The sequence below is a fragment of the Acuticoccus sp. MNP-M23 genome, from assembly GCF_031195445.1.
In the GTDB taxonomy this organism is placed as follows: Bacteria; Pseudomonadota; Alphaproteobacteria; order Rhizobiales; family Amorphaceae; genus Acuticoccus.
The window spans coordinates 1,974,194-2,031,864 of sequence record NZ_CP133480.1 but is presented as its reverse complement, the minus strand read 5'-3'; the positions used below and the strand labels follow the sequence as shown (position 1 = coordinate 2,031,864).

Sequence of the window (57,671 nt, the reverse complement as noted above, 5' to 3'; positions counted from 1 at the left end):
CATCGCCTTCACCGGCAACTGGGAAAAGGCGATGGTCTCGGTCTATCTGTGCGGGACGTCCGTGGTGATTGCGTGCCTCATCGGCATACCGATCGGCATCTGGTCCGCCGCCAGCAGGCGCGCCCGCAAGATCATCTCCATCGGCATCGACACGCTGCAGACGCTGCCGAGCTTCGTCTATCTGATCCCGGTGGTGATGCTGTTTCAGGTGGGCGACTTCTCGGCGATGATCGCCATCGTCCTTTACGCCATCGCGCCCGCGGTGCGGTACACCGACCATGGCCTCCGGCAGGTCCCGACCGAAACCATCGAGGCGGCGACCATGTCCGGCTGCACGCCCTCGCAGATCCTGTGGCGCGTGAAGCTGCCGCTGGCGACGCCGCAGATCATGCTCGGCGTCAACCAGACGATCATGATGGCGTTGTCCATGCTCGTGATTACCGCACTCGTGGGCACCAGCGACCTTGGCCAGGAGGTCTACATCGCCCTCACCCGCGCCGACGTGGGCATGGGCATTGTGGCCGGCGTGTCCGTGGCATTCATTGCCATGACGGCGGATCGGCTGATTGGCGCGTGGGCCGCCGAGCGCAGGCGCAAGCTGCACCTCAGCTGAGGATTGCTTGCGCGCCGCCGGTGCCACCGGCGGCTTCAATCCATTTTGCGGGCAACGCGGGATGGACGGCGCAAGCGGTCAATCTGGACGAAATTCTTCAAATGCGCGGGTTGTGACGCTGGTCACGTGAAGATGACGAAGCCGTCATCATCTTCAATGCATCGGCAACGGGCCGGAACCCGAAACAAACATTGCAAGCATCTGGAGAATTTCGACCATGAATATCAAGAAAACCATTGTCGCTGCTTCCACCGCAATCGCACTGTCTGCAGCAGCTGTCGCAGCCCCCACCGCCGCTTCTGCAACCCCCTTCGCCGCGCTGAAAAGCGCCCAGATCGAAACCGGCGCGACCGCCGTCGATACCGTGGGCAGCCGCAGCAGGCGCCATCGCCGCCCGCATCGCGGCCACCGCGGCCGCCACTTCAACAACGGTGCAGCGGCTGCCATCGGCTTCGGCGCGTTCGCCCTCGGCGCGGCCCTTGCCGCCAACGCTGCCCCGCAGCGGGTCTACTGCCGCAACGTGCGCACCGAGCGCTGGAGCCCGCGCCGTGGCGCCTACGTCATCCGCATCAAGCGCGTCTGCAACTGACGCGCACTTCAATTACAGGAAAAGACTTTTCAATCTGCCGATACATATTTGTTTCTTATAGTGATTTCAGTACCAGTCGGCCCGCCCCTGTTTCAGGGGTGGGCTTTTTAATGATGACCACCGCCTGCTGGCCGAGGCGGGCCCGGCAAGTATGGAACCACCGGAAAAATTCGAGGCAGCGCTCTCGTTCGGTGCGCTGGTCCGCTTCGGGCAGAAAAACCGCCCGAAGCGTTGTTCAGTTCTAGAACTTGAACTCGTCGACATTCTCCGGCGTGACGATCTTGGCCGGACCGAGGACGACCTCGCCAGCCTTGCCGACCGTGTAGGACCCAAGCCGGCCGGCGTCAAAGGTCTCGCCCTCTTCGCCGGTGATCTTGCACATCGCAACCGCCTGCGCGGCATGGTAGGCGAGGTAGCCGAGATCGGTCACGTTCCACCAGATGTCCTGAACCGAACCGTCCTCGATGTATTTGCGGATCAAGGAGGCCGGGGCGAGGCCGGTGAGCTTGATCTGGCCCGTCATGCCGGCCTCTTCGAGGGCGCGGGCGGCTGCGGGAAGGCCGATGCCGGCGGGCACGATGATGCCTTTGAGGTCCGGGTAGGTCTGGGCCAGCGCAAGCGCCTGCTGCTGGTTCACCTGCTCGCTTTCCTCGCCATAAACCACCGTCACAAGCTCAAGGCCGCTATAGTCGGGGTTGCTGTCCAGTTCGCCGCGCATCTGCTCGATCCAGGCGTTCTGGTTCGTTGCTGTCGGCGTCGAGGACAGGATTGCGAATTTCCCTTTTCCGATCATGTCGTTCATCGACTGGAGCATCATCTCGGCAAGGCTTGAGCCGAGCGCCTGGTTGACGAACACGGTCCGCGCGCCCTGCGCCACATCGGAATCGTAGGAGATCACGCGCACGCCATTGGCCGCCGCGCGCTTGAGCGCCGGGGCAACGGCATTGGCGTCGTTGCCGGAGATCGCAATCACGTCGACCTGCTGCGCGACGAGGTTGTTGATGAACTCCACCTGGGCTTCCGCGGTCGCCTGGCTGGGCGCGGCCTGAATGACGGTGCCGCCCATTTCGCCCGCAGCTTCCTTGGCGCCGTCATTGGCGACCTGGAAGTAGGGGTCGGTGTCGAGCTTGGGCAGGAAGCCGATGGTGCCGGGCTCGGTCAGGCAGTCCTGCGCCTGTGCCGCGCCGGTCAACAAAACGGCGGTGCAGACCGTCGCAAGCAGTGTTCTCTTCAGCATTGTTGTTTCCTCCATGGGTTGTTCTTTGGCCGTAATTCCTCAGGCGTTTCTTGTGCCGCCCAAGACCTTGTTGTCCCGCCGGCGCCTTGCGCTGGCGACGACGCGGGGGACGAACGTGCCGGCGAGCAGGGCCGCAATCAGCATGATGCCGATCAGCGTGCTCTGGGCGTCGCCGCCGACCCCGTTGATGCCGAGAAGGTTGCGGATCAGCGCAACGAGGCAAAGCGCGCCCACAACGCCGACCACCCCGCCCTTGCCGCCGAACACGCTGACGCCGCCGAGCATCGCGATGGTGATGACGTCCAGCTCCATGCCGAACGCGTTGTTGGCGCGCGCATTGGCAAGGCGTGCGGTGTAGATGATGCCGGCGATGGAGCAGATGACGCCCGAAAACACGAACAGTCCGAAGCGGATCCGCTCAACGGAAATGCCGGAATACAGCGCCGTCATCGGGTTGCCGCCGATGGCGAAGATGCGCCGGCCGAGGATGGTTCGGTGCAGCACCACCGCAAAGATCGGCAGGATCACCAGGAAGGGCACGATGGTCCACGGTACGGGCAGGCCGGCAACGTTGGTGAAGCCGAAATCCAGCAGCGCATCGGGCAGCACGTTCACCGAACCGCTGCCGAGCAGCATGTACCCGATGCCCCGGAACAGCGCCATCGTGCCCAAGGTGACGACGAGCGAGGGGAGCCCCACCACCGTCACCAGCGCACCGTTGAAGGCGCCGAGCAAACCGCCCGAAACGAGCGTGAGCACGATTGCGGGCGCCAGCGGCATTCCCGCCTGAAGGAGAAGGCCGAGGACCACGCTGGTGAGGGCAAGGGTGCTGGCCACCGACAGGTCGATGTCGCGGGTGATGAGGAGCAGCATCATCGGCAGGACAATCAGCGCACGCTCGGACACGCCGGCAATCATCTGCGAGATGTTGAAGGCGCTGCCGAAATTCTTGAACGCCAGAAAGCCGATCAGGAGCACGGCAACGGCCACCGCGCAGATGAAGGCGTCCCAGTTGGAAATCCAGGCGGGTCTCTTCATGGCGTGGCCCTGCGCTGCAATCTTCGTTCGTGGCGGGCCGCGATCTTGGCGTCGATGGTGATCGCCACCAGAATGACGAGGCCGTAGATCCCCTGCAGCCAGAGCGGATCGACGCGCACCAGGACGAGCCCGTTGCGGATGATGAGAAGCGCCAGCGCACCGAGCACGATGCCGAGAACGGTGCCCGATCCCCCGCGGATCGCGACACCGCCGACCACCACCGCAGCCACCACCGTCAACTCGAAACCGAAGGCGACGCGGGCATCCACCGTGGCATAGCGCGAGGCCCACAGGGCACCCGTCAGCCCCGCCAGCGCGCCGGCCAGAACGAACGCGCTGAAGATGCGCCGGGTGGAGGGTATGCCGATGAGGTCGGCACCGCCGGGGTTCGAGCCGACGCCATACAGCTCGCGCCCCCACCGGGTGCGGCTGAGGACGAAGGCCGCGACGGCCAGCACGACCACCGCCAGAAGCACGATCAGCGGAATGCCGAGCACCTCGGTGCCTGCAAGGGCGAGCCAGTGCGCCGGAACCTCGTCGGCGCTGATCTGGTCGCCGCCGGCCCACAGCGAGTGGAGGCCGCGAAAGATCGACATTGTGCCCAGCGTGGCAACGATGGACGGCACGCGCCCATAGGCGATGATGAGGCCGTTGATGCTGCCGAGCCCTGCGCCCAGCACGCAGGCGAAGGCCACCCCGGCAATGGCCGGGAGTTCCGGGTTGGCGGACATCAGGCCCGCGGAGGTGTAGGCCGTCAGCCCGATCACGGACGCGACGGAAAGGTCGATGTTGCGCGTCAGAATGACGAGCATCTGGCCGAGTGCGACGAAGCCGAGGAGAGCCGCGTCCATGGTGAGCGGCGTCAGGTTCGCCGGACTCATCATGCGCGGGTTGATGATCGTCACCGGGATGATGACGGCAAGGATCGCAACCAGAAGCCCCACCTCGCGCCGCTTGAGAAGATTGCGGAGCGATTGCGCAAAGGACTGCTGCGCCGGTGCCTCCGGCACCTCATGCGTTTCGGGTCCGGCGTCCACCGGCGCCGCGCTGCGGGTGGCGGCCTCCAGCACCTTGGGGGCGGTTGCCTCGGCGCGATCGAACGTTGCGACCTGGCGGCCTTCATTGAGGACGACGATGCGGTCGCACATCCCCAGAAGCTCAGGCATCTCCGAAGAGATGAGGACGATCGCCAGCCCCTGTCTGGCAAGGTCGGCGATCATCGCATGGACTTCGGCCTTCGACTGGACGTCGATGCCCTGGGTCGGCTCGTCGAGAATCAGGATGCGGGGCCGGGTGGCGACCCATTTCGCCAGCACCACCTTTTGCTGGTTGCCGCCGGACAGGCCGGAAATTTCCTGGTCGAAGCTGGCATAGCGCAGCTTCAGCCGCTCCAGCTGCTCCTTCACCGCGCCGATTTCGCGCTCGCGCTGCAACAGGCCGTGGTGGGTGCAGCGCTCCAGCACGGTGAGGGAGCCGTTCACGAAGATGGGAAACTCGGCAATCAGGCTTTGCGAGAGGCGGTCCTCGGACACGTAGGCAATGCCCTTGCGCATGGCCTCCCCCGGCGAACCGATGCGGACCGGCGCGCCGTCGATCGCAATGTCGCCGCTGCTGGGCCGCGTGATGCCGAAGATCGTGCGCGCCACCTCAGTCCGGCCGCTGCCGACCAGCCCGCCTATCCCCAACACCTCGCCCGCGCGCACATTGAACGAAATGCCGGAATATTCGCCGGCACGGCTGAGATCCTCCACTTGCAGGATGACATCGCCGGGCGGTTGATCGCGCTCCGGATATCCGGCGACGAGGGTGCGGCCGGCCATCAGGTTGATCGCGTCCTGCCGGGTCAGCACATCAGCCGGCTCCACCGTCAGAAGCTCGCCATCGCGCAGGACGGCAATGCGGTCGGACACGTCGAAGATCTCGTCCATCCGGTGACCGACGAAGACGATGCCGACGCCGCGCGCCTTCAGTTGAGCGACCACCGCAAAAAGCTTCTGCACCTCGCGGTGGGAAAGCGCCGCGGTCGGCTCGTCCATGATGAGAATGTCGGCGTCCGACGACAGCGCGCGGGCCACTTCGACAAGCTGCTGCTCGGAGACGCTCAGTGTCCGCAGCGGTTGCGACGGCGAAACATCAAGCCCGATGGTGTCCAGAATTTCGGCCGCGCGGTCGGCCATCGCGCCGGTGTCGATCACCCCTAGCGATGTTTCGGGGAAACGGCCGAAGAAGATGTTTTCGGCAACGCTGAGGTCCGGAAAAAGGCCCGGATGCTGGTGCATCACCGCAATGCCGGCACGCTGCGCGCTCAGCGGCGAGTCCCAGACCCGCGCCTTGCCGCCCATTTCCACGCTGCCCTCGTTGGGCGGATAGACACCGGCAAGCACCTTGACGCAGGTGCTCTTGCCCGCACCGTTCTCCCCCAGAAGCGCCAGCACTTCGCCCGCGCGAATGTCGAACGAGACGTTGTGGATGGCCACCGTGCCGCCGAACCGCTTGGTGGCGCCGACCAGCCGCAAGAGAACCTTGCCCTCTTCAGCTTCCGCGGGATCGGAGTCTCCCCCCCGCTCGGAAATGTCCGGTGCTTCTTGCAAAGAAGCCTCCTTTGCGCCCCAACAAACCACGGCCCCGCTGAAAAACGGGCCTTGGATAATGGCGAGGTTAGGCTCCGGACTTTTCCCAAGTCAATAAATACTTCCAAATGAAGTATGTATTGACGATGGCCTGCCCGCCCCTATGCTGAAAGCGCGTGCCAGCCATCGGCAGCGGCACAAATTGACCGTACGGACCGTTTGCGGGACACAACCGGCGAACAAAGGTCGGATGGAATACGAAGAGGCATGGTGGGACAAAAGCCAACAGCCACAACGGGCGGCGGCCGCGACCGGTCCATGCAGCAAAGTCCCAACCGGGGCTCCAACCAGATTGCCGTGCGCAGCTACAACGAGCGCCTTATTCTTCAGCTCGTCAGATGGCATCCCGGCCTCACCAAATCGGAAGCCATCCGCGCGACCGGACTGTCGCCCAACGCCGTGTCTGTGATCTTCCGCTCGCTGGAAGATGCGGCGCTCATCATTCGGGATGCGCCCATCAGGGGCCGGATCGGCCAGCCGTCCACGCCGGTGCGCCTCAACCCTGATGCACGGCTTTATGCCGGCCTCAAGATCGGGCGGCGAAGCGCCGATCTCGTCCTCATCGACTTTGTGGGCACCGTGCGCGCCTCGGTGTCGTCCGCCTATCCGTTTCCCACACCTGACGGCATTCAGGCGTTTGCAAAATCCGGGATCAGGCAGATCCTGAAATCCGCCCGCGTTCCCCGTGACCGGGTGCTGGGGCTCGGGATCGCGATGCCGTTCGAGATCTGGGGGTGGAACGCGGAAATCGGCGTGCCGCAGGGCACACTGGACGCCTGGCGCGACGTGAAGCTCACAGAGCTTCTGTCGCGGACCGTCCCCTGGAGCATCATCACAGCGAACGACGCGACCGCGGCCTGCGTTGCCGAGATGAGTTTCAACATGAACGGCGACACGCAGGACGCCATCTATCTGTTCGTCGGCACGCTCATCGGCGGCGGTGTCATCCTCAACGGCAGTGTCTTTCTCGGCCGCACGGGCAATGCCGGCGGCTTCGGGCCGTTCCGTGTGCCGGGCGGTGAACCGGGTGCAGACCGCCTCATCGACCACGCCTCACTCACCGTGCTCGACCAGATGCTCCGCGACGCGGGTCACGACCCTGCCAGCTTGCGAAACGACCCCGACGGATGGACAGCGCATCCGGCCATCGTAGAGGCATGGCTCGATCTGGCAGCGCGCGGGATCGCGCATGCCATCGCCTCCTCGCTCTCGATCATCGACTTTGAAACGGTGGTGATCGACGGGAGCTTCCCGCCCGACGTGCGCGACACGCTGGTTGCGAAAATCCGCGATACGTTCAGCGCGATGGACCGTCAGGGGCTTTCCGATCCTGCAATAAAGGCCGGACACTGGGGCTCCATCGCCCGCGCCGTCGGTGCAGCCGCACTGCCGCTGAACGCAAGCTTCTCCATCGACCAGAACACGCTGATGCGGAGCTGACGGCCAACGCGCGACGGGCTGGGCTTCGCAGCTGGCATCCTTGGGAGATCGGCCGGCAGATCTCGTTCGCGAACCTCCTCGGCTGCAGCACCTTCATCCGGTCGGCCTGCCCGCGGGTTTATGTCGCGGTGTGCCCACAGTTCTGATCGCCGTGGCGCAGGCAGGAATCGTCCCGCTTTCCATTCGGCGGCGAGCCGCCCCCGTGCCCGGCCGCCGGGCGTTCTGCAAACAAAAGGGTGATCATGAGAAGACGCATGGATCTGCGCTGCAAAGGCGCGCGCCATTACCTCTCATTGCCGGCTGGAGTCGTCGTCAGCTCCCACCAGAATGCAACCACTCACTTGGGAAGACGGAGGGACTGCGTTATGGTCTCGCCAAAGACGAAAACAAGAAAAATAATTCGATCCGGAGGATCCCCATGAAACGCCTTGAGACAAACCGGCGCACGTTCCTTAAAGCTGGCGCCGCCACGGCTGCTGTTGGTCTGTTCGCGCCTGCCGTCCACGCCCAGGCCCGCACCGTGCGCGTCGGCTACGTCACGCCGCAGACCGGGCCGCTCGCGGCCTTCTCCGAGGTCGACCAGTACATCATCGACGGTGTGCTGAAGGCGGTTTCGGGCGGCATCAAGTCCGGCAGCCGCACCTACAACCTCGAAGTCATCGTCAAGGACAGCCAGTCCAACCCCAACCGCGCCGCAGACGTCGCCAAGGAACTCATAATCGACGATGAGATCGACATCATGCTGGTGGGCAACACGCCGGAGACCACCAACCCGGTCTCCACCATCGCCGAGATCGAGCAGTACCCCGTGATCTCTTCGCTGGCGCCGTGGCAGCCGTGGTTCATCGGCCGGCAGGGCAACCCGACGGACCCGTCGAGCTGGAAGCCATTCGACTATGGCTACCACTTCTTCTGGGGGCTGGAGGACGTGATTGCCGTCTTCACCAACATGTGGAACCAGCTGGACACCAACCGCATGGTCGGCGGCCTGTTCCCCAACGATGCCGACGGCAACGCCTGGGGCGACCCGCAGGTGGGCTTTCCGCCGGCTTTGACGGCAGCCGACTTCAAGCTCCTCGACCCCGGCCGCTACGAGAACCTGCAGGACGACTTTTCCGCCCAGATCTCGGCGTTCAAGAACGGCGATTGCCAGCTCCTCACCGGCGTCGTCCTCCCGCCGGACTTTGCCACCTTCTGGACCCAGGCCGCGCAGCAGGGCTACCGCCCCAAGGCCGCATCCGTCGGCAAGGCGATCCTGTTTCCCTCCGCCGTCAACGCCATCGGCGACGCCGCCGAAAACCTGTCGTCCGAGGTGTGGTGGTCCAACGTCCACCCGTTCAAGTCCTCGCTGACGGGGCAGAACGCGGGCGAGGTCTGCGCCGGCTACGAGGACGCGACCGGCAACCAGTGGACCCAGCCGCTCGGCTTCGCGCATGCGCTGTTCGAGGTGCTGGTCGACGTTCTGAAACGCACCGACGATCCGCGCGACGGCGACGCCGTGGCCGCGACCATTGCTGCCACCGACATGAACACCATCGTCGGCCCCATCAAGTGGGACGGTGCGAACCTGCCCCCCTTCGCCCAGAAGAACGTGACCAAGACGCCGCTGGTGGGCGGCCAGTGGCGCAAGGGCGACAACGGCCGGTTCGAGCTTGTCATCGTCGACAACCAGACCTACCCGGACATTCCGGTCGCCAGTGAAATGAGGCCGATCAGCTGAGCGAACCGGGCGCGCCGCCCGGAGAGCCGGCCGTGCTTCTGGAAATCCGCAACCTCAACCGCGCCTTCGGGGCGGTGACCGTCGCCGACGACATCTCGCTCGATGTCGCGGAGGGGGAGGCGCTCGGCATCATCGGCCCCAACGGGGCGGGGAAGTCGACGCTCTTCAACCTCATCACCGGCCGCGTTGCGCCGCAAGGCGGCTCGATCCGGCTCGACGGGGCGGAGATCAGCCGCCTGCCGGCGCGGCGGCGCGTCAACCTCGGCATCGGCCGCAGCTTCCAGATCCCGCAGCCGTTCGAGCAGATGACGACCTACGAGAATGTCTCCGTCGCCGCCTGTTTCGGCGCAGGCGGTTCGGAGCGCGCCGAGCAAGGGAGTGTGGTCGAAGTCCTCCACCGCACCGACCTCCTCGCCAAGGCAAACCTCCCGGCAGGCTCCCTCTCGCTGCTGGAGCGCAAACGCCTCGAAATGGCGCGCGCGCTCGCCACCCGGCCGCGGCTCCTGCTCTTGGACGAAATTGCCGGCGGCCTCACCGATGCCGAATGCACCTCGCTGATCGAGACGATCCGCCAGATCAACGCGGACGGCACCACCATCGTGTGGATTGAGCACGTCACCCACGCGCTGCTTGCCGTCGTGTCCCGCCTCGTTGCGCTCGATTTCGGCAAGATCATCGGCGAGGGCGATCCCGAGGCGGTGATGGCCAGCGATGCCGTCCGCCGCATCTATCTCGGAATGGAAGTATGACCGCGCGCGGCGAACGGCGGGAGGCGGCCCCGTGAAGCTCCTCGAAACCCGCGAACTCACCGCATTTTACGGCGATTTTCAGGCGCTCTACGGCATCGACGCCCATGTGGACGAGGGCGAGACCATCGCCATTGTCGGTGCCAACGGGGCCGGCAAGTCGACGCTGCTGGGCGCCATCACGGGCCTGCGGCAGACCCCGGCAGGCATGGTGGAATTCGACGGCCGGACCATCGGCGGCATGAAGCCCGCCGAGATCATGGCACGCGGCATCGCCCTGGTGCCGGAGGGGCGCAAGCTCTTCCCCTCCCTCTCGGTGGAAGAAAACCTGATGATCGGCAACTACGGCCGCAAGGTGCGCGGCCACTGGAGCCTCGACGCCATCTATCGCCTCTTCCCCGTACTGAAGGAGCGCCGCACGCAGGCTGCCACCTCGCTGTCGGGCGGCCAGCAGCAGATGGTGGCGCTCGGCCGGGCGCTGATGTCCAACCCGCGCCTTCTCCTCTGCGACGAGATCAGCCTCGGCCTCGCCCCCTCCGTGATCAAGGACATCTACGCAGCCCTCGACGAGATCCGGGCCGAGGGCGCCTCCGTGGTGGTGGTCGAGCAGAACATCAGCCAGGCGCTTGCCGTCGCCGACCGCATCTACTGCCTCCTCGAAGGCCGTGTGACACTCACCGGCCGCCCCGATAACCTCCGGCGCGACCAGATCGCCCGCGCGTATTTCGGGGGCTGAGCGATGATCGTTGCCGATACCCTCATCCAGGGCATTCTGCTCGGCGGCCTCTACGCCCTCTTCGCCACCGGGCTCAGCCTCATCTTCGGCGTGATGCGCCTCGTCAACCTTGCGCACGGCGACCTGATGGTGGTGGCGGCATTCGCCATCCTCATCGGCGTGGAAGCGCTGGGCCTGCCGATCATCGTCGCGGCAGTCCTCGGCGGCATCGCGATGTTCGCGTTCGGCTACCTGTTGCAATCGTTCCTGCTGAACCGGACCTTGGGCAAGGACATCCTCCCGCCGCTCCTCGTCACCTTCGGCCTCTCCATCATCCTGCAGAACGGGATGCTTGAGGCGTTCTCCGCCGACACGCGCCGGCTTCCCTTCGGCGCGCTGGGCGATGCCTCCATTGCGCTTGGCGGCGGGCTCGCGGTCGGCGTGGTGCCGCTCCTCACCTTCGCGTCTGCCGTGCTGGTGATCGTGTTCCTCAACTGGCTGTTCTACCGAACGGAGACGGGCCGCGCCTTCCGCGCCACGTCCGACAACCCCGAAATCGCCCAGCTGATGGGCATTGACAATTCCCGCATCTTCTCGCTCGCCATGGCGCTTTCGCTGGTTGTGGTCGCCATCGCCGGCCTCTACCTCGGCGCGCGCGCCACGTTCGACCCGCTGATCGGCCCCTCACGGCTGATCTTCGCGTTCGAGGCGGTCATCATCGGCGGGCTCGGCAGCTTCTGGGGCACCCTGGCGGGCGGCATCATCCTCGGCCTTGCGCAGAGCATCGGCGCGCAGATCTCGCCCGAATGGCAGACCCTTTCGGGTCACGTCGTGTTCCTCCTCGTCCTGCTGGTGCGCCCACGCGGCCTTTTCCCAAGGGCGTTCGACTGATGGCCGGTCCCGCCCTCGATCCCACCCGCTACAAGGTCGCGAAATCCACCCGCGCTTCGGCGATCGCGCTCGCCGTGATGGGCGTTGGCGTGGTGGCGCTTCTGGCAGCGCCTGCGATCATCTCGCGATCGCTGCTGCAGGACCTCTTCTTCGTCCTCACCATGATCACGCTGGCCCAGTGCTGGAACCTTCTCGCGGGCTTTGGCGGGCTCGTCTCCATCGGCCAGCAGGCGTTCGTCGGCCTTGGCGCCTACGCCGGCTTCGGCCTTGCGATCCTCGCGGGGCTCGATCCCCTGCTTGCCATGCTGTGCGCCGGCATCATCGGCGGCGTGATGGCGATCCCGACAGGCTTCATCCTCTTCCGCCTCGAAGGGGCCTATTTCGCCATCGGCACCTGGGTCGCAGCCGAGGTCTACCGGCTCCTGTTCGCGCAGTGGAAGACGCTTGGCGGCGGCACCGGCACCTCGCTCCCGTCCGACGTTGCGCGCAGCATCGTCGGCATCGACACGGTCGCGACCCTGTTCGACGTGCGCTCCTCCCATGCGCGCGACATCCTCTCCTACTGGATCGCGCTGGTGCTGGCCGTCGCCGTCATCGGCGCGATCTACGCATTCCTGCGCACCCGCAACGGCCTCGCCCTGTCCGCCGTGCGCGACAACCCGGATGCCGCCGAAAGCCTCGGCATCGACACCCGCCGCATCAAGTTCGCCGTCTACGTCTTCGCCGCGGTGGGCGCTGCCATCACCGGCGCGCTGATCTACTACCAGAAGGCGTCCATCACCCCGCAAAGCGCGTTCTCGGTGATCGACTGGACGGCGTTCGTCCTCTTCATCGTCGTCATCGGCGGGATCGGCACGCTGGAAGGCCCCATCATCGGCGCGCTCATCCTGTTCGCGCTGCAAAACTGGCTGGCGGACTTCGGCACCTGGTACCTGATGGCGCTGGGCGGGCTTGCCATCCTCGTCATGCTGGTGGCGCCCAAGGGGATCTGGGGTTTTGTCGTCGAGCGCACAGACTTCTCGCTCTTTCCCACCCGCCGCAGGCTGATCGGGCCCGACACGCCGGTGCCGGACTACACCCAGCCCGTGCGCGAAATGCGGCTGCCCCCTGCGCCCGGCATCAGCGGGGCGGATGTGCCCCTCGAGGTTCCAACCATGTTCGATATCGAAACCGACGTCCTCATCGTCGGCTCCGGGCCGGCCGGTGTCGCCTCTGCGGCGCTCCTGTCCGGCTACGGCGTCCCCAACGTGATGATCGAGAAATATTCCTGGCTCGCCAACATGCCGCGCGCCCACATCACCAACCAGCGCACCATGGAGATTTTGCGCGAGCTTGGCGTGGAGGATGAGGTTACCAAGGAAGCCGTGGCGCAGGAGCTGATGGGCAACAACGTCTTCTGCGAATCCCTCGCCGGCGAAGAGGTCGGCCGGTTGCTCACATGGGGCAACCACCCCGCCCGCCGCGCCGACTACGAGCTGGCGAGCCCGTCGAAAATGGTCGACATCCCGCAGACGCTGCTGGAGCCGATCATCTTCGGCAAGGCGATGCGCGAGGGCTGTCTCGTCCGCTTCAAGACCGAGTACATCAGCCACACGCAGGACGAGAACGGCGTCGTCTGCACCGTGCACGACCGCGTCGCCGATCAGACCTACCGCATCCGCGCAAAATACATGATCGGCGCCGACGGTGGCCGCAGCCGGATTGCCGAAGACCTTGGCCTGCCGCTGGAAGGCAAGGCCGACCTCGCCGGCTCCATGAACATCGAGTTCGACGCCGACCTCAGCCATCTGGTGAAGCACCGCCCCTCCGTCCTCTACTGGATTTTTCAGCCGGGTTCGGCGGGCGGCATCGGCGCCGGCGTGCTCAGGATGATCCGCCCGTGGAAGAAATGGCTCGGCATGTGGAGCTACGACATTGCCAAGGGCCGCCCCAATTATTCCGACGAGGAAATCCGCCAGATCCTCTTCCGCCTGATCGGCGAAGAGGTGCCGCTGAAGGTGACGCGGGTCAGCTACTGGGCGGTGAACAACATTGTCGCGCGGCATTATTCGGTCGGGCGCGTGCACTGCATGGGCGACGCGGTGCACCGCCATCCGCCCACCAACGGGCTCGGCTCAAACACCTCCATCCAGGACGCCTACAACCTCGCCTGGAAGCTCAAACTCGTTCTGGACGGCACCGCCGACCCGTCGCTGCTGGAAACCTTCAACGACGAGCGCCAGCCTGTCGGCAAGCAGATCGTCAACCGCGCCAACAAGTCGATCACCGACACGCTGCCGATCTTCGACACGCTCGGCATCACCGAGACCGAGACGCAGGAGGAGATGCGCCGCCAGCTCGACACCCGCAAGGCGTCGACGGTGGAGGCGGAGGCCAAGCGCAAGGCACTCAACGCGCAGATCCGCAACAAGTCGTACGAATTCAACTGCCACGGCGTGGAGATGGGCCAGCGCTACCGCTCCGCCGCCGTGGTGCCGGACGGCACGCCCGAGCCCGAATACACCCGTGACCGCGAGCTCTACTACCACCCCACCACATGGCCCGGCGCGCGCCTCCCCCACGTCTGGGTCGAGCGTGACCGCGAAACCCTCTCCACGCTCGACCTTGTGGGCCGGGGCCGCTTCACCGTGCTCACCGGCGTCTCGGGCGCGGGCTGGGTCGAAGCCGCCGCCCGCGTCTCGGCCGAAACCCGCGCCGACGTCCGCGCACTCCAGATCGGCCCCGGCTGCGCCATCAACGACACCTTCGGCGACTGGGCGCTCGTCTCCGGCGTCAGCGATTCCGGCTGCGTCCTCGTCCGCCCGGACGGGTATGTCGGCTGGCGCGCGCAAATGCTGGCCGCCGACCCCGCCGGCGAACTGGGTGGTGTCATGCGGCGCATTCTGGGGTGGGCGTCATGAGCGAACGCAAGTTCCAGGAGCGCCTTGACGCTGCCCGCGCGCCCCTCGGTGCCGCGCAAGGCCACGGCGGCCTCGTCCTCTTCCACGCCGCCCCCTCGCTCTGGTCGAAGGCCGTGCGGCTGGCGCTTGCCGAAAAGGGCGCCGCCGCAACCGCGCACGAGATGCAGATCCTCGGCCGCCGCTTCGATGCCGGCCACCCCGCCTATGTGCGCCTGCGCCTCGACGGCATCGACGGCCGCCCCATGGTCGACGGCTTTTCCGGCCGCGCCAGCGTGCGCCACGACGGCATCGACCCCGCCGCCGTCCCGGCGCTGGTGGACCCCGCCGCCGAGCGCGTCATCCTCGACCCTCTCCGGATGCTCGACCACATAGCCGCCCTCCCCGGCCCGGACCTTTCCCCCCAGCGCCTTCGCACCGAAATCGCCCGCGAGACCGCGCTCGTCGACGCCGCCCCCTTCGAGGCGCTCCCCTACGGCGCGCACCCCGGCGGCGACACAAGGCCCGAGCCGCTGCGCGAGGCCGTGCGCGGCGTCCACGATGCGCGCATCCGCAAGATGATGGAGGGGCGCTCGCTCTCGATCGGCCATCCGCGCCTGATCGCGGCCTACGATGCCGCCATCCGCAAGGAGGCCGCCGCCAAGGTCTTTGCCCAATCGGCGGAGTTGATGCGCGGCGCCGTAGAGGAGGTGCTGACGCTGATCGAAGGCCTCGACACCCGCCTCGCCGACGGCAGGCAGTGGATCACCGGCGAGGCCTTCACCCTGGCCGACGTTGCGTGGGCCGCCGCGCTTGGCCATCTCGCCTCGCTCGGCCTCGACATCGCGTGGACCGGCGGCCATGCGCTGAACGGCGCGCCGCGCAATCATGTCGCCGCCTACGCCACGCGCCTTGCCGCCCGCGAGACGATGCGCGCCGCCGGCCTTGAACGCCCCGGCACATCGGCGCGCGCAAAACCCGCCGCGGCGACGCTGCCGATGCCCGCCGCACGGCGCCTGCACGAACCCTTGGCAGGCCATGGCCGCGACGTGCGCGACGACACGCTGACCGCCGCCGTCCTCGCCACATTCCGCGATACGCCGAACCCGCGCGCCAAGAAAGTGCTCTCGGCGTTCACCCGCCATCTCCACGCGTTTCTGGAGGAGGTGGAGCCGACCGAGGAGGAGTGGGAATTTGCCATCGAATTCCTGACGCGCACCGGGCAGCTCAGCGTCGGCGGGCGGCAGGAGTTCATCCTCCTGTCCGACGTGATGGGCGCCACCGCCCGCGTCGACCTCATCAACCACCGCTTCCCGAGCGGCGCGACGGAGAACTCCGTCCTCGGCCCGTTCTTCGTGGAGGACCGCCCCGTCTTCGACAACGGCGCGGACATTTCCGGCCCCATCAAGGGCGAGAAGATGTTCTTCAATGCCAAAGTCCTCGACACAGACGGAAAGCCCATCGTCGGCGCGCGGATCGACATCTGGCATGCCGACGGCGATGGCGGCTACGACATCCTCAACCCGGAGATCGACGAGGCGGCCATGCGCGGTCTCTTCCGCTCGGACCCCGCGGGCCGGTTCTGGTTCACCTCGGTGCTGCCCGCCAGCTACCCGATCCCCGAGGACGGCACGGTCGGCGATCTCCTGCGCATCGCAGCGCGCTCGCCCGTCCGCCCCGGCCACGTCCATGTGCGCATCGAGGCACCGGGCTTCCGCCGGCTCACCACCATGCTTTTCCTGGAGGGCGACCCCTACCTCGATGCCGACCCGGTGTTCGGCGTGAAGCAGTCGCTCGTCGAAAGCTTCGAGAAGAAGACCGGCGTTCGCGCGCCGGACGGGCGCGCCGTGCCATCGCCGGCCTGGTGCGTCGCCTACGATTTCGTTCTGGCGCGGAAGGACCGATGATGTCCGCGCCCTGCCGTATCACAAGAGGGAGGGGCCCATGCCCGGCCTGGTGACCGTTCTCGTCGTTGTCGTCCTCATCATCGTTCTGGTGGTGGTGGTGCTGGCAAGGCTCTACCGCAAGGCAACGCGGGAGGTGAGCCTCATCCGCACCGGCCTCGGCGGGCAGAAGACCGTCCTTGCCGGCGGCGCCATCGCGCTGCCCTACTTCCACGACGTGACGGAGGTGAACATGCGCACCCTCCGCCTGGAGGTGGCGCGGTCCGGCGAACAGAGCCTCATCACCAAGGACCGCCTGCGCGTCGACATTGGAGCAAGCTTCGCCGTCGCGGTCGACGGCACGCCCGAGGCGGTGGCGCGGGCGGCACAGACGCTGGGCGACCGCACCTTCAGCGCCGACAAGATCAAGGACATTGTCGAGGGCAAGCTCGTCGATGCGCTGCGCGCCGTCGCCGCCCGCCGCACCATGGACGAGCTGCACGAAGGCCGCTCGGAATACGTCCGCGAGGTGCGCGAGATGATCGCCGACGACCTCGCGGAAAACGGCCTCCGCCTCCAGTCCGTCTCGCTGACCGCGCTGGACCAGACGTCGTTTGCCTCGCTCGACGAGAACAACGCCTTCAACGCGGTGGGCATGCGCAAGCTTGCCGAGGTGATCGCCACCTCCAAGAAGGAGCGCGCGCGGATCGACGCCGACGCCGAGGTCGCCGTTACGCTGTCGGCCATGGAGGCGACGCGCCGCAAGCTGGAGATCGAGCGCGAGGAGGAGGAGGCGCGCATCGGCCAGCACCGCGACATCGAAACGTGGAAGGCCGCGCAGCAGGCCGAGATCTCCGCCCGCAGAGCCGAATCCGAGCGCGCCGCGGAGGAAGCCCGCATTGCCAAGGACAACGGCCTCAAGGCAGCCCGCATCGCCAGCGACCGCGCCATCCGCGCCTCCGAGATTGCGCGCGACCTGGAGGTGCAGGCCGCCGAGATCAGCAAGTCGCTCGACCTCGAACTGCAGGAGCAGGAGCGCCGCATCAAAGTTTCCGAACGGCAGCAGGCCGAGAGCGCCGCCCGTGCCGCCGCCGATTTCGCCCGCGCCGAGGCTGCGAAGGCCGAAGAGGCCATCGTCACCGCTCGCCGGATGGCCGAGGCCGAGCGCGAAAAGGCCCTCGCCCTCCTTGTGGCGCAGGAGGCGGCGGAGGCGGACGGAGAGCGCCTGCGCATTCTCGCACTCGCAGAGAAGGACGCGGCGGAGGGGCATGCCGCCGCCCGCCTCAGCGCCGCAAACGCCGAGGCCGAAGCGGAGGTCAGCCGCACGAAATCGCTGCGGGAGCGCCTCATGGCCGAAGCGGAGGGCGTGCGCGCTCTGGCCGAGGCGGAAAATCTTTTGGAGCCGCACATTGTGGCGATGCGCGAGGAGCTGGCGCGGATCGAGGCGCTGCCGCGGACCATCTCCGAGATGGTGAAGCCTGCCGAGCGGATCGATTCCATCCGCATCCACAACATCAATGGCCTCGGCGGACAGGCGGGCGCCGGGGCGGAGGGTGGCAGCGACAAGCCGCCGGTCAATCAGGCACTGGATTCCATCCTCGGCATGGCGGTGCAGCTCCCGGCGCTGAAGGCGCTCGGCGATGAGCTCGGCCTGTCGATGAAGCAGGCGGCCAAGACCGCAAAGGACACCACCGCCAGCGACGACGAGACATGAATTTGCGCCAGATGACGCTGACCTTCGACAACGGCCCGGACCCCGAAACGACCCCCTTCGTCCTCGACATCCTGGCGAGGCGGGACATTCGCACGACCTTCTTCGTGCTCGGCGACAAGCTGCGCGACCCTGCCCGCCGCGCCGTGGCGGAGCGGGCGCATGGCGAGGGCCACCACATCGGCAACCACACCTTCAACCACCTCGCCCCCATTGGGGCCAGCCTCGACCCCGCCGCCCACGAAATCGAGATTGCACGGACTGAGGCGCTGCTTGGCGACCTGGCCCACCCGCGCAAATTCTTCCGGCCCAACGGCGGCGGCGGCGAGATCAACGAGGATCTCCTCAGCGAGGCCGCGTCCGACATGCTGATCGCCGAAGCCTACACGCTGGTTCTGTGGAACGTGGTGCCGGGGGACTGGAAAAACCCGCGCGGCTGGCCGGCCGTCGCACGTGAGATGGCCGGGAAAGAGGACTGGCCGCTGATCGTGCTGCACGACCTCCCCACCGGTGCGATGGATGCGCTCGACGGCTTTCTGGCCGCCCTTCAGGACGAGGGCGTCACCTTCGTGCAGGACTTCCCGGCCGATTGCGTGCCCATCGAGCAAGGCAAAATCATGCGGCCGATGGCGCCCTACGTGTCGTAGGCCCGCCGCAAACGCGACGGGCCATCTCGTTCAGGAAATCTCGGCGCGAACGATCGCGGCACCGTCCGCCATCGCCCTCAGCTTGCCGGCGGCAACGTCGCGCGGCAGATATTTGAGGCCGCAGTCGGGCGCGACGATCACCCGCTCGGGCGAGGCATATTCGAGGCCGCGGCGGATCCGCTCCGCAATCGTCTCGGGGGTTTCCACTTCGGGGTCGGAGAGATCCAGAACGCCGAGGATGATGGTCTTGTCCGGCAGCTCCTTCAGGACCGAGCAGTCGAGCTTGGACTGAGCCGTCTCGATTGAGATCTGGTTGCACGAGCAGGCGGACAATTGGGGCAGGAACGAGTAGCCCTGCGGCCGCTCGTGGATGATCGCCGCATAGCCGAAGCAGATGTGCACCGCCGTGGTGCCGCGCACGCCGTCCAGCGCGCGGTTGAGGGCGGCAAGGCCGTACTCCTCGGCGGCCTCGGGGCGGGCCTGCATGTAGGGCTCGTCCAGCTGCACGTAGTCGGCACCAGCGGCAAACAGGTCTTCCACCTCGGCGCGGACGGCATCGGCATAGTCCATCGCGGCGTCTTCGAGGCTCGGGTAAAAATCGTTCTGCGCCTGCTGGGACATCGTGAAGGGGCCCGGCACGGTGATCTTGACCGGCCGGTCCGTGTGCGCCTTCAGGAACTTCACGTCCCGCACGCCAACGGCATGCTTGCGGGAAATCTTCGAGACGATCCGCGGCACCGGGTTGGGGTGTCCCGAACGGTCGAGCGCAGTGCCCGGATTGTCGATGTCGATCCCGTCCAGCGCGGTCGCAAAGTGGTTGGAGTAGCTTTCGCGCCGGATTTCGCCATCGGTGATGATGTCGAGGCCGGCGTCCTCCTGTTCACGGATCGCAACGCGGGTGGCATCGTCCAGCGCCTCGGCAAGGTGCTCCTCGGGAATGCGCCACAGCTCGCGCGCACGGGTGCGCGGGGGAAAGCGCTTTGCCAGCAGGGCACGGTCGATCAGCCAGTCCGGCTGGGCGTAGCTGCCGACGAGCGAGGTGGGAAGAAGGGGAAGGGTCATGGCGTCCTTTCAGAGGATTCTGTTTCGGTTGATGCGGGCGCGATGACCGTCGACGCCCGCAGGATGTTGGTGAGGACCGGGTAACGCAGCAGCGTCTGCGCGATGACGGCGGCGGCACTGCGCAGCGCTTCGAGCCGGTCCCCGATCAGGCTTTCGGGGCTGACGGAGCCCGAATAGCCGGAGGTGTTGAGCGCCGCGACCACCGCCCCGTCCGGCGCGCGGATCGGCACTGCAAGCGCCGTGATCCCGTAGTCCAGCTGGTCGACGGAGACGGCGTGGTCGTTCTGGCGCGTCTCGTCGATGATTTCGCGCAGGCGCCTCTTGTCGACGACGGTGTGCTCGGTGAGCGGGGCGGGGGTCAGCGTCGCGAAAAAGGCGTCCAGCTCGTGCGGGGGGAGGCCGGCAAGAATGACCCTGCCGAGCGAGGTTGCCGTTGCGGGATAGCGCGCACCGGCGAACGCCATCCTGCGGCGGGCTCGCTGCACCGAATGGTGCGCCACATAGATGACGTCATGCCCGTCGAGCGTCGCGACCGACGACGCATCGCCGAACCGGGTGACCAGAGCGCGCAGCTCCGGGTTCAGCGTTTCCTCGATCCGGGCGGTCAGCAGCACGGCGGAGCCGAGGCCGAGGAGCTTGGACTTGAGGTGGAACGTCTTGCCCGCCTGGCCGATGTAGCCGAGCGCCGACAGCGTGATGAGGCTGCGGCGTGCCGCGGACGGGGACAGCCCCGCCCGGCGCGCCACCTCGCTGAGGTTCATCGCCGGATTTTCGGCGTCGAAGCATTCCAGCACGGCAAGGCCCTTCGCGAGGCCTTCGACGAACTCCGAACGGCGTGACGGGTCGGGCGGCTCGCCCTGTTTCAGCGGTCGCCCCATCAGGCCGGTGCAAGGACGAAGTCGAACGCGAGCTTAGCGTCAGGCTGCTTTTCGACCTCCACGCCCAGTTCCTCGCCGCGCTTGATGCGCACGACCTTGCCGATCAGCGAGTCGCGCACGCCGAACACCGCGTCGTTGTCGAGATAGTCGGTGTTGGCAAAGAAGACCTCGGTGGTGATGGGCCGCATCCGCGGTGCGCCGACGATATAGTGAAGATGCGCCGCGCGCCACGCATGTCGGTCTCCGGCGCGCAGGAGCTTGCCGACCGGCCCGTCATAGGGAACGGTGTAGGGCATGGGCAGGACGGTGGTGTAGAAGTAGCGCCCCTCGTCGTCACAGGTGAATTTGGCGCGCAGGTCGTACTTGTCCTGGCCCTCCTCCTGGATGGGATAGGTGCCGGCGCCGTCCGCCTGCCAGGTGTCGACCACCGCGCCGGGCAGCGGATGGCCGAGCGTGTCGCGCACCTGCCCCATGCACAGCACGGTGGCGCCGGGCCGATCGTCGGCAATATGGGCGCCGAGCGCCTTCACGGGCGCATTGTCCAGATAGAACGGGCCGAGGTTGCTGCCTTCCGTCGCCCCGCCGCGGGTGTTGATCATGTCCACCAGCGCAGACAGACCCAGCACGTCTGACAGCAAGATGAATTCATGCCGCTCTGGCGTGGAGATCTTTCCGCAATCATAAAGAAAATTGAGGATGCCCATCCACTCTTCGTGCGTCAGCGATGTTTCGCGCACAAAATCGTGGAGATGATCGAGCATCGTCTCCAGCAGCAGCGTAAAACGGGCGTCATCCTTGGCCTTGAAGCTGTCTTTTACCGCATCTGTCAGATTGTACTGATTGATCTCCACGGCGCGATCTCCCCAAATCATCTATCGCAGCAAACACTGCGTGCGGCGTTCGCCGCTTGACTCAAGACTAAAAGGCTCCATACTTTTCGACAAGCGAAAATATTTTCGCATAGCGAATAAATGCGCGACGAAGATTGCGCATACAGGGAGGCTTCAGTGCGCATCGGCAAGCAGGATCAGGCCTTTACTGCGATTGCGACCTCCGATGCGGAGAGCGTTACCGTCCGCGGCAAGGATCTGTGCAACGAGCTGATCGGCCGCATCGGCTTCACCGATTATTTCTGGCTGCTGGTCACCGGCACCGAGCCGAGCGAGACGCAGCGCCTTTTGACCGAAGCGTGCCTCGTTTCCATTGCCGAGCACGGGCTGGTGCCCAGCGTTCAGGCGGCACGGATGACGCTCGCGGCGGGTCCGGACGCCTGGCAGGGCGCAATGTCGGCGGGCCTTCTCGGCATGGGTTCGGTGGTTGCCGGAAGCTCCGAGGTTTCGGGCCGCTATTTCGTGTCCGTGATGGAGCGCGCGGGCGACGGCGATCTTGAGGAGGCCTGCCGCGCCAGCCTTTCGGAGTTGCGGGCCGAGAAGAAGAAGGTGCCGGGGCTCGGCCATCCGCAGCATTCCGCAGGCGATCCGCGAGCCGACAGGCTGTTTGCGCTGGCCGACGAGCACGGCGCATCCGGCCGCGCCATCGCGACCGCGCGGATGCTCTCCAGGGTGGCGCCGGACATTTACGGCCGCCCGCTCCCGGTCAATGTTTCCGGCGCGATTCCCGCAGTGATGATCGACATCGGCTGGCCGGTGGACGCGATGAAGGGCATTCCTCTTCTGGCCCGCGCCGCAGGGCTGGTGGCGCATCTCTTCGAGGAATCGCAGCGCTCCATCGGGTTCATCATGTCGAACCACGCCGACCAGTCGATCACCTATGACGGCCCGGCCGCCGCCCCAGAGCGCGATTGAGGAGCCCCGCCGTGAAGATCCTGAAAAACGTCCGCGTTGTGGAAATGGGCACCTTCATCACCGGACCTGCCTGCGCCATGCACCTTGCGGATCTCGGCGCCGACGTCATCAAGGTGGAGCGACCGGAAACCGGTGACCCGTTCCGCGCCTTCAAGGGCGGCCTCTACTCGCCCCATTACCAGACCTACAACCGCAACAAGCGGTCCATCGCGCTCGACACCAAGGACCCCGACGACCTTGCCGTCTTCTACGACCTGATCGAGACAGCGGACGTCTTCATCCAGAATTTCCGCCCCGGTGTCGCCGACAAGCTGGGCGTTGGCGAGGATGCGCTGCGCAAGCGGCGACCGGATCTGATCTATTGCGCCATCACCGGCTTCGGGCAGGACGGCCCGGCACGAGACCGGCCGGCATTCGACACCGTTGCGCAGGCTGCATCCGGCTATCTGCGGCTCCTCACCCCACCCGCCAACCCGCGGGTGATCGGCCCGGCCATTGCCGATGCGGTGACCGGGCACTACGCCGCGCTCGGCGTGGTGGCGGCGCTGCTGGAACGCGCGCAGGGCGGCAAGGGCCGGCGCCTCGACATCTCGATGCTGGAGGCGATGAGCCACTTCAACCTCGACTCCTTCACCCACTTTTTCTCGGTGGGCGAAGTGATGGGGCCGCTCAGCCGCCCCAGCGTATCCCAGTCCTACACCTTTGAATGCGCGGACGGAAAATGGGTCGCGATCCACATGTCCTCGCCGCCGAAATTCTGGACCGGGCTCACCGAAGCGGTCGGCATGCCGGAGCTGACCACCGACCCGCGCTTCGAGGAGCGGCTGGAGCGGATCAACCACCAGGACGACCTGATCGAGATCCTGACGCCTGTCTTCAGGACGAAGATGCGCGATGACTGGTGCGCACTCCTTCTGGACGAAGGCGTGCCCCATTCGCCGGCCTACGATTCCGACGAGGCGCTGGAAAGTCCGCAGGCGCAGCATCTGCGCATTGCGGTTGACACCGACCACCCCGAAATGGGCGCCTCCCGCACGGTGCGTGCGCCCTACTGGTTCGACGGCGAGGCCGACCTCGATGTGGCAGCACCGCCGACCCTCGACGAACACGGCGATGAGATCCGCGGCGAACTGAAGAACCGCGCCACCGCCTGACCAAGACGATCCAATAACAAACAAGAATATCCTCGGGAGGATGACGATGAACAAGTTGACAAAGGCGCTCCTTGCCAGCGCCGTTTGCATGGTCCCCTACAACGCGCTCGCGACGGAGAGCATCAACATCACCGTTGCGTCGAGCCATCCGCTCGCGGTGCCCTGGGTGGGCTTCATCAAGAGCCACTTCATGGCGAAGACCGACGAGATCCTCGCCGGGACCGGCAACTACGAGATCGACTGGCAGGAAGCGTTCGGCGGCCAGCTCTACAAGATCAACGCGACGCTGACCTCGGTCGAGCAGGGCATCACCGACATTGGCTGGGTGTTCTCGATGCTGGAGCCGGCCAAGCTGCCGCTGAGCCAGGCATCGTCCTACGCGCCGTTTGCAACGGCCAATCCGCCGGCCCAGCTCGCGCTGACCTGGGACCTCATGCAAAGCAACGATGAGTTTCGCAAGGAATGGGAGCAGTACAACATCAAGGTTCTGGGCCTCACCGGCACCGACAGCTACGATGTGTACACCGCCGAGCCGGTCAACACCTTCGCGGATCTTGACGGGATCAAGCTCTCCGCGCCCGGCGTTCTGGGCAACTGGCTGCGCGGGACGGGCGCCAATGCCGTCGACGGTGCGCTGACCACCTACTACACCGACATTCAGACCGGCGTTTCGGAAGGGACCTTGTCGCTGGCGCTCGGCATCCTGCCGACCAAGACCTACGAGGTCGCCCCCTACATTTCGCGGTTCGACATCGGCACCGCCTTCTCGGGCGCTGTCGCCATCAACAAGGACACCTGGGACGGTCTGCCCGAAGAAGTGCAGAACGCCATGGTCGAGGCCGGCGCCTACTACACCGAATCCCACGCCAACGATCTGGTGGAGCGCCACGAAGCGGCCATCGACAAGATGGTCGAGGTCGGCGCCGGACAAAGCACGCCCGTCACCGTCATCAAGATTCCGGACGCCGAGCGTGAGGCGTGGGTCAACAACCTGCCCGACATTGCGACCGAGTGGGTTGAAGAGCTGGAAGGCCGCGGCGTTGGCGCCCGCGCATTCATGAAAGCGTACATGGAAGGCCTGCGCGACCGCGGCGAGGCCCCGGTGCGCAACTGGGATGAGAATCTTTAAGCCCGATGCCGGCTGACAACCCGGTCCGGGGCGCTGCGGAAACGGAGCGCCCCGGCGTCACACGCGCATGGGCCGTGCTGGTAGACGGGCTGGCGGCGCTCGGCACGGTGATGATCGTGGGCCTGATGCTCGTGGTCGTTGCCGATGTTCTGACCCGCAACATCCTCGGCGGCTCGCTGCCGCTGGTCTCCGAGCTTGGCGCCCTGATGGTGGTGATGATCGTGTTCCTGCAACTCGCCACCACGGTCCGGCTGAACCGGCTGGCCCGCACCGATGTTCTCCTGGCCGTCATCGGCCAGAGCGCGCCGCGGGTCGGCAATGTTCTGGAGGCACTTTTCTGCCTCGCAGGCGCCGCCGTTTCCGCGCTCATCGCATGGCAGACGTTCAACATCCTGTCGCGCGACCTGTCCATCGGCGAGTATATCGGCGTGACCGGCGTGATGACCGTGCCGACCTGGCCGTTCCGCGTCCTCATCCTCGTTGGAATCTCGGTCGCGGCGCTGCAATTCCTGTTCAGTGCGGTGGGCCAGCTGCGGCGCGCATTCGTGCCGGGCGGTGCGGCATGAGCGGGATCGAAATCGGCATTGCGGCCATTGTCGCGCTGCTCGGGCTGATCACGCTGGGGATGCCCATTGCGGTGGCGATGCTCGCCGTCTCGTTCGCCGGTGTCGCGATGATCCGCAACGATACGGTCGCGCTGCGGATGATCGGCGCCGTCGCCAACGATTCCATCCGCGAATATCTGTTCGCCGTGGTGCCGCTGTTCGTGCTGATGGGGCTTCTCGTGACCGTGTCGGGCGTCGGCAAGGATACGTTCGAGCTGTTCCAGCGCCTCCTTGCCCGCGTGAAGGGGGGGCTCGGCATCGCAACCGTGTTCGCCAACGCGATCTTCGCCTCCATTACCGGCATATCCATTGCCTCCGCCTCGGTGTTCGCGCGCGTCGCGGTGCCGGAGATGGTGCGCCACGGTTATACGCGCAGCTTTGCCACCGGCGTTGTCGCAGGCAGCTCCGTCCTTGGCATGCTGATACCGCCCTCGCTCCTGATGATCGTCTACGCGGTGCTCGCAGAAGAGTCCGTGGGGCGGATGTTCCTTGCGGGCATCGGGCCGGGGGTCCTCCTCGTCGCCGGGTACACGGCGCTGATCATGCTCCTTGCCCGGCGGCGGCCGGAGATGGTGTTCGCCGCGCAGGCGGAGCAGACCGCCGAACCGCTGTCCGCCCGCCTCGCCGTCAAGATGGGCAGCCCCATCGTGATCCTCGTGGGGCTCGTCCTCGGCGGCCTTTATGGCGGCTTCTTCAACCCCACGGAAGCCGGTGCTGTCGGTGCGTTCGGCGCCCTCGTGATCGCGCTCCTGCGGCGGTCGCTGACGCCCCGCTCGTTCTGGTCCCTGCTGGTGGAGACCGGCCGGATCACGGTGTCGGTGCTGTTCCTCATCATGGCGGCCAGCTTCTTCAGCCGCATGCTCGCCATGTCGGGGCTGCCCAACCATCTCGCCGAGCTGCTGCTGTCATCCTCCATCGGCCCCTACGGCTTTCTCGTGATCTATCTCGTGCTGGTCATCGTCCTCGGTTTCCTGATCGATTCGATCTCCATCATGCTGATCCTGTTGCCGGTGGCGCTGCCGATTGCGGGCGAGATGCAATTCGACCTCATCTGGTTCGGCGTCCTCACCGTGTTCGCTGTCGAGATCGGGCTTCTGACGCCGCCGTTCGGCCTCTCGGTCTTCACCATCAAGGCCGCGCTCGATGACGACACGCTTTCGGTGGGCGAGATCTTCCGCGGCGCGCTGCCGTTCGTTGGCGCAATGCTTCTGTGCCTCATCGTCCTGATCGTCTTTCCGTCGATCTCGACGTTCATCGCTCGATCATGACGCCGCGGCACGCGGGACCTTGCGGGAAAGAAGCCGGCGCGGCCGAGACCCGCCATCCGGCCAACAACCAAACGCCGCGCAAAAGCGGCACAGGGAGGACGGCACATGTGCAAGATCTGTGATCTGAAGAATGGTTCGGGACTATCGCGCCGCGGGTTCATGCAAGCCTCCGCTGCGGTCGGGGCCGGTGCGGCGCTCCTTGGCGCCGGCGTGCAGCCCGCCGCTGCGCAGGCCGCAGCCCCGCCCCCGGCAACCGGCGCACCCGGCACGCGCTACGTCATCCGCGGCGGTGCCGTTCTGACCATGGACGATGCCGTCGGCGATTTTGAAAGCGCCGACGTGCTGGTGGAGGGCGGCCGGATCGCCGAGATCGCCCCGTCGATCGACGCTGGCGATGCCGAGGTGATCGACGCTGCCGGCCGGATCGTGATGCCCGGCTTCATCGACACCCACCACCACCAGTTCGAGACGGCACTGCGCAGCTTTCTGGCCAACGGCCTCCTCTACAACGACGGCAAACCCCACGGCGAGGTCAACTATTTCGAGTACATCCTCGGCAAGTTCGCCCCGGTCTACCGGCCCGAAGACGTCTATATCGCGGAGCTGTTCGCCGGCCTCAGCCAGATGGATGCCGGCGTCACCACCGTGCTCGACGTGTCGCAGATCCACCACTCGCCCGAGCATTCGGATGCGGCCATCGCCGGGTTGAAGGATGCCGGACGCCGCGCCGCCTTCGGCTATTTCGAGGGGCAGGGCGAACGCGCGCAATACCCCGAAGATGCGTTCCGCATCGTCTCGGAGCATTTTTCCTCGTCCGATCAGCTCCTCACCTTCGTCATGGGCGGCGAGATCTACTTCCCCGCCGCAGACCGGCGCTGGCAGATCGGGCGCGAGCTTGGCGTTCCCATTGCCGCGCACCTTTTCGGCAGCTTCGGCATTCCGGACGCTTACCAGAAGCTGATCGACGCGGACCTTCTCGGACCTGACGTCATCGCGATCCACATGACCGAGATGTCGGACGCCCACTGGCTGGCAGCGCGGGACGCAGGGCTGAAGGTCTCCATCGCAGCACCCATCGAAATGGCAATGCGGCACGGGATGCCACCTGTCCTCAAGTCGCTCGAAATGGGGATGGCGCCGTCCCTGTCCACCGACGTCGAATGCACCATGACGGCGGACTTCTTCACTCAGATGCGCAGCGTCTTCACGCTCCAGCGCGCGCTGGTCAACGACATGGCGATCCGGGGCGCCGAAAACACGCCGGATCTCCTCACCTGCCGCGATGTCATCCGCTTTGCCACGATCAACGGCGCCAAGGCCCTCGGCCTCGACAGCGTTACCGGCAGCCTCACGCCGGGCAAGGCTGCGGACATCGTGATCCTCGATGCCGCGAGCTGGAACGTCGCCCCGCTCAACGATGTGCCCGGCGCGGTGGTGACGCTGATGGACCGCTCCAACGTCGAGACGGTGATTGTCGGCGGCAAGGTGCGCAAGTGGAAAGGCACCGTTCAGGACGCGGACCTTCCCGCGCTGCGGACCCGGCTGGAGACCTCGCGCGACGACCTCTTCCGCATGGCTGGCGTCGAGCGAAATCTCTTCAGCGACTAGGTCTTAAATCCCGCGCGCCCTTTCGCCGCGGCTCCCACAAGGTGGCCGGGCGCGCGGACGGGATTGTGCGCACTGCGCCGGAGCAACGCCCGCAGGAAGCGCCAGCAATACAAGCCGCAGAAAATCTGACAAATTCTCCAAGCGTTTCAAACGTCTTGAGAAAATCGCTCAGGATTCGCGTTGACGAGCGGGCCGCCAGCCGTATGGTGCGCACAAACTACTGGTTTCCGGATGGATGCGCCCGAGGGCGCATGTCGCGCCTTCGGGGCGCGGCGCCGGGGTCCGTAGACGATTTGAAACGCTAAGGGAGAAGCCACTTGTTCAAGACATCCATGAAGGCCCTGCTGGCCGGTGCTGCAATCGCGGTCCTGACCACCGGCGCAATGGCGCAGGGCGTTGCGCTGAAGTTCCAGTCCAGCGACCCCGCCGGCGATGCAAACTATCAGCTCTACAAGGCATGGGCTGACGGTGTCAGCGAAGAAACCGGCGGCGCCGTGTCCATCGAGCTTCTGCCGGTCGGCGCCGTTGTCGACTTTCAGGAAACCCTCGACGCAGTTGGCGCAGGCATCCTCGACGGTCACATCACCGACACGTCCTACTTTGCAGGCAAGGACGCAGCCTTCGGTCTGATCGCCAACCCGGTCGGTGCCTGGTCGGACCCGCAGCAGATGCTGAAGTTCATCAACACCGGCGGCGGCAAGGAGCTCATGAACGAGCTGGTCGAGCCTTACGGTACGCACTTCTTCGGCGGCACCACGCCGGGCCTCGAAGCCTTCGTGTCCTCCACCCCGCTCGAAGGCGTGGACGACCTCAAGGGCCTGAAGCTGCGCGCACCGGCCGGTCTCGTCCAGAACATCTTCGCAGCCGCTGGCGCCTCCCCGGTGAACCTGCCCACCTCCGAAGTGTTCACCGCGCTCGACAAGGGCGTCGTCGACGCAGCCGACTACAGCGTCTTCCACGTCAACCAGGCGCAGGGCCTCAACAAGATCGCCCAGCACCCGGTGTACCCGGGCTTCCATTCCATGCCCCTCATCGAGTTCTCGATGAACAAGCAGAAGTGGGACGCACTCACCCCGGAAGTCCAGAAGACGCTCGAAGAGTCGGTCGTTGCGCTGGCACAGCGCCAGAACGCGGCACTGGCTGACAAGAACGCCGCTGCCGTCGAAGCCGCAAAGGCCGAGGGTGCCACCATCCACGACTGGTCGGACGAAGAGCGCGCCAAGTTCCGCAAGATCGCCATTGGCGAGTGGGAAAAGCAGGCTGGCCAGTCCGGTAACGCACAGCTGGTCTACGACACGCTGACCACGTATCTCGACGAGGAAGGCCTTCTCAAGTCCGAGTAGGCCCTGCCACAATCAAGACCGGCGGGCGGGGCACACGCCTCGCCCGCTTTCTTTTTTCTCTCCAAGGACAATCCGGGTATGACTCGTGATCCCATCGCCGTGGACGGACCCGATCCGGACCTGAGTGCGACCAGCGAAGGCACCGGCGCTCCCGTGCCCGAGGCCGGCATTCTCGGTCGGGGCATCGAGTGGGGCGGCTACATCTTTGCCTCGGCGATCGTCCTTTCCGCGGCGATCCTCCTGTTCGAGATCTTCATGCGGTATGTTCTCGACAGCCCCACAAACTGGGTGCACGAGGCCAGCATCTTTCTGTGCGCCATCTCGTTCATCTATGGCGGCCTGTTCTGCGCCGCGCGCAACAGTCACATCCGCGTGGTTCTGATCTACGATGCGCTCGGTCCGCGCTTCCGCAAGATCTTCGACGTTGTGATCTACCTCATCAGCGCAATCTCCGCGGCGTTCTTCGCCTGGGCCTCCTGGCTCATGGTCAAGACCTCGTTCTGGACCCCCACCGGCGACTTCCACATGGAAGGCACGGGCAGTGCCTGGAACCCGCCGACGCCGGCCCTCCTGAAGGGCTTCTTGTTGTTTGTCATGATCATTCTGGCAGTCCAGTTCCTGGTGCTCGCCGTCAATCATGCTCGCCGCGCACGGCGCGTTTCGAAGCAGGACGTTTAAATGGCCGAGCTTTTCGACTTCGGCATCAACCTCAAGGCGCTGGGCATCGGCTACGGCACCCTGGTGATGTTCCTCATGCTGTTCGGGCTGCTCCTGACCGGCATGCCCCTGGCCTTCGTCACGCTTCTCGTCGCGCTGGTGTTCGCGCTCGGCTGGTTCGGCCCCATGGCTGTGCCGCTGATCACCAGCCGCGTGTTCAGCTTCGTCTCGTCGTTCATCTTCGTGTCAGTGCCGATGTTCGTGCTGATGGCGGCAATCCTCGACCGATCGGGAATCGCGCGCGACCTGTTCGACGCCATGAAGCTGATCTCCAACCGCGTTCGCGGCGGTGTGGCGATCCAGACCATTTTCGTGGCCGTTATCCTGGCCGCCATGAGCGGCATCATCGGCGGCGAGATCGTGCTGCTCGGCCTCCTCGCCCTGCCGCAGATGCTTCGCCTCGGTTACGACCGCAGCCTTGCGATCGGCGTCGTCTGCGCGGGCGGCGCGCTCGGCACCATGATTCCGCCGTCCATCGTCCTCATCGTCTACGGGCTCGCCGCAAACGTCTCCATTGGCGACCTCTTCACGGCATCCTTCATTCCGGGCGTGATGCTGGCGAGCTTCTACGTCCTTTACGTCCTGTTCCGGGCCTATTTCACCAAGGGCGTGGTGCCGGACCCGGACCCCGAAATCATTCCGCTCGCCCAGAAGATCAAGCTGCTGAAGGGCCTGATCCTGCCCCTGCTGGTGGTCACGTTCGTCCTCGGCTCGATCTATGGCGGCATTGCATCGGTCACCGAAGCGTCGGCCATCGGCGTTGGCGGCGTGCTCCTGGCCACCATCGTGCGCGGCGAGTTCACCTTCGAGCTCCTGCGCGGCGCAGCAATGCAGACGCTCGCCACCGTCGGCATGATCGTCTGGATCGGCATCGGCGCCAGCGCCATTGTCGGCGTCTTCAACCTGATGGGCGGCATCGACTTCGTGTCGTCGCTGATCATCGGCATTTCCGACGAGCCGCTCTACGTGCTGCTCTTCATGATGCTGATCCTGTTCGTCCTCGGCATGTTCCTCGACTGGGTGGGCATTGCGCTCCTGACCCTGCCGATCTTCGTGCCGATCATCGTCGAGCTGGGCTACGACCCGGTCTGGTTCGGTGTGCTCTTCTGCATGAACATGCAGGTCTCGTTCCTGTCGCCCCCCTTCGGTCCGGCTGCGTTCTACCTGAAGAGCGTCGCCCCGGCGGACATATCGCTGGGTGACATTTTCCGGGCCCTTCTGCCGTTCATCGCGCTGCAGATTGTAGCGCTGGCGGTGCTCATCATGTTCCCGGGCATCACCGGCCGATAGGCACAGCTGACGCACCGCGAAGAAGGCAACGGAAGCCTTCCCCTTCGCGGCGCGTCACAGCACGCTCCCGCCCGGCGATGCTTGCTCCGGGGACCGCCCACCCGCACTGCGGCCAAGTTTTTTAAGGAGCGGCGACTGCCGGCCCTTCCGTTTGGTCACGCCTCGGCTGATGATGTCTGCAAATTTTGCACAACCAGAATCAGACTTGGGTGACCATGGCAGGCAGGACGAGGCGGGCGGCGAAGCCTGCGGGAGCGGCGAGACAGGGCGGCACCGCCGAGGGCGGGCGGCCCGGACAGGCCGATATCGCCAGGATGCTGGGCGTCTCGGTCAGCACCGTGTCGCGCGCACTTGCCGATTCCAGTGCCATCAATGATGCGTTGAAGGCGCGCATCGTCGAGGCTGCCACGGAAATCGGCTACGCCACCAAGGAACGCCGGCCGGTGGAACGGCTGGATTCGATCACCGTTCTTTGCACGATCAACAGCTTCCGGGACACGCGATCCTCCGTCTATTTCGCGCTGCTGGAGGGGATCAAGCAGGAGAGTGCAAGCCTCGCCGGACAGATCGAGACCGTGATGTCGCGCGAAGGCGACCCGGTCCCGGACGCGATCGCGGAGACACTCGGCCCGCGCAATGGCTGTATCTTTCTCGGCATCGTGCCGGGCCTCGATACGAGTGCAGCCCTGGTCGAGCGCGGCGTTCCTGTGGTGGTGTGCAACGGCATCGACGAAGATCTTGTGGTGGATTCCATCTCGCCAGCCAACCACAGCGGCGGCAAGATCATGGCCCAGCAGCTGATGGCGCTCGGCCACCGCAAGTTTCTCTACCTGTCCGGCGTCAACCGGCAGACGCTGCAACGCCGGTTTGTCGGTTTTCGCGACTGGGTGGAGGACGGATCGGGCGTTGCCGGGGCAGCGGTGGACGAACTCAACCTCGGCAGTGACATTTCCGACCATCATGCAAGTGCATTCACCGAATTCATGAAAACCCGCGGACGGCAGGTTACGGCCGTGTGCTGCTACAATGACGGCGCTGCTGTGTGGGCGGTGGAATATCTGAAGGCGATGGGACTTTCGGTCCCTCAAGACGTGTCTGTTGCCGGGTTCGACGACATGCCGATCGCCCAGATTGCCTCACCACCGCTCAGCACCTTCCGGATCGATTGGGAAGAGATCGGCCGGCAAACCGCGCGAATGCTGCACGCGCGGATGGTTGAGCCGCAGCGGGCGGTCCATTTCCTCCAAGTTGGCGGGAATTTCATCTCGCGCGACAGCACGGCAGCCCCGGACGCCGCGCGCACCCATGGCGACACCGCCCCGGCCTGAAAGGCTTTGCAAGTTTTTCAGAGCTTGCAATCCTTGCAGCAAAATGATCCATTCGTCGCTGTTGAAGAGGGCGGCACGGCGAATTGGCAAAAATTGCAGCATTAATGCCCCGGTACACCTACGACCGGGCGGTGGGCGCCGCACAGCGGGACCGGCTGACCGCAATTGCGCAAACGGCAGAAATTTTTCAGGCAGACAGTCTGGCGTCGCTGACCGCCTGCCCGGACGCCGAAAGGATCGAAGTCATTCTCACCGGCTGGGGCAGCCCGATGCTGACGCCCGCCATCTTGCACACCTGCCCGTCACTCGGTCTCATCGCCCACTGCATGGGCTCGCTGCGCGGTGTGGTCGACCCGGCTCTCCTCGAACACGGCGTCCGCTGCACCAACTCTGCAACCCAGAACGCGGTGCCCGTGGCCGAATTTCTGATCTCGTGGGTCCTGCGCTGGAACAAGCAGCTTCCCTACTGGGAAAGTGTCTACCGCAACCCGCACGCCGACTTCGTGATGGATGACCGCTTCGGCGACCAACACGCGGCCATCGGCAACATGGACAAGACGGTCGGCGTCATCGGCGCGTCACGGGTGGGCCGGCGGTTCATGGAGCTTCTGCGCCATTTCGACCTCGACGTGACGCTGGCCGACCCTTTTGTGAGCGACGCCGACGCGCACGCCTGCGGCGCAAAAAGGCTGCCGCTCGACGCGCTGATGGCCACCAGCGATATTGTTTCCATCAACGCACCGCTCCTGCCGGAAACGCGGCACATGATCGGCCGGACCGAGCTTGCCGCGATGCGTGACGGCGCGCTCCTGATCAACACCGCACGCGGCGGTCTCGTCGATCACGACGCGCTTCTGGCAGAGGTTTCGACCGGGCGGATCAGCGCCGTTCTGGATGTGACCGAGCCGGAGCCGCTTGCGGCCGACTCGCCTTTCTTCCAGCTGCCCAACGTGATCGTCACGCCGCACGTTGCCGGCTCGATGGGCACGGAGCTGCGCCGGATGACCGAGAACACGCTCGACGAGGTGGCGCTCTACCTCGCCGAGGGAAGGCTGAACCACGAAGTCTGCTCCCGCACCTGGGCAACGGCCGCCTGAAGGCGACCACCCAGCAAGCGGGAGACAAAAGAACAAAAATGAAAGGGAGGGACGACAATGCTTCGGAACAGATTGATGGGCTGCGCTGCGGGGACGAGCCTCGCGCTTTTGCTGGGTTTGCCGGCTTTTGCTGCCGACTACAACGAGGCGCCGGATCTGGCCGCACAGGTTGAGGCGGGTCAGCTGCCACCGGTGGCGGAACGCCTGCCGGCCACTCCGATGACGGTCGAGGCACCGGAAGTTGGCGTCTATGGCGGCACCTGGCGATCGGCGCTGAAGGGCAACAACGATGAAGGCTGGATCCGCCGCTCCGCCGGCTACGATCCGCTCGTGAAATTCGACTTCGAGTGGAACAGCATCGAGCCGAACGTCGCCGAGTCCTTCGAGGTGAACGACGAGGCCACCCGCTACACATTCCATCTGCGCAAGGGCCACAAATGGTCCGACGGCACGCCGTTCACCTCAGATGATCTGGTGTTCGCGATCATGGATGTGATCAACAATGCCGACTATACCGGCACCCGGCCCAAGGCGCTTCTGGGCGTGACCGCGACCGCGCCAGACCCCGAAACGCTCGTCATCGAGATGCCCGCGCCCAACGGCATGCTCCTCACCGAGCTTGCCTCGGTCAACGGCACCCAGGTCGTGCAGTTCCAGAAGGCGTACTGCAGCCAGTTCCACCCGGCATACAACCCGGACGCCAACGAAAACGCGAAGGCCGCGGGCCTCGCCGGCTGGGGCGAGATGATGCGCCAGCATTGCGGCGTCGGCCGCGCCCGTGATGCCGATCGCCCGACACTTTATGCGTGGGATCAGGTCGACAACTACGATGGCATCAAGTCGCCGATCCGGTTCACCCGCAACCCGTATTATTTCAAGGTCGACCAGGAGGGAAACCAGCTCCCTTATCTCGACGATCTGTCGATGACCCAGGTGGAGGACGTGAACTCCATCGTCCTGATGGGCATCGCCGGCGAGATTGACATGACCAACCGGCATATCGACAGCGTCGCCAACAAACCGGTGTTCTTCGACAATCAGGAGAAGGGCGGCTACCAGCTGTATTCGACGGTTCCCGCCGACATGAACACGCTGATCTTCCAGTTGAACCTCAACTACGAAGACGACGGGTTCCGCGAGCTGTTCCAGAACAAGGACTTCCGGATTGCGCTGTCGCACGGCATCGACCGGCAGGAGATCATCGACACGCTGTACGTCGGCCTCGGCGAGCCGTACCAGGCCGCACCGCGACCTGAATCCCGGTTCTATGACGAGGAGATGGCCAAGCAGTACACCGAGTACGACCCCGACCTTGCCAACCAGATGCTCGACGACATCGGCCTGACCGAGCGCAACGGCGACGGAATCCGCCTGCTTCCCGACGGCCGTCCGCTCAGCATCCGCGTCGACGTCACCACCGATCTTGGCCAGATGCTGGACATCCTCGAACTCGTCCGTCCGCAGTGGAAGGAAATCGGGGTGGACCTCGATGCACGCAAGGGCGAGCGCAGCTACGTCTACGAGCTGAAGGACAACAACCGCCACATGGCGCACGCCTGGAAGGGCGACGGCGGGCTCGGCGACGCGCAGATCGACGCGCGCTACTACGTACCGTCCGACGAGGAATCCGCCTATGCGTTGATGTGGGCGAAAAACTTCTTCCAGCCCGATGCCAACGACAAGCAGGAGCCGCCCGCAGCAGTCGCCGCGCAGATCGAGACCTACAAGGAGATGTTCCGCTCGCCGACCGACGAGAAACGCGCAGAGCTGTTCCGCAAGGTGTTGGAGACCGCGAAGGACCAGTTCTACACCATCGGCGTCTCGCTGCCGCCGCTGTCCTTCGGCATCGCCACGAACGAGATGCAAAACGTCCCCGAAAAGCAGCCGCAGTCCTGGATTTACCCGACGCCGGGTCCGATGAACACGTCGATCCTGTTCAAGCGCCAGTAGTCAACCGCAACCGAGGATCGGCGCGCCTCTTATGACGGGGCGCGCCGGCTTCCGAGAGGGAACCGCTGGCATGATCCGCTTCATCCTCAATCGCCTCGTGACGATGCTCGTAATGGTGTTTGCGCTGTCGTTCGTGTGCTTCTTCATCATCCAGCTCCCGCCGGGTGACGTGATCTCGGCCTATGCCGCCGAGCTCGCCGCTTCGGGCGACGGCAACGTCGCCCAGACGCTGGACATGCTGCGCGAGCGCTATGGCCTCGATCAGCCGTTCATCGTCCAGTATTTCCAGTGGGTGCGGAACCTGCTCGTCGGCGATCTCGGCTACAGCTTCAACCTGTCGAAGCCGGTTTCCGAAATCATCCAGAGCCGGCTCGGCATCTCGCTGCTGGTGGAAAGTCTTGCGGTTGTCGCCCTCTGGGGCATCGCAATTCCCATCGGCATCTATTCGGCGGTGCGGCGCTATTCGGTGGGCGACATGTTCGCCACCGTGTTCGGCTTCATCGGCCTTGCAGTGCCCAACTTCCTGTTCGCGCTGCTCATCATGTACATCATCTACGTCTTCACCGGGTCGGCGACGCAGGGGCTGTTCTCCCAGGAATATGCCAACGCACACTGGTCCATCGGCCGCATCATCGACTTTCTCGGCCATGTCTGGATCCCGGTGCTGGTGATCGCGACCGGCGGGGCGGCGCACGTCATCCGCACGCTGCGCGCCAACCTTCTCGACGAACTTCACAAGCCCTACGTCGTCACCGCCCGCGCCAAGGGGATGAAGGAGCGCGACCTCATCATGCGCTACCCCGTGCGCGTTGCGATGATCCCGCTGGTGGCCACGGTCGGCTGGGTGCTGCCGACAATCATCTCCAGCTCCATCGTGACGGCGATCGTCCTCAACCTGCCCACGCTGTCGCCGATCCTTTTGCGCTCGTTGCTGTCGCAGGACATGCACCTGGCGGGCGCGCTGATCCTCTTCATGGGCATCCTCACTCTGGTCGGTACCCTGGTGTCTGACCTCCTGCTGGCCTGGATCGACCCCAGAATTCGCGCAGGCATGGCCGATGGGTAACAAGATGCTCCCCCTTTCGCGCACCGAAGCGCCGCTGGTCATCCCCGAAGCCGAGCACACCGCGCTGGAAGACCCGGACTTCGAGGCAGACCTCCTCGACACCGGCGCCGCCACCGCGACGACCCGCGCCGGGATGGAAACCCAGTGGCAGCTGGTGTGGCGGGCATTTCGCGCCCACAAGCTTGCCATGATCAGCCTTGTGCTGATCGTGCTCCTCTATCTGGTTGCCGCCTTCGCCGAATTTCTGGCGCCCAACGATCCGCAGAAGGTGAACCCGCGCTACACCTACGCGCCGCCGCAGATGATCCACCTGTTCGAGGATGACTGGACCTTCCGCCCGCACGTCCACGGCTACAAGGTCGAGGTCGATCCGGTTGCTCTGCGCCGCACCTTCGTCGTCGACCCGGACACCACCTACAACCTCGTCCTCTTTCCCAAATCGTGGGAAACGCAGATGTGGGGCCTGTTCCCGATCGAGCATCATCTCTTCGGCGTCGATGGCGGGCGGCGGGCAACGCTGTTCCTGCTGGGCACCGACCGTCTCGGCCGCGATCTCCTGTCCCGCATGATCTACGGCGCGCGGATCACGCTTTCGATCGGCCTCGCGGGAATTGCACTCAGCCTCGTCTTCGGCGTCCTGATCGGCGGGGTCTCCGGCTACTATGGCGGGGTGATCGACAACGTCATCCAGCGGGTGATCGAGTTCATCCGTTCGATCCCCCCGATCCCCTTGTGGATGGGCTTTGCCGCAGCTTTGCCGCGCGACTGGTCGGCCATGCAGAACTACTTCGCAATCACGCTGATCCTGTCTCTGATCGGGTGGACCGAGCTTGCGCGCGTGGTCCGCAGCCGCTTCCTGTCGCTGAAGTCGGAGGACTATGTGTCGGCGGCGCGGCTCGATGGCGCGAAGGATTTGCGCATCATCATGCGGCACATGCTGCCGTCGTTCACCAGTCACGTCATCGCAGTGGCAACGCTCGCCATTCCGGGCATGATCCTCGCCGAAACCAGCCTCAGCTTCCTCGGCCTCGGGCTGCAATCGCCGGTGATCTCGTGGGGCGTCCTCCTGCAGGAGGCGCAGAATCTGCGCGCGGTGGCGGACGCACCGTGGCTGCTCCTGCCCGGCTTTGCGATTGTGGTGACGATCCTCGCCATGAACTTCCTCGGCGATGGCATGCGCGATGCCGCCGACCCGTACGGGGGCCACTGATGGAAAACCCTGCCAAGCCTGATCCCAACCGTCTCCTCTCGGTGCGCGACCTCTCGGTCGGGTTTCCGGTGCGCAAGCAGACCATTGACGTCGTCCAGTCGGTCAGCTTCGACCTGTCGCGCGGCGAAACGCTGTGCATGGTCGGCGAGAGCGGATCGGGCAAATCCGTCACCGCCCGCGCGGTGATGCGGATCGAGAAACCCGGCATCATCACCGGCGGGTCGATCCTTCTCCACGGCCCGGACGGGACGGCGGACGATCTGGCGAAGATCGACGTCAAGGGACCGAAGATGCGGTCGATCCGCGGCGGTCGAATCGGGCTCGTCTTTCAGGAGCCGATGTCGTCGCTGAGCCCGGTCCACACCATCGGCCAGCAGATTGTCGAAACGATCCAGCTCCACCGCGATGTGCCCGCGGCAGAGGCGCGCCGCGACGCCATCGAGGCGCTGCGGCGGGTGCAGATCCCCTCGCCGGAAACCGCGCTCGACCAGTATTCGTTCGAGTTTTCGGGCGGGATGCGCCAGCGCGCGATGATTGCGATGGCGCTCTCGTGCGAGCCCGACATCCTGATTGCCGACGAGCCCACCACCGCGCTGGACGTCACCACACAGGCAGAGATCCTGCGCCTCGTCAAACATCTGCAGGACAGCCTCGGCATGGGGGTGATCTTCATCACCCACGACCTTGGCGTGGTCGCCGAAGTGGCGGACCGCGTGGCGGTGATGTTCCGCGGCAAGCTGGTGGAGACCGGCCCTGTCCGCAAACTCTTCCACCACGCAAAAACACGCTACGCCCGGCACCTCATCGGCGCGTCCGCAAAATTCTCCATCGTCGGCGACCATGCGCGCGGCGGGACCTTGCCGGCACCGACTGCAAAGCCGCTGCTTGAAGTCGATGGGCTCGACCTCACCTTCCGCAAGCGCACCGGGCTGATCTTCCGCAAGACGCGCGAATTCCATGCGCTGAAGAACGTGTCGTTCACGCTGCACGAAGGCGAAAATCTCGGCATCGTCGGCGAAAGCGGGTCGGGCAAGACAACGCTGGTGCGCGCCCTCGTCGGCCTCCTCAAGGCCGATGCCGGGCGCGCGGTATACCGCTCCAAGGACGGGCGCGAGTTCGATCTCCTGAAGGACAATGCACTGCGCAGCGCCGGCCTCAACCGCGAGATCCGGATGGTGTTTCAGGACCCGTTCTCCTCGCTCAACCCGCGGATGACGGTGGAGCAGGTCATCGCCGAACCGCTGACCCTGGAAAAGCGCCTCTCCCCTGCCGAGATCCGCGACCGCGTCGCACAGCTTCTGGAGCGGGTCGGCCTCCCCACCAACGTGATGAGCCGTTACCCGCACGCCTTCTCCGGCGGACAGCGGCAGCGCATCTCCATCGCCCGCGCCATTGCGGTGGAGCCGCGCGTCATCATTGCCGACGAGGCGACCTCTGCGCTCGACGGCTCGATCCGCTCGCAGATCCTCGACCTCCTGTTCGACCTCCAGTCGGAGCTTGGCGTCAGCTACCTGTTCGTCGGCCACGACCTCGGCGTGGTTCGCTACTTCTGCGACCGGATTGCGGTGATGCACCACGGCGAGCTGGTCGAACTTGGCTCTGCCGCCACGGTCTGCCAGACCCCCGAAAAGGATTACACGCGGCGCCTGATTGCCGCCGTTCCTGCCACCGATCCCGACCGCCGGCGCCTTCTCAGCGCGTAACCGGCCGCGGCTTCCAATCACTCCAAGAGAACCAAGGCCCAATGAACCCGATTGAAGGCAATCCCCTCGAAAGTCGTGCGGATTTCGCGCGGTCTGTTGTCGACCTGTGGCGTCCGGTGAAATCGTTCTTCAGCAAGGGGCGTGCGCGCGTTTCGCTCGGTCTGCCTGCGGCGCACTTCACCCGCACTGCGGCGGAGCTGGAAGGCTTTTCCCGTCCGCTCTTCGGCCTCGCCCCGCTGTCGGCCGGCGGCCTGCCCTTCGACGACTGGGCGATGTTCCGCGAAGGCTACGCCAACGGCACCGACCCCGCGCACCCCGAATATTGGGGCACGTTCCAAAGCCGGGACCAGCGGCTGGTGGAGTCCGCCGCCATCGGGTTCGGCCTCCTGTTTGCAAAGAAGGACCTGTGGGATCCGCTGGACGACACCGCCAAGGGCCACGTGGCGGACTGGCTGAAGTTCACGTTGACCCAGCGCACCGCCGACAACAACTGGCACTTCTTCCACGTTCTGGCGTCGATGGCGCTCAGCCACGTCGGCATCGACCACGACCTTTCGGTGCGCGAGGAGGCGCTCGACAGGCTCGAACAATTTTACGTCGGCGACGGTTGGTATTCGGACGGAGTCCTGCGCCGGTTCGACCACTATATCGGCTTCGCGATGCATTTTTACGGTCTCATCTACGCCGGATTTGCGGCGGACGATGATGCCCGCGCCGCCCGCTTCCGCGCCCGCGCGGCAGAATTCGCGCAGGAGTTCCAGCACTGGTTCGATGCGAAGGGCGCGAGCCTCGCCTTTGGCCGGTCGATGACCTACCGCTTTGCGCAGGCGTCCTTCTGGGCCGGCCTTGCCTTTGCCGACGTGGAGGCCCTGCCGTGGGGCGAGATCCGCGGCCTGTGGGCGCGCAATCTGCGCTGGTGGGGCGAGCGGGACTATTTCGACCGCGATGGCATCATGGGCATCGGCTACGCCTACCCCTCGCTCCACATGTGCGAGGTGTACAATTCGCCAGGCTCGCCCTACTGGGCGCTGAAGGCGTACCTCCCACTGGCGCTTCCCGAGAGCCACCCGTTCTGGTCCACCCCCGAAGCGCCGAAGACCAACGCGGACGCGACCTATGCCTCCAATGTCGCCGGCATGGTCGGCTACGGTTCGGGCGCCGGGCGCGTGGTCCTGTCCTCATGCAACGAGATGCGGGTGCCGCTCAGAGGGAACGCCGAGAAATACGCCAAATTCGCCTACTCCACGGCGCTTGGCTTCTCGATGGACTCGGCGTCGCTGGGGTTTACCATCAACCCGTTCGACAACATGCTGGCGCTCTCGCCGGACGGGCGCACCTTCCTCACCCGCAGCCACAACGAGGATGCGCGGATCGGCGACGACTGGCTCTATGCCCGCTGGGAGCCTGCGGATGGGATCAGTGTGGAAACCTGGCTCCTGGCGCGCCCGCCCTTCCACATCCGCGCCCACAAGGTGACGACGGACAAGAAATTGTTCACCACGGAGGGCGGCTTCGCCATCGAGCGCACCGACCGCGAGCCCGATGAGGAAGTGGCCGACGCCGGACGTGCGCTGGTCGTCACCGCGGACCATGCTTCCCTCGCCGTCGCGCTCGGCGAGGACGGGCGCGGCGAGTCCCTCCGGCGGGCGCATCCCAATACGTCGCTTCATTTCCCGCAAACCCATGTGCCGCACCTCTTCGGCACTCTGGAACCCGGCACAACCTGGCTGATGGGCGCCTTCGTGGCGAGCACCACCCCGGCGGACGCAGCCGGCTGGCCCGCCGCAATTCCGGCCGCGCCCACGGTTGCCGCGCTAGAGGAAATGGCCGCGAACGGCACGCCGGTGAAGGGGATGGAAAGACGCGAGGGCACCCCGCCGCCCTTCCCCGGCGACACAGGCACGCCGCCCGCCGCCGGCTGGCGCGCATAGCCTCCCCCAGGCCCTAGTCGCCCTCCGCCCGCATGGTGGAGGGCGACCCCTGCCCCACCGGTTCGGTCCGGTGGATGCCCTTGGGGCAAAACGGGAATGCGCCTGCAAGGCCGAGAATGTTGGCCATCAGGTACACCGTCGACAACCACATCTCGGTCCCCTGAAGCCCCGCGGCCTGGCCTGACCCGAACGCGAAACCCGCGCCGGGTTTCCACGCTGCAGCTGCACGCACGATCTCGCCCGCCATCAGCGCCTCGATTTCGCAGCGCCTGTGGTCCGTCTCCCTGGTGGCGAGCCACAGCGGGTGCACAATGTCGAGGATGTTGCAGGCGTTATAGCGCGCGCCCTGAAAGCCTCGAAAATGGCGCCGGTGGGCAAGAACGGTGTCAATGGCAGCGTCCGGAGCCGGAAGCGGCACGCCGAACTGCGCATAGGTGCCGCGGGTGAGCCGGTAGAATCCATTGACCGGCTGCAACATCGCTTCGGCCTCGGTGGGCCGGCCCCACACCCCCGTCACCTTGTCCACGTTGAGCGCGAGCCAGCCGAACAGCGTTTCCAGATGCCGCCCGCTCTGGTGGTAGCGCCGGTTGAAATAGAGCGCGGTGCCAAGCGCATCGACCGCAGCGCCTGCGCCCCAGGCCCGGCTTGCCCACGGCAGCCTTTCCAGCCACCGGCACAGCGCCTCGCCGGACATCTCTTCAAACACCCGGACGGGCGCGCGCGGGGCTGCCCCAAGGCATTCGAGCGCGTAACCGACGGCGAGCACATTGTAGAGCGCAAGGCCGTCACCGTCCTGCGCCGTCCCCGGCGCGGGCGGCTGGAACGGGTCCGGAAAGAGGCCCGTGTCCTCGTCCTGCAGGCCTTGCAGCCAGTCGACAGCCTCCGCCCGGTCCGCCAGCGGCGCCTCCGCGCCGAAGCTGGTCGCAATTTCGATCACGTCGCAAAGGTGGCGCGCGGTCAGTTGGCGCCGACCATGTGCATCCACCGAGAGGAAGCCCGGCGCATCCGGGTCCCGCGCCGCGTCAACAATGGCCTGCCACTCGGCAGACGCCATTGCGCCAAGGCTTTCAAGCGCCGCTTCGGCCGGTGCGCGCCTGGCGGGGACGGTCCTGTCGCGCCGATCGCGGATCACCCGTGCCGGGACGCCGCCGACAACGCTGTAGTCCGGCACGTTGCGGCTGACCACGGCGCCGGCGGCGACGATCACGTGGTTGCCGACGGTCACACCATCGAGCAGCACGGCGTTGGCGCCGATCCACACATCGTCGCCGACTTTGATGCCCCGCGCGGAGGTCCCCTGCCGGAAGATGGGCACGTCGAGATCATCGGCATCGTGGTTGAAGCCGACGAGGGTGGCATGGGAGGCGATGCGCACCCCGTCGCCGATCACCAGCTGCCCCGAAAGGCAGGCATAGGGATTGACCGTGCAGTCCGCCCCCATGGTGACATCACCGCGCACCAGCGCGCCGGCGGCAATCCAGCTGCGCGCCCCCATGGTCAGCTGGTCGGTAAACACCTGCGCATCGGGCGCAATGAAGACATCCGACGCCAGACTGGCACCGAATTGCGCCGCAAGCGTCTGCTGCCGTTCGCGCTGCTCGGCCGCGGTCTCTGCGTCGCCGGGCTGCGTCCAGGGCATCCAGCCTGCCCGGGCTCGGCGTTCCGCAGCGGAGAGCGCCTTGGCGCCCGGCCCGTGCTGCGGTGGCGAGGCTTCGGTTTCGATTGCGGGTTTTGCTGGCATGTGCAATTCTTGCGGCGTTTGCAGGCTCAACTCAACCGTTGAGCATCTTTTTCAGCGTTTCTGCGTCCTCGAGGAAAGCGCCCGGATCGTCGCCCGCAACAAATTCCAGCATCGCGTAGCGCGGGCCGGTCCATCTTCCCTGCGGCACCGCAGCGATGTAGCGCTGCCATTGCGAATGCGCCGTCTGGAGCGGATAGCGGGCCTTCGCCCCGTCCCAGGCAAACACATGAAGGTGCGCCACATGGCGGCCGAGCGCATCGAGTTCGTCCAGCGCCGCGGCCTCGTCGATCCCCGGGCTCGGCTGCCAGTAGAGGTAGACGTTGGGCGCAGTAATATCCGCCATCAGCGCGGCACTCGACGCCTGATTGTCGGTCAGCGTATCGGGGTGATATTCCAGCCCCAGCGAAAGCCCGTGTTTGGCGGCACTGGCGGCGGCCTTGTCGATGGCGCGGGCCACGTCCGCCCGCTCGGCCGGCGTGTAGGTGTGCGAAGCTCGGCCACGTTCGCCCGGCCAGATGCGCACCATAGGCGCGCCCAGCTGAACCGCCGTGTCCATCACGCTATCGACCTCGGCTTCGGTCGACGTTGGCATCCGGAGGTAGGAGCCGTATGCCGCGACCGTGAGGCCCGCATTGCGGGTGAGTTCGGCGACCGCGCCGGCGTTCGCGGCATCGCCGGGAGGCACATGAACGTCGGCACCCCACTCGATGGCGGCAAGGCCCGCGCGACGGGCGAGCGCTGCGACGTCGCCCGGCGCAAGATGCCGGAAGGTGACAGAGACCAACCCTGCGTGAAATTTTTGCACAGCCACCTTCCTCCACGTCAGATCAACGCTTTTCCACACGCTTTCCGTCCTATGCAAGGGCACGGCAGAAATTGCGAGCTTTTTGCGATCCCTTGCGGAATGCACCCGCCGGGCCGCGGCCTGGTGGAGACGATGGGACACGACCCGGCCGGGGAAACGCCTTTCGGTTGGAACATCCCATGGGGACGTGGATCTTCTTTCCTGCTCCGCGGAAGGACGCAAGAAGCCCGCCTCATGAAACGAGGCGGGCTTTGGTTATCCTGAAAAGTGTTTTTTGAAATAAAGCGTTAGAAAGTCGTGCCGTTGAAATTCAGCGTCGATGGTTGGGTGGCGTCAGTTGCAGACGCGCTTGATGCGGATGACGTAGGCGCCACGGCGCGGGCTCCAGCGCTCGGTGCGCACGTCGCGGCAGTAGACCCGCTGCGGGGCAGCGTTGGCGGCAAGGGCCGCGCCGAGGGCGAAGGCACCGAAGCCGATGGCAGCCGCCGCGCCGTTGTTGAAGTGGCGGCCGCGGTGGCCGCGGTGCGGGCGGCGATGGCGCCTGTTGCGGCTGCCCACGGTGTCAACGGCGGTCGCGCCGGTTTCGATCTGGGCGCTTTTCAGCGCGGCGAAGGGGGTTGCCGAAGCGGCGGTGGGGGCTGCGACAGCCGCGGCAGACAGTGCGATTGCGGTGGAAGCAGCGACAATGGTTTTCTTGATATTCATGGTCGAAAATCTCCAGATGCTTGCAATGTTTGTTTCGGGTTCCGGCCCGTTGCCGATGCATTGAAGATGATGACGGCTTCGTCATCTTCACGTGACCAGGGTCACAACCCGCGCATTTGAAGAATTTCGTCCAGATTGACCGCTTGCGCCCGGTACGGCGCCTTCCGACCGGATTGCCGCACGCCACGTTTGCCAGAATGGCAGGGCTCGTGGTGCGCCCGCGCCTTAGCCGGGATCAAACTGGCGCGGCCGGGCAAGCCAGCTCGCGGCACCTGCTCGCCACCGACGATGCGGGATGAGGAATTTATTGCTCGATAATACCTTTGGCAGTGCATCGGGCTTCAATATGGGCCACCATGCGAGGCAACAGCAAAGGGTGCCGCCATGAACCTCCACCGGGTCATCTACACATCGCGTCCCTTCGGTTTTGATGAAACCATTCTGGACGGCATCTTGATGGACGCCCGCCGCCTGAACGCCAGGAACGGGATTACCGGCGCGTTGATCTGCCGCCAGAATATTTACATGCAGCTCCTCGAAGGGCCTGAAGCTCCAGTCCGGAACACGGTCGAGCGCATCGGCCGCGATGATCGGCACATCGAGATGAAAGTCCACCTGACGGAGCCGGCATCGGAGCGGATGTTTGGCGACTGGGCCATGCTCCATGACCCTGCCGTATCGTGGATCTGGTCACGCGAGGCCGTGGACAACGGGGTCGTGGACAACGCTACGGCCGAGGAGGTCGAAGGGTTTTTCGTGAAGCTCCGCCACAAGCGCGAGATGGCGCCCAGCGATCTTTGATCGGCCCCACCGGCCCGCTCTGAAACGGCACAATTCGGGTTCGGACCGAGACCCGGATTGTCGGCTCGGGATCCGCCCCCGATTGCGGCCAGTCCGCAGGGCCGCTGTACCCGTTGGCGCAATTACCTCCGGAGCGCCGAATATTCTTCCACAAACTAAAAAGTTCTTTTCAGCATCGGTCAAAGCCATTCCAACGATGGCGCCGAAATATTCTGCTGCGCATTGTGAAGCGGCGACCCATGGCCGAAATTGCTGCATCGCGAATTCGTTCAGCGCGGGCTGAAACGCTCGGCCTCGACTGCGCGATCGGCGCTTGAGAATGGTTGTGTGAGGAACAGGATGGAACACCAAGTGCGATGCTCTCCGAGGCACTGGTTTGCCGTGATGCTGATCGGGCTGCTGTTTTTCGCAACTGCCATGCCCGCGGCCCTTGCGCAGGACAGCCCGCCATCACCCGGCCAGGCCGCCGGCGGCGGCGAACAAGCCGCAGCACCCACGAACTCGGTCGTCGCGGGCGTCTACCTCAGTCCGCCGTTTGTGATGAAAAGCGACGATGGCCTCACAGGGATGGCCATCGAGCTCTGGAACGCGATTGCCGAGGAACGCGATGTCGCGACCGAGTTCGTCGAGTTCGAGAGCATCCGGAAACTGCTCGCGGCAATCCAGAGCAGCGAGATCGACGCCGCCGTGACAGGCCTCACCATCACCGAGGGGCGGGCCGAATTCATCGACTTCACCTACCCGTGGTTCGACGGTGGTTTGCAGGTCATGGTCAGTGACGTGTCGCCAACAAGTTTCGGGAATATACTGGAGGGCCTGGCCGACACCGGTCATCTTCAGGCTTTTGCCTGGATTGGCGGCGTCATTCTTGTCGCGACACTGCTTCTCACCCTGTTCGACCGCAGGTTCGATAACGGGTTTCCCCAGCGTTGGCGCGACGGCATTGCGGACAGCTTCTACACCGTCATGTCGGTTGCCGTTTCGGGCCGGCCGCCGTCGCGGAAGAACCTGTTCGGCTGGACAGGCCGGATCCTCTCCGCCTTCTGGCTGATCTGCGGGCTGGCCGTGATCGCCTACGTCACGTCATCCGTCACCAGCGTGATGACGACGCTCACCCTCACCAACCAGATCAACGGCGTTTCGGACCTGCCGGGCAAGACGGTTGGCGTGCTTGATGGCGGCACGGGCGAGGAATTCGTGATCAGGTCCGGCCTCGGCCACGTCACGTTTGACAACATCGACAATGCCGTGACGGGCTCGCTCGATGGAGAGGTCGACGCAATTGTCGCCGATGCGCCGGTGCTCGATTATTACGCCCACTCGCGACCGCAGCGGGACGTGTCCGTTGTCGGGGAAATGTTCGAGCCGGAAAAATACGGATTCGGCATCGCACAGAACAGCCCGCTGCGCCGGCCGCTGACCGTTGCACTGATTGGCGCGGAAGAGTCGGGCTTGGTCGAAGAGCTGCGAACGAAATATTTCGGCGCCCGTCAGTAGGGCCACCCCCCGGGAAAGGCCGCCATTCAACTATAAAATCAGGGCGTTGACCGGACTTCCGACCAACGCCCTGATTGCTGTCGGCAGCGTGGCAGACTTGCGGCACACGCGCGGGTGGATCAGCGGTTCGACGACGCCCGCATCGTAAAGGGAGCTCCGCAGCAGGTAGCGGAGGGCGTTGGCAATGCCGTGCGGCTGATCGGACAATCGCTTCTACTGGACGAGTTCAATCTCGCTCGGGCGCCACTCCTTGGTAAAGAACGGCTCCAACGGGCTGTAGAGCCGCAGTATCGTCCACCAGCCCTTGCCGGGCTCGGTCTGGATCCAGTTGCCGCGCGCCACACCGCCCGGCTGCTTGGGCGCAAACCAGATTGTGGTCGAGCCATCTTCCGACGCCTCTGCCGCGGGGGAAGGATAGCTCTGGCTGCCGGCCCGCGGATAGCGCTGCGGTGTGTCGAGCATCGAGCAAGTCATGGTGTCGTAGACGGTGAACGACCAGAAGTTCGCCTCGGGAATGTTCGGCGGCAGGGTCACCTTGTAGGTCTTGGCACCATCGAGCCAGTTCTTGTCGGCGTCCTGAGCGGTCAAGAGATATTGCGAACCGATATTCGTGAGGCGCATCGCCATGGCCGGCGTGATGCCGATATAGCCGTACATGAACGATGTGCGCGCGTTCAGCTGGCGGTAGCCGGTGGGCGGGAACGGCTTGGCACCGTCCTTGGTGATTTCGGGGATCGGAGTGCCTTCGCCGCCCCCCTCGCCGCGGTCAGGTCCTGGCAGGCCGGTGTCGGTGATCCACCGCTGCCACTGATCGTCAACCGCGCCGGATCGCCTCGATGCTCACGCCCTGGGTGGTGTCGGTGAAGGCACGCACGGCGTGACCAACTCCGTCGGCGCCTGTGCAAAGGCGGATCCGCCCCAACACAGGACCAGTGCCGCAGCTGCTGCCTTGTATTTCATCGAATTCATATCCCGCATCATGTTGCTTGGCCCTCCAGAACTATTTTTCGGCGATTTCGATTTCGCTCGGGCGCCAGGACTTGTCGATCCACGGTTCGAGAGGCCCGTACATCCGCAGTATCGTGAACCAGCTCTTGCCCGGCACAGTCTCCAGCCAGTTGTTTTCTTTGCCCTCGGGGGGCTTCGGTGCGAAGTAGATGTCGTATGAACCGTCGGCGTTCTGCTGAATTCCGTCCGACTGGCTGCCGATTGTCGGGAATTTCTGGCCGGTCTGAAGCTGCGAACGGGTCTGGGTGTCGTAGAGCGTCACGGCCCAGAAGTTGTTCACCGGCACGTTGGGCGGCAGGGTCAGCTTGTAGGTCTTGGAGCCGTCGAGCGGCTTCTGCTCGCCGTCCAGATAGGCCAGCGCATAGTCCGAGCCCGCACCGGCCCTCGTCACCGCCATGGCGGGCGTGACGCCGCCCGCGTTGAAGTAGAACAGCACGCGGGCGTCGAGCCCCATCGCACCGTCCGACTGAAAGGTCGTGTTCTTGTCGGCGTAGGCGACCGTCCAGGAACTGTCCGGATAGATCGACACGCCGCCGATGCGCGGATGGTAGGTGATGGCGCGTGCCGTGGCGTTGCCGATGGTGCCGGCCTCGGCCAGACGCTTTGTCATCCGCGCGTCGGGGGCGAACTTCTGGCCCTTGACGATGCCGATGGCGGCGATCTCGCCGCGCACCTCGGGACCGATCGCGTCGATCGGTTCGCGCTGAACGATGTCGTTGAGAATTTCAAAATATTTCATGTCGTTGGGGAAGACCGTGTTGAAGGCCTTGCCGGACATGTCGATGAACTCGGTCGGCGCCGGACTATCGGCGTCCTTGAGTGGGTATATTTTCAGTCCGTCCTTGATGTTCTTGACCGCGGGTTCCAGCCCATTCTCGATCGAACCACGCAGGAACAGGAAGTTGCGGTTGGTCGGCGGCTTCAGCAGGAAATAGCCGTCCGGAATGTCGCCGGAATAGCCGGGCGGCAGGACGAGATACTTGCCGCCCGTGCCCTTGTCCGGTCCGGTGACGCCGATATTGCCGACGAAACGCTGCCAGCTGTCGTCGAGGAAGCCGAGCATGCCGGGCGGCACTTCGATGACCGTCGGCCCGTCTTGGCCAAGGTCCGTGCCGGAATAGGCGTAGAGCGTGGAGGTGTTGGCTGTGACGACGAGCGTCGCCGAATCCATCAGCTGCCCGAAGAGCGCCACCTTGTTGGACGCGTCCGCGCCTTGTGCGGCAAAGTTGTCGAGGACGCTGTTGATCGACACGGCGCCCAGGTTGTCGAGATAAACGTCGAGGGCGCGCATCCGGTCGAGATTGTCGTACACGGTCTCGACCGTGTTGCCTGTCGGGACACCGTCGAAGAAATCCAGTGTGCCGATGGCGGTCTCGACCTTGTCGGGGATCGAGAGTGAATCGAGGGTCTTCTGCGAGACCTGCGCGTAAGCCGTCGCCGATGTGGCAAGGCCCAGCGCGAGCGCTAGCGCGTTGATGCGGACTGCGTGCTTCATCCCATTGCTCCGAAGGTGTGTTGGATCGGGGCGGCAGCGCACCGGGGCGCTACCGCCGAGCGTCGTTATTGAACCGGTTCGATCTCGCCGGGGCGCCAGGATTTGTCGAAGAACGAGGGCAGCGGGCTGTAAAGGCGCAGCAGCATGAACCAGCCCTTGTCGGGATCGGTCTGGATCCAGTTGCCACGCGCCACACCGTCCGGCTGGACGGGGCTGAAGTAGACTGTCGTCGAACCATCATCCGCCGCTTCGGCCGCCGGGGACGGATAGCTCTGCGAGCCGGCGCGCGGGTATCGCTGCGGCGTCGCAAGCATCGAGCGCGTCTGGTTGTCGTAGAGCGTGAACGACCAGAATGCACGGGCCGGAATATTCGGCGGCAGCTTTACCTTGTAGGTCCTGGCGCCGTCGAAGGCTTCGTCGTTGTTGTCGAGGAAGCTGGCGAGATACTGGGAGCCAACACCCGGAATCTGCATGATCATCCCCGGCGAATCCAGCGTGTAGGCGTAGTAGAACCACGTGCGCGAATCGAGCGTTCTGGCGCCGGTCGCCGGCAGCGGGGTGAACCTGCCGTCCGCGAAGGTCGGCGGCGGGGTCTCGAAGAAGGCGCCGCCCTCCCAAAGCGGCAGGAACCAGTTGGAGCCGGGGTAGTGCGCCCACTCCGGATGCGCATCGGCAAAGCGCCACTGCAGCGAACGACCGACAGCCTGGCCCGCTGCAGCCGCGTCCGTCAGCAGCGCCTTGTGCCGCTCGTCGGGGTTGAACTCCTTGCCATGCACGATGCCGATGGCGGCGAGCTGACCGGCAAGCTCCACGTCGTAGCTGGTAGCAGGTTCGTTCTGGACGTTCTCGTTGATCAGCTCAAAGAAGCCGTAGTCACTCGGCGGGATGGTGTTGACCGGCTTGCCGCTGCCTTCGATGAAATTCATCTCGGGGATTTTCGGCTCGCCCGCGAGCGCGACCGTACCTTCGAGAGCCTGCGCGATGCTCGTGCCGAACGCGCCGGGAACGTAAGGATAGATCTTGAGATTCTGCTTGACGTTCTTGACGGCGGGTTTCGGATCTTTGCCGTCCGAGATGAAGGCGCGCGCTGCGTAGAGCACTGTATTCGTCCTGGAGTGGGCGATGAAGTAGCCGCCTTCGGGAAGCGTGCCCTTGTAGTCCGGACCGACGATCAGATACTTGCCGCCCATGCCCCGGTCCGGCCCCGACCGGCCGATATCGATGATCCAGGAGAACCACATGTCGTTGATGGTGCCGAGGCCGTCCGATGGTTGCTCGATCACCACCGGGCCATCCGAAAGGTCGACATAGGCCAGATAATAAACGGTGTCGGCATTGCCGGTCAGAAAGAGAGAGCTGGAGCCGAGCAACTCGGAGAAAACGATCACGTCGCCGGATTTGGCGCCCAGATCCTGAAAGCCTTTGACCAGCGCAAGTGCCGATGCGCCGCGAAAGCTGTTGTTGTAGACATTAAGCGCGCGGGTGAAATAGAGCGTGTCGAACACGCTCTTCGCGGTTTCCTCAGTCGGCACGCCATTGTTGAACTCGAGAGTTCCGATCCGGGTGTCGATACTGTCCGGCGCCGAAAGTGAATCGATCACCTCGGCGGGGACCTCGGCACGCGCGATGCCCGTGATCCCCAGACAGACAATGACTGACATGCAGAAAGATGCTCTGAGACCCATCCCTAGCTCCTTTGAAACTCTGTTTTCGTGAAAGATCCAACAGTGGCGATCTCAAGGGCCGGCTTCGGCTAACGCTGGCCGGGCCAGCAGGGTCAGCGCAGTGTCGACCGGCCCCAGTCCTTCAGGTCTGTTCGGCTGGAGCCCACCAACGCCCGCCACCGCCCCGCTGAACGCGGCGCGCCTCCGGACCGGTGCCCCTCATTATTTGCCCCACCTTCGCCCTCTGCCGGCGGGTAGAATTAATTGCAACATATCAAAGAGACTGGCCATTTCACGCCAAAGATTGCTATAGATTGTTCTTTGCATACCTTCGACTGTATCAATACAGCGAAGACAGGAGGGCCTATGGTCCGCCGCGTTGTTCCGGTCACACGGGCTGTTTATCTCGATGCCTACCTGAAGATTCTGCGAGAAATCGGCTCACCGTTCGCCGGACAATTGCATGCATACGGTCTGCCCGAGATCGGCGAAGATCCCTCCTGCATGTTGGTGCCGGTCCGCCCCAGCATGACGTTCGTCGTCGCCGCTGCGCGCGGCGAGGGGATCGACGACCTGTCACACAGGGGGCTTGCCAACGTCTGCGACAGCGACCTCACCGATCAGTTCAAGGCGGTGGTGCGTGGCCGACCCACGTTGCTGGACGCTCTGCGGCTCTGGTGCATGCTCGCCGTGCTGGAGGACAACTGCGCCAGCTGCTGGTTGTCGCCGACCGGGAATTCGGTTCGCCTGTGCAGCCATATTCACAGCCTGGACGTCCATCCGGGCCTTGAATACACGCAATGGATCCAGAACAAGATCGCGATCGATATCGTGCGGCTTTACCTTGGCGCGAACTGGATGCCGCGAACGATCGCCTTCGATGCGACGTTTCCAATCCGCCCATCGATGGCGAAGGCATGGCCGAATTCAAGGCTGATCGTCGGTCAGAAGGCGACGTGGATCGACATTCCGATCGACGCTCTTGCCGCTCCGCCCCTGGCGGGCGCAACTGAAGGCCTTGACGGTGGCGCCGTTCCGGACCCGCCGCGCGAGGTCGTCGGCGTCTTGCGTCAGCTCATTCCGTCCTACCTTCCGGAAGGATCGCTTTCGATCGAGCGTGCGGCGAAGATCGTCGGGATGAGCGTGCGCACGCTGCAACGCGAGTTGCAGAATGCGTCGGTCAGCTACTCCCGGCTTCTGGAAGAGGTGCGCTACCAACGGGCAAGCGAACTCCTGCACGATCCCGCCGTCCGCATTACCGATATCGCGCACGCGGTCGGCTACGATGATCCGTCCCACTTCTCGCGCGCTTTCCGGCGATTTGCGGGGACGACGCCATCGCGTTTTCGCGAGTTGCGGTCCGGTTAGCCAGCGCGCACCTCGGCTCTGGACCGCCCGTCTGGAGGATTTCCGGGGGCACATTCAGGCCGGCAAGGCGTCTTGAACGCATTTCATCAGCTCGATCGGTGCCTTCTGTCCGAGCGCGCTGTGCGGGCGAACGTCGTTTTAGTCGCGACGCCAAGCCTCCGTCTTGGCCTGGGCGTCGTCAAGGCGCATGAACCAATGGGCGTTCAGACATTCGGCAACCCGCCAGACTATTGCCGCACCACGACCAGCGTGTTGGCAGGCCCTTCACGGCGCGCAAGATCGAACAGGATGGCCGCATGATCGGGATGAAGCCTGACGCAGCCGGCAGAGGCAGGGCTGCCGAGCCGGCCGATCTGGTTGGTGCCGTGGATGGCATAGTCGCCGTTGAAGAACACGGAATAGGGCATCGGCGCATTGTTGTAGATGCTGGAGCGGTGGTGGCGGGACAGCCATTGCGCGCGCCATTGCCCCACCGGCGTGACCTTTCCGTGGCGGGCCGTTGAGACCGGCCACGTCGCCACGACAGTTCCGCGGTGAACAAGCGTGAGCGCCTGATCGGACAGGTCCACCTCGGCATAGACAGCCGCGTCGCCCGCCGCCGCACCATCGACGGCCGATGCCCGGGTGAGCCCGGCTGCGATCCCGGGGCGGGACGGGCTCCAAACGCCCAGCCCTGCGTCCCTTGCCGCCTGTTCGGCCTCCGCGTGGAATGGGATTTCCGCACGCGCCCAGCCATGCGTGACGAGCCAGGCCGCAATGTCCTGTCCGCCAACGGTGCAGTTCACGCGGCCTGCGTCGTTGTCTTTCCCCGTCGCCGGCTCGCACAAAACGGTGCGCATGCGCACGAACCGCCTGATTGCAGTGAGCGCCATGCGCCCGCACGGCCATTGTTGAGCCCCCTTTGCGCACACCTCATCGGGATCGGTTACGGCGATCCCGGCCAGCGCGTAACGTTCCCCATGTCGCTCCAGCGCCCCAGCCGCGCGGATCACGGGCACCGGGATGCGGATCCGTTCGGCGGCGGCTATGGCGGCGGGCTGAAGTGCACCGCCGCCATCCGCGGCCGAGGCGTTTCTTGCGGGAAGCGCGGTCTGCGCAATAAGGGTGATGGCAAAGGCGGCCAGCCAGGCGCGCCATCGCGATCCAGGACTGCAGTTTGTCGCTGCGTGCAAGTGCTTGGCCCTTTCCCGCTCGTTGGCGCCCAGTTGACGCGAGTGTGGAACAAACGAATCGGGACGTCCCGGATTTTCGATCACATAACGCGCGATGGGCTTCAGAACATCGATGCAGTGTTGCGTCCCGTGCGCGGCCAGATGCCACGACCGCGGGTGCGAACGCCGGCGACAGCCCCCTTTTGATGGCCTTCCATCCATTTTGCCGCCGCATTTTTTGGTATTGGCATCATTTGATTTGATAAATGAAGTGTCTTCTTTCTCAGCCCTTATAGTATCGTGCACTGACGTAGACAGAGGTCGAGCATGCAGACTGTCGCCAGCCCTGCGACCGAACCGATCGAGGACGTGCGGGAAGCGTATCAGCGGCTGACGCAAATGCAGGCGCTGGTGACAGAGGTCATCGGTCAGTTCGTGCATCGTGCGCTCCACGAGGTTCCGGCCGGTGTCGACGAAGCGCTCGCCCGCCTCGGCGCCTTCGTCAGCGTCGATCGGACCTACGTTTTCGAAACGCGCCCCGGTGCCCTCATCACCAACACCCACGAATGGTGCGCCCCCGGCATCCAGCCCGAGATCGAAACGCTTCAGGACCTGCCGCAGGACATCATCCGGTTCTGGCTGCGACCGTTTCGTGATGGCCGGCCGGTGTACGTTCCCGACGTGAAGGCGCTGCCGGCGGTACGGGCCGAAGAGCGCGAGCTTCTTGAAAGGCAGGGCGTCAAGTCGCTTCTTGTGGTGCCCATGCTGAACGCCGGCGAGCTGTTCGGCTTCGTCGGCTTCGACGCAGTCCGCGCCCGCCGGATTTTCTCCGCCGGCGAGGTGAGCCTCCTCACCTCCGTCAGCGACGTGGTCTGCTCCGCGCTCGTGCGCCGGGACGCTGCACGGCAGGTGACCAACGCGCAGGCACGCCTTGCCGCAATCACGGAGCACGCCTCAGACCTCGTCCTCGTCATGGATGAGGACGGTCTGGTGGCATGGGCAAGCCCCTCCGTGCAGCGCCTCACGGGGCGGACCATGACGGGTGCATGCTGGTGGAGTGCACTGAACGCGGACCACCGAGAAAATGTCGAGGCGGCGGCGAGCGCCCTCCTCGGTGAGGGAACGCAAGGCGGGGGTACGGCGCTGCCAGATTGCCTCGTCGATACGCCGGACGGACAGCGCTGGCTCGCCTCCCGCGCCATCGACCTGCGTGCGGACCCGGCCGTTGGCGGGCTCGTGGTGACCGCCAGTGACATCACCGAGCGGCGAAAGGCGGAGGACCTTCTCGCCCATCAGGCGATGCACGACATGCTGACCGGCCTGCCCAACCGATCGCTCCTTGCCGACCGTCTGATGCGCGCCGCCAAGCGGGCGAAGCGGCGCGGCCACCTGATCGGCCTTCTCTTCCTCGACCTCGATCACTTCAAGCTCGTCAATGACAGCCACGGCCACAGCATCGGCGACGAGCTGCTGCGGCAGGTCGCGCAGCGTCTCGTCGATGCTGTCGGCTCTCCCCACACCGTGGCCCGCTTTGGCGGGGACGAGTTCGTCATCCTGATCGAGGAAATCGACGACCTGTCCGAGCTCGAGACACGGACCGCGGAGGTCTTCGACCGCGTCTCCGGGCCCTTCGTCCTGGACGGACGGGAATTCTTTGTCACGGCCTCCATCGGCCTCCTCGTTCACGACGGCCACGACCTGGAGCTGGAGGGGGTGCTGCGACGGGCGGATGCCGCGATGTACCGGGCCAAGGAAGGGGGGCGGAACCGAATCGTTTCGTTCGACGCTGCAATTCAGGAGAAGGTCGAGCGCCACGCCCGGATCGTGCACAGCATCAAGCGGGCGATCGAGGCGGGAGAAATCCGCCCCTCCTTCCAGCCCATCATGCGCCTCGGCAGCCGCGAGCTGGTCGGGCGGGAAGCACTGGCACGATGGCAGCACAGCGAACTCGGCGACGTCAGCCCCGAGGAGTTCGTGAAGGTGGCCGAGCATACGGGTCAGATCCGCGCGCTCGGCATCAGCATCATCGAGCAGGCTGTGGAAATTGCGACGCGCGTGGGCGGCGACTGGCGGCTCAATGTCAACGTCTCGCCCCTCGAACTCGACGATCCGGGCCTGCAGTCTTCCGTAATTAACACGCTGGAACGCTGGGAGTTTCCGCCGGAGCGGCTGTGCCTGGAGATTACAGAGAGCACCATCGCCGAACGGCCGGCCGCGGCTCTCGCCAGCTTGCGCGCGATCCGCAGGTTGGGCGTCCATCTTGCGATCGACGATTTCGGCCGCGGCTACTCCTCGCTGAGCATCTTGCAATCGATGCCGTTCGATTTCCTGAAGATCGACCGTTCGCTGATCATGGGCCTGTCCAGCGCTAAGTCCGATCAGCGCCTGGTGCGGGCCGTCCTGCGCCTTGCAGACGATTTCGGCCTCGAGGTGGTGGCCGAGGGCATCGAGACCCCCGAGCAGGAGGCGCTTCTGATTGAGCTGGGCTGCGGTCTCGGCCAGGGCTATCTACTCGGCCGGCCTACTGCCATCGCCACCTGACGGACCCCGGCATGGATGATCTGGACATTCCCCCCGAAAGTGGAAAGTTCCGCTGAGTTAACATGCGAACTCGCTGACAAAGCATCTGAGGTGCCCCCCGTCTTTGGACCACCCGGTTGGAGAATTTCCGGGGGTGTGCGCTCGAGCCGTGGTGAAGCGGCCTGAGCGGGTTTCATCAGCTCGATGGGTCCTCTGGCCCAGCGCGCTGTGAGGGCGAACTTCGTTCTAGTCTCTACACCAAGCCTCCATCCTGGCCCAGGCGTCGTCAAGGCTCATGAACCAGTGGGCGTTCAGGCATTCTGTGCGACGCTTGCCGTTGAAGGACTCGATGAAGGCATTGTCGGTCGGCTTGCCCGGCCGGGAGAAGTCGAGAACGACGCCCTTCTGGCAGGCCCACAGATCCAGGTCGCGGAAGGCGAACTCGCTCCCCTGGTCAACCCGAATCGCTTGCGGATAGCCTGGTTCCCGGCAGGTCCGTTCGAGAGCCCGCACCACGTCCTCTCTCCAATAACTAAACCGCGGATCGACTGTCGGCGAGAAGCGCGAGTACGTGTCGTAAGATCGTCAGGATGCGAACCTTGCGGCCGGTGGCGAGCTGGTCGTGAACGAAGTCCGTCGTCCACGTCTCGTTCGTCTGCGTGGCCGGCCTGCGGTCATCGCGCAGCCTGGCCTTTAAACGCCGCTTTGGGACCCTGGTTTGCAGCGGCAGGCCCGACCCCTTATCTAGTCGGTAGATCCTCGTCGCATTCACCGGCCGACCCTCTCGTCGCAACAGGACGTGGACGCGCCGGGATCCGTAGCGGACCCGCGTCTCGCAGATCTCCTTGATGCGCGCCCTCAGAGCAGCCTGATCGCCGCGTCGCGATTGGTCGGTGTACTTGGACCGATCGATCGTCAGGACCGCGTGGGCGCGCCTGACAGAAATCTTCCAGGTCCCTCGAACCTCATCCATCACGCAGCGCCTGCGAGCAGTCTTCAGAGCTTTTCTGCAAGCACGTCCTGCAGCACTGCCTTG

The 57,671-nt window shown here is 65.1% G+C and carries 43 protein-coding genes and 4 pseudogenes (2 of these 47 running past the window's edge); 32 read left to right on the top strand and 15 right to left on the bottom strand.

Annotated elements, in window-relative coordinates:
* Together RDV64_RS09545 and RDV64_RS09540 are read left to right on the top strand one after the other, a co-directional pair.
* A protein-coding gene (locus RDV64_RS09545; RefSeq protein ID WP_309199021.1) for an ABC transporter permease subunit crosses the window boundary here: on the top strand, positions 1–613 show its 3' end. Its footprint begins 1,379 nt before the window's first position; only the last 613 of its 1,992 coding nucleotides appear in the window; its start codon lies off the left edge, out of view; it ends in the stop codon at positions 611–613.
* Between the two features lie 217 nt (positions 614–830).
* Entirely contained in the window at positions 831–1,202 is a 372-nt protein-coding gene (locus tag RDV64_RS09540) for a hypothetical protein (protein ID WP_309199020.1), read from the top strand.
* 241 nt (positions 1,203–1,443) lie between these two features.
* On the opposite strand, the gene RDV64_RS09535 is transcribed toward RDV64_RS09540, so the two are convergent.
* Genes RDV64_RS09535 through RDV64_RS09525 form a run of 3 tightly spaced genes read right to left on the bottom strand, consistent with a single transcriptional unit; the run spans position 1,444 to position 6,068 of the window.
* On the bottom strand, positions 1,444–2,439 hold the full coding sequence (locus RDV64_RS09535; RefSeq protein ID WP_309199019.1) for a rhamnose ABC transporter substrate-binding protein: 996 nt from the start codon (positions 2,437–2,439) through the stop codon (positions 1,444–1,446).
* 39 nt (positions 2,440–2,478) lie between these two features.
* Positions 2,479–3,477, bottom strand: a complete 999-nt coding sequence (locus tag RDV64_RS09530) for an ABC transporter permease (RefSeq protein ID WP_309199018.1) — start codon at positions 3,475–3,477, stop codon at positions 2,479–2,481.
* Positions 3,474–6,068 (bottom strand): ATP-binding cassette domain-containing protein, encoded by a 2,595-nt coding sequence (locus RDV64_RS09525; protein ID WP_309199017.1) that lies wholly within the window; start codon positions 6,066–6,068, stop codon positions 3,474–3,476. The genes RDV64_RS09530 and RDV64_RS09525 overlap by 4 nt, the downstream gene beginning before the upstream one ends.
* A gap of 297 nt (positions 6,069–6,365) precedes the next feature.
* Between RDV64_RS09525 and RDV64_RS09520 the strand changes: the two genes are divergently transcribed.
* The 10 genes and pseudogenes from RDV64_RS09520 to RDV64_RS09475 all read left to right on the top strand — a co-directional run bounded on the left by RDV64_RS09520 (position 6,366) and on the right by RDV64_RS09475 (position 18,736).
* Positions 6,366–7,547: an ROK family transcriptional regulator gene (locus RDV64_RS09520; protein ID WP_309199016.1), complete on the top strand. Its 1,182-nt coding sequence runs from the start codon at positions 6,366–6,368 to the stop codon at positions 7,545–7,547.
* A gap of 418 nt (positions 7,548–7,965) precedes the next feature.
* Positions 7,966–9,267, top strand: a complete 1,302-nt coding sequence (locus RDV64_RS09515; RefSeq protein ID WP_309199015.1) for an ABC transporter substrate-binding protein — start codon at positions 7,966–7,968, stop codon at positions 9,265–9,267.
* 32 nt (positions 9,268–9,299) lie between these two features.
* The gene (locus RDV64_RS09510; protein WP_309199014.1) at positions 9,300–10,016 is read left to right on the top strand and encodes an ABC transporter ATP-binding protein; all 717 of its coding nucleotides are present in this window, start codon (positions 9,300–9,302) and stop codon (positions 10,014–10,016) included.
* Between the two features lie 31 nt (positions 10,017–10,047).
* The gene (locus RDV64_RS09505; RefSeq protein WP_309199013.1) at positions 10,048–10,749 is read left to right on the top strand and encodes an ABC transporter ATP-binding protein; all 702 of its coding nucleotides are present in this window, start codon (positions 10,048–10,050) and stop codon (positions 10,747–10,749) included.
* 3 nt (positions 10,750–10,752) lie between these two features.
* On the top strand, positions 10,753–11,619 hold the full coding sequence (locus tag RDV64_RS09500) for a branched-chain amino acid ABC transporter permease (RefSeq protein WP_309199012.1): 867 nt from the start codon (positions 10,753–10,755) through the stop codon (positions 11,617–11,619).
* Positions 11,619–12,671 (top strand): annotated as a pseudogene (locus RDV64_RS09495) (branched-chain amino acid ABC transporter permease); the annotation flags it as partial. The gene RDV64_RS09500 and the pseudogene RDV64_RS09495, both read left to right, overlap by 1 nt.
* A gap of 102 nt (positions 12,672–12,773) precedes the next feature.
* Positions 12,774–14,519 carry an FAD-dependent monooxygenase gene (locus RDV64_RS09490; RefSeq protein WP_309199469.1) on the top strand — a complete coding sequence of 582 codons (1,746 nt, stop codon included), beginning with the start codon at positions 12,774–12,776 and terminating at the stop codon, positions 14,517–14,519.
* Positions 14,516–16,402: a dioxygenase gene (locus RDV64_RS09485; RefSeq protein WP_309199011.1), complete on the top strand. Its 1,887-nt coding sequence runs from the start codon at positions 14,516–14,518 to the stop codon at positions 16,400–16,402. The genes RDV64_RS09490 and RDV64_RS09485 overlap by 4 nt, the downstream gene beginning before the upstream one ends.
* 37 nt (positions 16,403–16,439) lie before the next feature.
* Positions 16,440–18,092, top strand: coding sequence for a flotillin domain-containing protein (locus RDV64_RS09480; protein ID WP_309199010.1), 1,653 nt, complete (start codon positions 16,440–16,442; stop codon positions 18,090–18,092).
* On the top strand, positions 18,089–18,736 hold the full coding sequence (locus tag RDV64_RS09475) for a polysaccharide deacetylase family protein (protein WP_309199009.1): 648 nt from the start codon (positions 18,089–18,091) through the stop codon (positions 18,734–18,736). Before RDV64_RS09480 ends, RDV64_RS09475 begins: the two co-directional genes overlap by 4 nt.
* A 30-nt stretch (positions 18,737–18,766) precedes the next feature.
* Here RDV64_RS09475 and RDV64_RS09470 read toward each other — a convergent pair whose 3' ends face one another.
* The 3 genes from RDV64_RS09470 to RDV64_RS09460 are packed head-to-tail and all read right to left on the bottom strand — an operon-like array spanning position 18,767 to position 21,527.
* Positions 18,767–19,798: a uroporphyrinogen decarboxylase family protein gene (locus RDV64_RS09470; protein WP_309199008.1), complete on the bottom strand. Its 1,032-nt coding sequence runs from the start codon at positions 19,796–19,798 to the stop codon at positions 18,767–18,769.
* A complete protein-coding gene (locus RDV64_RS09465; RefSeq protein WP_309199007.1) occupies positions 19,795–20,676 on the bottom strand; it encodes an IclR family transcriptional regulator C-terminal domain-containing protein in 882 nt (293 codons plus the stop codon). The genes RDV64_RS09470 and RDV64_RS09465 overlap by 4 nt, the downstream gene beginning before the upstream one ends.
* On the bottom strand, positions 20,676–21,527 hold the full coding sequence (locus RDV64_RS09460; protein ID WP_309199006.1) for a dioxygenase: 852 nt from the start codon (positions 21,525–21,527) through the stop codon (positions 20,676–20,678). Before RDV64_RS09460 ends, RDV64_RS09465 begins: the two co-directional genes overlap by 1 nt.
* Positions 21,528–21,683: 156 nt before the next feature.
* On the opposite strand from RDV64_RS09460, the gene RDV64_RS09455 reads away from it, so the two are divergent.
* The 16 genes from RDV64_RS09455 (at position 21,684) to RDV64_RS09380 (ending at position 41,880) form a co-directional block, all read left to right on the top strand.
* The gene (locus tag RDV64_RS09455) at positions 21,684–22,481 is read left to right on the top strand and encodes a citryl-CoA lyase (protein WP_309199005.1); all 798 of its coding nucleotides are present in this window, start codon (positions 21,684–21,686) and stop codon (positions 22,479–22,481) included.
* Positions 22,482–22,492: 11 nt separating this feature from the next.
* Positions 22,493–23,635 (top strand): CoA transferase, encoded by a 1,143-nt coding sequence (locus tag RDV64_RS09450; protein ID WP_309199004.1) that lies wholly within the window; start codon positions 22,493–22,495, stop codon positions 23,633–23,635.
* A gap of 46 nt (positions 23,636–23,681) precedes the next feature.
* Positions 23,682–24,764 (top strand): C4-dicarboxylate TRAP transporter substrate-binding protein, encoded by a 1,083-nt coding sequence (locus RDV64_RS09445; protein WP_309199003.1) that lies wholly within the window; start codon positions 23,682–23,684, stop codon positions 24,762–24,764.
* Positions 24,765–24,769: 5 nt separating this feature from the next.
* Positions 24,770–25,330 carry a TRAP transporter small permease gene (locus tag RDV64_RS09440; RefSeq protein WP_309199002.1) on the top strand — a complete coding sequence of 187 codons (561 nt, stop codon included), beginning with the start codon at positions 24,770–24,772 and terminating at the stop codon, positions 25,328–25,330.
* Positions 25,327–26,637 (top strand): TRAP transporter large permease, encoded by a 1,311-nt coding sequence (locus RDV64_RS09435; protein WP_309199001.1) that lies wholly within the window; start codon positions 25,327–25,329, stop codon positions 26,635–26,637. Before RDV64_RS09440 ends, RDV64_RS09435 begins: the two co-directional genes overlap by 4 nt.
* Before the next feature lie 105 nt (positions 26,638–26,742).
* Entirely contained in the window at positions 26,743–28,245 is a 1,503-nt protein-coding gene (locus tag RDV64_RS09430; protein ID WP_309199000.1) for an amidohydrolase family protein, read from the top strand.
* 317 nt (positions 28,246–28,562) lie between these two features.
* Positions 28,563–29,588, top strand: a complete 1,026-nt coding sequence (gene dctP / locus RDV64_RS09425; protein WP_309198999.1) for a TRAP transporter substrate-binding protein DctP — start codon at positions 28,563–28,565, stop codon at positions 29,586–29,588.
* Between the two features lie 78 nt (positions 29,589–29,666).
* Positions 29,667–30,266: a TRAP transporter small permease gene (locus tag RDV64_RS09420; RefSeq protein WP_309198998.1), complete on the top strand. Its 600-nt coding sequence runs from the start codon at positions 29,667–29,669 to the stop codon at positions 30,264–30,266.
* Positions 30,267–31,595: a TRAP transporter large permease subunit gene (locus tag RDV64_RS09415; protein ID WP_309198997.1), complete on the top strand. Its 1,329-nt coding sequence runs from the start codon at positions 30,267–30,269 to the stop codon at positions 31,593–31,595.
* A gap of 215 nt (positions 31,596–31,810) precedes the next feature.
* Complete coding sequence (locus RDV64_RS09410) at positions 31,811–32,923, top strand: LacI family DNA-binding transcriptional regulator (RefSeq protein ID WP_309198996.1); 1,113 nt, start codon at positions 31,811–31,813, stop codon at positions 32,921–32,923.
* Between the two features lie 104 nt (positions 32,924–33,027).
* Positions 33,028–34,020 carry a hydroxyacid dehydrogenase gene (locus tag RDV64_RS09405; RefSeq protein ID WP_309198995.1) on the top strand — a complete coding sequence of 331 codons (993 nt, stop codon included), beginning with the start codon at positions 33,028–33,030 and terminating at the stop codon, positions 34,018–34,020.
* Between the two features lie 57 nt (positions 34,021–34,077).
* The gene (locus tag RDV64_RS09400; RefSeq protein WP_309198994.1) at positions 34,078–35,970 is read left to right on the top strand and encodes an ABC transporter substrate-binding protein; all 1,893 of its coding nucleotides are present in this window, start codon (positions 34,078–34,080) and stop codon (positions 35,968–35,970) included.
* A 70-nt stretch (positions 35,971–36,040) separates the two neighbouring features.
* A complete protein-coding gene (locus RDV64_RS09395) occupies positions 36,041–37,036 on the top strand; it encodes an ABC transporter permease (RefSeq protein WP_309198993.1) in 996 nt (331 codons plus the stop codon).
* Positions 37,037–37,040: 4 nt separating this feature from the next.
* Positions 37,041–38,246, top strand: a complete 1,206-nt coding sequence (locus RDV64_RS09390; RefSeq protein WP_375143821.1) for an ABC transporter permease — start codon at positions 37,041–37,043, stop codon at positions 38,244–38,246.
* Positions 38,246–39,949 (top strand): ABC transporter ATP-binding protein, encoded by a 1,704-nt coding sequence (locus RDV64_RS09385; protein WP_309198991.1) that lies wholly within the window; start codon positions 38,246–38,248, stop codon positions 39,947–39,949. Before RDV64_RS09390 ends, RDV64_RS09385 begins: the two co-directional genes overlap by 1 nt.
* A 41-nt stretch (positions 39,950–39,990) precedes the next feature.
* Positions 39,991–41,880 carry a DUF2264 domain-containing protein gene (locus tag RDV64_RS09380; protein WP_309198990.1) on the top strand — a complete coding sequence of 630 codons (1,890 nt, stop codon included), beginning with the start codon at positions 39,991–39,993 and terminating at the stop codon, positions 41,878–41,880.
* Between the two features lie 13 nt (positions 41,881–41,893).
* Here the strand turns inward: RDV64_RS09380 and RDV64_RS09375 are convergent, their stop codons facing one another.
* From RDV64_RS09375 to RDV64_RS09365, 3 genes are all read right to left on the bottom strand, one after another.
* Positions 41,894–43,621: an acyltransferase gene (locus tag RDV64_RS09375; protein ID WP_309198989.1), complete on the bottom strand. Its 1,728-nt coding sequence runs from the start codon at positions 43,619–43,621 to the stop codon at positions 41,894–41,896.
* A 31-nt stretch (positions 43,622–43,652) separates the two neighbouring features.
* Positions 43,653–44,426: a TIM barrel protein gene (locus tag RDV64_RS09370; protein ID WP_309198988.1), complete on the bottom strand. Its 774-nt coding sequence runs from the start codon at positions 44,424–44,426 to the stop codon at positions 43,653–43,655.
* A gap of 333 nt (positions 44,427–44,759) precedes the next feature.
* The gene (locus RDV64_RS09365; RefSeq protein ID WP_309198987.1) at positions 44,760–45,131 is read right to left on the bottom strand and encodes a hypothetical protein; all 372 of its coding nucleotides are present in this window, start codon (positions 45,129–45,131) and stop codon (positions 44,760–44,762) included.
* 384 nt (positions 45,132–45,515) lie between these two features.
* Between RDV64_RS09365 and RDV64_RS09360 the strand changes: the two genes are divergently transcribed.
* Positions 45,516–45,932: a BLUF domain-containing protein gene (locus RDV64_RS09360; protein WP_309198986.1), complete on the top strand. Its 417-nt coding sequence runs from the start codon at positions 45,516–45,518 to the stop codon at positions 45,930–45,932.
* 339 nt (positions 45,933–46,271) lie between these two features.
* Complete coding sequence (locus tag RDV64_RS09355; RefSeq protein ID WP_309198985.1) at positions 46,272–47,429, top strand: transporter substrate-binding domain-containing protein; 1,158 nt, start codon at positions 46,272–46,274, stop codon at positions 47,427–47,429.
* A 213-nt stretch (positions 47,430–47,642) separates the two neighbouring features.
* On the opposite strand, the pseudogene RDV64_RS09350 reads toward RDV64_RS09355, so the two are convergent.
* The 3 genes and pseudogenes from RDV64_RS09350 to RDV64_RS09340 form a co-directional block, all read right to left on the bottom strand.
* Positions 47,643–48,170 (bottom strand): annotated as a pseudogene (locus RDV64_RS09350) (DUF1214 domain-containing protein); the annotation flags it as partial.
* A 259-nt stretch (positions 48,171–48,429) separates the two neighbouring features.
* Positions 48,430–49,932: a DUF1254 domain-containing protein gene (locus RDV64_RS09345; protein WP_309198984.1), complete on the bottom strand. Its 1,503-nt coding sequence runs from the start codon at positions 49,930–49,932 to the stop codon at positions 48,430–48,432.
* A 65-nt stretch (positions 49,933–49,997) separates the two neighbouring features.
* Entirely contained in the window at positions 49,998–51,593 is a 1,596-nt protein-coding gene (locus tag RDV64_RS09340) for a DUF1254 domain-containing protein (protein WP_309198983.1), read from the bottom strand.
* Between the two features lie 369 nt (positions 51,594–51,962).
* Here RDV64_RS09340 and RDV64_RS09335 point away from each other — a divergent pair, with 369 nt between their 5' ends.
* Positions 51,963–52,964 carry a helix-turn-helix transcriptional regulator gene (locus tag RDV64_RS09335; protein ID WP_309198982.1) on the top strand — a complete coding sequence of 334 codons (1,002 nt, stop codon included), beginning with the start codon at positions 51,963–51,965 and terminating at the stop codon, positions 52,962–52,964.
* A 54-nt stretch (positions 52,965–53,018) separates the two neighbouring features.
* On the opposite strand, the pseudogene RDV64_RS09330 reads toward RDV64_RS09335, so the two are convergent.
* A pseudogene (locus RDV64_RS09330) lies at positions 53,019–53,180 on the bottom strand (transposase); the annotation flags it as partial.
* An 11-nt stretch (positions 53,181–53,191) separates the two neighbouring features.
* Positions 53,192–53,533, bottom strand: coding sequence for a L,D-transpeptidase (locus RDV64_RS09325; protein ID WP_309199468.1), 342 nt, complete (start codon positions 53,531–53,533; stop codon positions 53,192–53,194).
* Positions 53,534–54,526: 993 nt separating this feature from the next.
* Between RDV64_RS09325 and RDV64_RS09320 the strand changes: the two genes are divergently transcribed.
* Positions 54,527–56,656 (top strand): EAL domain-containing protein, encoded by a 2,130-nt coding sequence (locus RDV64_RS09320; RefSeq protein ID WP_309198981.1) that lies wholly within the window; start codon positions 54,527–54,529, stop codon positions 56,654–56,656.
* A 149-nt stretch (positions 56,657–56,805) separates the two neighbouring features.
* Here the strand turns inward: RDV64_RS09320 and RDV64_RS09315 are convergent.
* Positions 56,806–57,671: pseudogene (locus RDV64_RS09315) on the bottom strand (IS3 family transposase) (its annotated part continues 89 nt past the right edge of the window); the annotation flags it as partial.

What these genes read in the sequence shown, in the direction of transcription:
- RDV64_RS09540 (WP_309199020.1), top strand. Translation starts at nt 831, where the DNA reads ATGAATATCAAGAAAACCATTGTCGCTGCTTCCACCGCAATCGCACTG.
- RDV64_RS09535 (WP_309199019.1), bottom strand. Translation starts at nt 2,439, where the DNA reads ATGCTGAAGAGAACACTGCTTGCGACGGTCTGCACCGCCGTTTTGTTG.
- RDV64_RS09530 (WP_309199018.1), bottom strand. Translation starts at nt 3,477, where the DNA reads ATGAAGAGACCCGCCTGGATTTCCAACTGGGACGCCTTCATCTGCGCG.
- RDV64_RS09520 (WP_309199016.1), top strand. Translation starts at nt 6,366, where the DNA reads ATGCAGCAAAGTCCCAACCGGGGCTCCAACCAGATTGCCGTGCGCAGC.
- RDV64_RS09515 (WP_309199015.1), top strand. Translation starts at nt 7,966, where the DNA reads ATGAAACGCCTTGAGACAAACCGGCGCACGTTCCTTAAAGCTGGCGCC.
- RDV64_RS09500 (WP_309199012.1), top strand. Translation starts at nt 10,753, where the DNA reads ATGATCGTTGCCGATACCCTCATCCAGGGCATTCTGCTCGGCGGCCTC.
- RDV64_RS09490 (WP_309199469.1), top strand. Translation starts at nt 12,774, where the DNA reads ATGTTCGATATCGAAACCGACGTCCTCATCGTCGGCTCCGGGCCGGCC.
- RDV64_RS09485 (WP_309199011.1), top strand. Translation starts at nt 14,516, where the DNA reads ATGAGCGAACGCAAGTTCCAGGAGCGCCTTGACGCTGCCCGCGCGCCC.
- RDV64_RS09480 (WP_309199010.1), top strand. Translation starts at nt 16,440, where the DNA reads ATGCCCGGCCTGGTGACCGTTCTCGTCGTTGTCGTCCTCATCATCGTT.
- RDV64_RS09475 (WP_309199009.1), top strand. Translation starts at nt 18,089, where the DNA reads ATGAATTTGCGCCAGATGACGCTGACCTTCGACAACGGCCCGGACCCC.
- RDV64_RS09470 (WP_309199008.1), bottom strand. Translation starts at nt 19,798, where the DNA reads ATGACCCTTCCCCTTCTTCCCACCTCGCTCGTCGGCAGCTACGCCCAG.
- RDV64_RS09465 (WP_309199007.1), bottom strand. Translation starts at nt 20,676, where the DNA reads ATGGGGCGACCGCTGAAACAGGGCGAGCCGCCCGACCCGTCACGCCGT.
- RDV64_RS09445 (WP_309199003.1), top strand. Translation starts at nt 23,682, where the DNA reads ATGAACAAGTTGACAAAGGCGCTCCTTGCCAGCGCCGTTTGCATGGTC.
- RDV64_RS09440 (WP_309199002.1), top strand. Translation starts at nt 24,770, where the DNA reads ATGCCGGCTGACAACCCGGTCCGGGGCGCTGCGGAAACGGAGCGCCCC.
- RDV64_RS09435 (WP_309199001.1), top strand. Translation starts at nt 25,327, where the DNA reads ATGAGCGGGATCGAAATCGGCATTGCGGCCATTGTCGCGCTGCTCGGG.
- RDV64_RS09430 (WP_309199000.1), top strand. Translation starts at nt 26,743, where the DNA reads ATGTGCAAGATCTGTGATCTGAAGAATGGTTCGGGACTATCGCGCCGC.
- RDV64_RS09420 (WP_309198998.1), top strand. Translation starts at nt 29,667, where the DNA reads ATGACTCGTGATCCCATCGCCGTGGACGGACCCGATCCGGACCTGAGT.
- RDV64_RS09415 (WP_309198997.1), top strand. Translation starts at nt 30,267, where the DNA reads ATGGCCGAGCTTTTCGACTTCGGCATCAACCTCAAGGCGCTGGGCATC.
- RDV64_RS09410 (WP_309198996.1), top strand. Translation starts at nt 31,811, where the DNA reads ATGGCAGGCAGGACGAGGCGGGCGGCGAAGCCTGCGGGAGCGGCGAGA.
- RDV64_RS09405 (WP_309198995.1), top strand. Translation starts at nt 33,028, where the DNA reads ATGCCCCGGTACACCTACGACCGGGCGGTGGGCGCCGCACAGCGGGAC.
- RDV64_RS09400 (WP_309198994.1), top strand. Translation starts at nt 34,078, where the DNA reads ATGCTTCGGAACAGATTGATGGGCTGCGCTGCGGGGACGAGCCTCGCG.
- RDV64_RS09395 (WP_309198993.1), top strand. Translation starts at nt 36,041, where the DNA reads ATGATCCGCTTCATCCTCAATCGCCTCGTGACGATGCTCGTAATGGTG.
- RDV64_RS09390 (WP_375143821.1), top strand. Translation starts at nt 37,041, where the DNA reads ATGCTCCCCCTTTCGCGCACCGAAGCGCCGCTGGTCATCCCCGAAGCC.
- RDV64_RS09385 (WP_309198991.1), top strand. Translation starts at nt 38,246, where the DNA reads ATGGAAAACCCTGCCAAGCCTGATCCCAACCGTCTCCTCTCGGTGCGC.
- RDV64_RS09380 (WP_309198990.1), top strand. Translation starts at nt 39,991, where the DNA reads ATGAACCCGATTGAAGGCAATCCCCTCGAAAGTCGTGCGGATTTCGCG.
- RDV64_RS09375 (WP_309198989.1), bottom strand. Translation starts at nt 43,621, where the DNA reads ATGCCAGCAAAACCCGCAATCGAAACCGAAGCCTCGCCACCGCAGCAC.
- RDV64_RS09365 (WP_309198987.1), bottom strand. Translation starts at nt 45,131, where the DNA reads ATGAATATCAAGAAAACCATTGTCGCTGCTTCCACCGCAATCGCACTG.
- RDV64_RS09360 (WP_309198986.1), top strand. Translation starts at nt 45,516, where the DNA reads ATGAACCTCCACCGGGTCATCTACACATCGCGTCCCTTCGGTTTTGAT.
- RDV64_RS09355 (WP_309198985.1), top strand. Translation starts at nt 46,272, where the DNA reads ATGGAACACCAAGTGCGATGCTCTCCGAGGCACTGGTTTGCCGTGATG.
- RDV64_RS09345 (WP_309198984.1), bottom strand. Translation starts at nt 49,932, where the DNA reads ATGAAGCACGCAGTCCGCATCAACGCGCTAGCGCTCGCGCTGGGCCTT.
- RDV64_RS09340 (WP_309198983.1), bottom strand. Translation starts at nt 51,593, where the DNA reads ATGTCAGTCATTGTCTGTCTGGGGATCACGGGCATCGCGCGTGCCGAG.
- RDV64_RS09335 (WP_309198982.1), top strand. Translation starts at nt 51,963, where the DNA reads ATGGTCCGCCGCGTTGTTCCGGTCACACGGGCTGTTTATCTCGATGCC.